58 protein-coding genes (1 of these 58 cut by a window edge) are annotated in these 56917 nt (G+C 67.8%); 38 read left to right on the top strand and 20 right to left on the bottom strand.

The window, feature by feature from the left end; all coding sequences use genetic code 11:
- Both BS329_RS15485 and BS329_RS15480 read right to left on the bottom strand, forming a co-directional pair.
- A protein-coding gene (locus BS329_RS15485) for a DUF5753 domain-containing protein (protein WP_076161277.1) crosses the window boundary here: on the bottom strand, positions 1–220 show its beginning. Its footprint begins 416 nt before the window's first position; 220 of the gene's 636 nt are visible here — the first part of the coding sequence; its start codon is at positions 218–220; the stop codon falls past the left edge of the window.
- A 4-nt stretch (positions 221–224) separates the two neighbouring features.
- The gene (locus tag BS329_RS15480) at positions 225–446 is read right to left on the bottom strand and encodes a helix-turn-helix domain-containing protein (RefSeq protein WP_076161275.1); all 222 of its coding nucleotides are present in this window, start codon (positions 444–446) and stop codon (positions 225–227) included.
- Between the two features lie 430 nt (positions 447–876).
- Between BS329_RS15480 and BS329_RS15475 the strand changes: the two genes are divergently transcribed.
- The 11 genes from BS329_RS15475 (at position 877) to BS329_RS15430 (ending at position 6227) form a co-directional block, all read left to right on the top strand.
- Complete coding sequence (locus BS329_RS15475) at positions 877–1074, top strand: hypothetical protein (RefSeq protein ID WP_143253047.1); 198 nt, start codon at positions 877–879, stop codon at positions 1072–1074.
- Entirely contained in the window at positions 1075–1440 is a 366-nt protein-coding gene (locus BS329_RS15470) for a hypothetical protein (protein ID WP_076161270.1), read from the top strand.
- Between the two features lie 352 nt (positions 1441–1792).
- The gene (locus BS329_RS15465) at positions 1793–2008 is read left to right on the top strand and encodes a hypothetical protein (RefSeq protein ID WP_076161267.1); all 216 of its coding nucleotides are present in this window, start codon (positions 1793–1795) and stop codon (positions 2006–2008) included.
- Positions 2009–2100: 92 nt separating this feature from the next.
- On the top strand, positions 2101–2385 hold the full coding sequence (locus tag BS329_RS15460; RefSeq protein ID WP_076161265.1) for a hypothetical protein: 285 nt from the start codon (positions 2101–2103) through the stop codon (positions 2383–2385).
- Between the two features lie 186 nt (positions 2386–2571).
- Positions 2572–3042, top strand: a complete 471-nt coding sequence (locus tag BS329_RS15455; RefSeq protein WP_076161262.1) for a hypothetical protein — start codon at positions 2572–2574, stop codon at positions 3040–3042.
- 2 nt (positions 3043–3044) lie between these two features.
- Positions 3045–3188, top strand: coding sequence for a hypothetical protein (locus BS329_RS43360; RefSeq protein ID WP_158075787.1), 144 nt, complete (start codon positions 3045–3047; stop codon positions 3186–3188).
- A gap of 219 nt (positions 3189–3407) precedes the next feature.
- Positions 3408–3671 (top strand): WhiB family transcriptional regulator, encoded by a 264-nt coding sequence (locus tag BS329_RS15450; protein WP_076161260.1) that lies wholly within the window; start codon positions 3408–3410, stop codon positions 3669–3671.
- A 15-nt stretch (positions 3672–3686) separates the two neighbouring features.
- The gene (locus BS329_RS15445) at positions 3687–3923 is read left to right on the top strand and encodes a hypothetical protein (protein ID WP_076161257.1); all 237 of its coding nucleotides are present in this window, start codon (positions 3687–3689) and stop codon (positions 3921–3923) included.
- Positions 3920–4318 carry a hypothetical protein gene (locus BS329_RS15440; RefSeq protein ID WP_076161255.1) on the top strand — a complete coding sequence of 133 codons (399 nt, stop codon included), beginning with the start codon at positions 3920–3922 and terminating at the stop codon, positions 4316–4318. The genes BS329_RS15445 and BS329_RS15440 overlap by 4 nt, the downstream gene beginning before the upstream one ends.
- A 642-nt stretch (positions 4319–4960) precedes the next feature.
- Positions 4961–5500 (top strand): hypothetical protein, encoded by a 540-nt coding sequence (locus BS329_RS15435; protein WP_076161252.1) that lies wholly within the window; start codon positions 4961–4963, stop codon positions 5498–5500.
- Between the two features lie 373 nt (positions 5501–5873).
- The gene (locus BS329_RS15430; protein ID WP_076161249.1) at positions 5874–6227 is read left to right on the top strand and encodes a histone-like nucleoid-structuring protein Lsr2; all 354 of its coding nucleotides are present in this window, start codon (positions 5874–5876) and stop codon (positions 6225–6227) included.
- A gap of 331 nt (positions 6228–6558) precedes the next feature.
- Here BS329_RS15430 and BS329_RS15425 read toward each other — a convergent pair whose 3' ends face one another.
- Positions 6559–7215: a hypothetical protein gene (locus BS329_RS15425; protein ID WP_076161247.1), complete on the bottom strand. Its 657-nt coding sequence runs from the start codon at positions 7213–7215 to the stop codon at positions 6559–6561.
- A 645-nt stretch (positions 7216–7860) separates the two neighbouring features.
- Between BS329_RS15425 and BS329_RS15420 the strand changes: the two genes are divergently transcribed.
- The 10 genes from BS329_RS15420 to BS329_RS15375 all read left to right on the top strand — a co-directional run bounded on the left by BS329_RS15420 (position 7861) and on the right by BS329_RS15375 (position 16109).
- Positions 7861–8169, top strand: a complete 309-nt coding sequence (locus BS329_RS15420) for a hypothetical protein (RefSeq protein ID WP_076161244.1) — start codon at positions 7861–7863, stop codon at positions 8167–8169.
- Entirely contained in the window at positions 8169–8696 is a 528-nt protein-coding gene (locus tag BS329_RS15415) for a cupin domain-containing protein (RefSeq protein ID WP_076161241.1), read from the top strand. Before BS329_RS15420 ends, BS329_RS15415 begins: the two co-directional genes overlap by 1 nt.
- A complete protein-coding gene (locus BS329_RS15410; RefSeq protein ID WP_076161239.1) occupies positions 8693–9763 on the top strand; it encodes an aminotransferase class I/II-fold pyridoxal phosphate-dependent enzyme in 1071 nt (356 codons plus the stop codon). The genes BS329_RS15415 and BS329_RS15410 overlap by 4 nt, the downstream gene beginning before the upstream one ends.
- A 4-nt stretch (positions 9764–9767) precedes the next feature.
- Positions 9768–11243: a YczE/YyaS/YitT family protein gene (locus BS329_RS15405; RefSeq protein WP_076161236.1), complete on the top strand. Its 1476-nt coding sequence runs from the start codon at positions 9768–9770 to the stop codon at positions 11241–11243.
- Positions 11240–11593 (top strand): hypothetical protein, encoded by a 354-nt coding sequence (locus BS329_RS15400; protein WP_076161234.1) that lies wholly within the window; start codon positions 11240–11242, stop codon positions 11591–11593. Before BS329_RS15405 ends, BS329_RS15400 begins: the two co-directional genes overlap by 4 nt.
- A gap of 188 nt (positions 11594–11781) precedes the next feature.
- Positions 11782–12171 (top strand): hypothetical protein, encoded by a 390-nt coding sequence (locus BS329_RS15395; RefSeq protein ID WP_076161232.1) that lies wholly within the window; start codon positions 11782–11784, stop codon positions 12169–12171.
- A 315-nt stretch (positions 12172–12486) separates the two neighbouring features.
- On the top strand, positions 12487–13494 hold the full coding sequence (locus BS329_RS15390) for an alpha/beta hydrolase (RefSeq protein WP_143253046.1): 1008 nt from the start codon (positions 12487–12489) through the stop codon (positions 13492–13494).
- A gap of 76 nt (positions 13495–13570) precedes the next feature.
- The gene (locus BS329_RS15385; protein ID WP_076161226.1) at positions 13571–14674 is read left to right on the top strand and encodes a hypothetical protein; all 1104 of its coding nucleotides are present in this window, start codon (positions 13571–13573) and stop codon (positions 14672–14674) included.
- On the top strand, positions 14671–15216 hold the full coding sequence (locus BS329_RS15380; RefSeq protein WP_143253045.1) for a hypothetical protein: 546 nt from the start codon (positions 14671–14673) through the stop codon (positions 15214–15216). The genes BS329_RS15385 and BS329_RS15380 overlap by 4 nt, the downstream gene beginning before the upstream one ends.
- 89 nt (positions 15217–15305) lie before the next feature.
- Positions 15306–16109: a hypothetical protein gene (locus BS329_RS15375; protein WP_076161221.1), complete on the top strand. Its 804-nt coding sequence runs from the start codon at positions 15306–15308 to the stop codon at positions 16107–16109.
- Between the two features lie 111 nt (positions 16110–16220).
- Here BS329_RS15375 and BS329_RS15370 read toward each other — a convergent pair whose 3' ends face one another.
- The 5 genes from BS329_RS15370 to ligD form a co-directional block, all read right to left on the bottom strand.
- The gene (locus tag BS329_RS15370) at positions 16221–16787 is read right to left on the bottom strand and encodes a nucleoside 2-deoxyribosyltransferase domain-containing protein (RefSeq protein ID WP_084749766.1); all 567 of its coding nucleotides are present in this window, start codon (positions 16785–16787) and stop codon (positions 16221–16223) included.
- 198 nt (positions 16788–16985) lie between these two features.
- Complete coding sequence (gene casA, locus BS329_RS15365; protein ID WP_076161216.1) at positions 16986–18695, bottom strand: type I-E CRISPR-associated protein Cse1/CasA; 1710 nt, start codon at positions 18693–18695, stop codon at positions 16986–16988.
- Between the two features lie 2 nt (positions 18696–18697).
- The gene (locus BS329_RS43355) at positions 18698–19312 is read right to left on the bottom strand and encodes a hypothetical protein (protein ID WP_076161213.1); all 615 of its coding nucleotides are present in this window, start codon (positions 19310–19312) and stop codon (positions 18698–18700) included.
- Positions 19313–19611: 299 nt separating this feature from the next.
- Positions 19612–19839, bottom strand: coding sequence for a DUF2188 domain-containing protein (locus tag BS329_RS43865; RefSeq protein WP_076161211.1), 228 nt, complete (start codon positions 19837–19839; stop codon positions 19612–19614).
- Positions 19840–19942: 103 nt separating this feature from the next.
- Entirely contained in the window at positions 19943–22012 is a 2070-nt protein-coding gene (ligD, locus tag BS329_RS15350; protein ID WP_084749758.1) for a DNA ligase D, read from the bottom strand.
- A gap of 177 nt (positions 22013–22189) precedes the next feature.
- On the opposite strand from ligD, the gene BS329_RS15345 reads away from it, so the two are divergent.
- The 3 genes from BS329_RS15345 (at position 22190) to BS329_RS15335 (ending at position 25003) form a co-directional block, all read left to right on the top strand.
- The gene (locus BS329_RS15345; RefSeq protein ID WP_076161208.1) at positions 22190–22429 is read left to right on the top strand and encodes a hypothetical protein; all 240 of its coding nucleotides are present in this window, start codon (positions 22190–22192) and stop codon (positions 22427–22429) included.
- Between the two features lie 302 nt (positions 22430–22731).
- Positions 22732–23970, top strand: a complete 1239-nt coding sequence (gene fxlM / locus BS329_RS15340) for a methyltransferase, FxLD system (protein WP_076161206.1) — start codon at positions 22732–22734, stop codon at positions 23968–23970.
- A gap of 307 nt (positions 23971–24277) precedes the next feature.
- Positions 24278–25003, top strand: coding sequence for a M50 family metallopeptidase (locus BS329_RS15335; protein WP_076161203.1), 726 nt, complete (start codon positions 24278–24280; stop codon positions 25001–25003).
- Between the two features lie 198 nt (positions 25004–25201).
- Here BS329_RS15335 and BS329_RS15330 read toward each other — a convergent pair whose 3' ends face one another.
- Positions 25202–25570 (bottom strand): hypothetical protein, encoded by a 369-nt coding sequence (locus BS329_RS15330; RefSeq protein ID WP_076161200.1) that lies wholly within the window; start codon positions 25568–25570, stop codon positions 25202–25204.
- 10 nt (positions 25571–25580) lie between these two features.
- Here BS329_RS15330 and BS329_RS15325 point away from each other — a divergent pair, with 10 nt between their 5' ends.
- Together BS329_RS15325 and BS329_RS15320 are read left to right on the top strand one after the other, a co-directional pair.
- On the top strand, positions 25581–26174 hold the full coding sequence (locus tag BS329_RS15325) for a vitamin B12-dependent ribonucleotide reductase (protein ID WP_076161198.1): 594 nt from the start codon (positions 25581–25583) through the stop codon (positions 26172–26174).
- An 8-nt stretch (positions 26175–26182) separates the two neighbouring features.
- Positions 26183–26680 (top strand): NUDIX domain-containing protein, encoded by a 498-nt coding sequence (locus tag BS329_RS15320; protein ID WP_076161195.1) that lies wholly within the window; start codon positions 26183–26185, stop codon positions 26678–26680.
- 283 nt (positions 26681–26963) lie between these two features.
- On the opposite strand, the gene BS329_RS15315 is transcribed toward BS329_RS15320, so the two are convergent.
- From BS329_RS15315 to BS329_RS15290, 6 genes are all read right to left on the bottom strand, one after another.
- Positions 26964–27986: a hypothetical protein gene (locus BS329_RS15315; protein ID WP_143253042.1), complete on the bottom strand. Its 1023-nt coding sequence runs from the start codon at positions 27984–27986 to the stop codon at positions 26964–26966.
- Between the two features lie 315 nt (positions 27987–28301).
- Entirely contained in the window at positions 28302–29009 is a 708-nt protein-coding gene (locus tag BS329_RS15310; protein WP_143253041.1) for a hypothetical protein, read from the bottom strand.
- A 31-nt stretch (positions 29010–29040) separates the two neighbouring features.
- The gene (locus BS329_RS15305; protein ID WP_143253040.1) at positions 29041–30144 is read right to left on the bottom strand and encodes a hypothetical protein; all 1104 of its coding nucleotides are present in this window, start codon (positions 30142–30144) and stop codon (positions 29041–29043) included.
- Positions 30132–30656 carry a hypothetical protein gene (locus tag BS329_RS15300; RefSeq protein ID WP_076161184.1) on the bottom strand — a complete coding sequence of 175 codons (525 nt, stop codon included), beginning with the start codon at positions 30654–30656 and terminating at the stop codon, positions 30132–30134. The genes BS329_RS15305 and BS329_RS15300 overlap by 13 nt, the downstream gene beginning before the upstream one ends.
- 401 nt (positions 30657–31057) lie before the next feature.
- Complete coding sequence (locus BS329_RS15295; RefSeq protein WP_076161181.1) at positions 31058–31921, bottom strand: hypothetical protein; 864 nt, start codon at positions 31919–31921, stop codon at positions 31058–31060.
- A gap of 293 nt (positions 31922–32214) precedes the next feature.
- A complete protein-coding gene (locus BS329_RS15290) occupies positions 32215–33387 on the bottom strand; it encodes a hypothetical protein (RefSeq protein WP_076161179.1) in 1173 nt (390 codons plus the stop codon).
- Positions 33388–33646: 259 nt separating this feature from the next.
- Between BS329_RS15290 and BS329_RS15285 the strand changes: the two genes are divergently transcribed.
- The 3 genes from BS329_RS15285 (at position 33647) to BS329_RS43350 (ending at position 36438) form a co-directional block, all read left to right on the top strand.
- Positions 33647–34555 carry a DUF4238 domain-containing protein gene (locus tag BS329_RS15285; protein ID WP_076161176.1) on the top strand — a complete coding sequence of 303 codons (909 nt, stop codon included), beginning with the start codon at positions 33647–33649 and terminating at the stop codon, positions 34553–34555.
- A gap of 5 nt (positions 34556–34560) precedes the next feature.
- The gene (locus BS329_RS15280; protein ID WP_076161174.1) at positions 34561–36213 is read left to right on the top strand and encodes a hypothetical protein; all 1653 of its coding nucleotides are present in this window, start codon (positions 34561–34563) and stop codon (positions 36211–36213) included.
- Between the two features lie 75 nt (positions 36214–36288).
- Complete coding sequence (locus BS329_RS43350) at positions 36289–36438, top strand: hypothetical protein (RefSeq protein ID WP_158075786.1); 150 nt, start codon at positions 36289–36291, stop codon at positions 36436–36438.
- A 358-nt stretch (positions 36439–36796) separates the two neighbouring features.
- Here BS329_RS43350 and BS329_RS15275 read toward each other — a convergent pair whose 3' ends face one another.
- The gene (locus BS329_RS15275; protein WP_076161171.1) at positions 36797–40738 is read right to left on the bottom strand and encodes an nSTAND1 domain-containing NTPase; all 3942 of its coding nucleotides are present in this window, start codon (positions 40736–40738) and stop codon (positions 36797–36799) included.
- Between the two features lie 372 nt (positions 40739–41110).
- Between BS329_RS15275 and BS329_RS15270 the strand changes: the two genes are divergently transcribed.
- From BS329_RS15270 to BS329_RS42550, 6 genes are all read left to right on the top strand, one after another.
- Positions 41111–41668 carry a hypothetical protein gene (locus tag BS329_RS15270; RefSeq protein ID WP_076161168.1) on the top strand — a complete coding sequence of 186 codons (558 nt, stop codon included), beginning with the start codon at positions 41111–41113 and terminating at the stop codon, positions 41666–41668.
- A 112-nt stretch (positions 41669–41780) separates the two neighbouring features.
- Positions 41781–42095: a hypothetical protein gene (locus BS329_RS15265; protein ID WP_076161166.1), complete on the top strand. Its 315-nt coding sequence runs from the start codon at positions 41781–41783 to the stop codon at positions 42093–42095.
- A 680-nt stretch (positions 42096–42775) separates the two neighbouring features.
- The gene (locus tag BS329_RS42555) at positions 42776–42985 is read left to right on the top strand and encodes a hypothetical protein (RefSeq protein WP_143253039.1); all 210 of its coding nucleotides are present in this window, start codon (positions 42776–42778) and stop codon (positions 42983–42985) included.
- 64 nt (positions 42986–43049) lie between these two features.
- Positions 43050–45389: a hypothetical protein gene (locus BS329_RS15255; RefSeq protein WP_143253038.1), complete on the top strand. Its 2340-nt coding sequence runs from the start codon at positions 43050–43052 to the stop codon at positions 45387–45389.
- Between the two features lie 1223 nt (positions 45390–46612).
- Positions 46613–48691: a hypothetical protein gene (locus tag BS329_RS15245; RefSeq protein ID WP_076161155.1), complete on the top strand. Its 2079-nt coding sequence runs from the start codon at positions 46613–46615 to the stop codon at positions 48689–48691.
- A gap of 483 nt (positions 48692–49174) precedes the next feature.
- The gene (locus BS329_RS42550) at positions 49175–50161 is read left to right on the top strand and encodes a hypothetical protein (protein WP_143253037.1); all 987 of its coding nucleotides are present in this window, start codon (positions 49175–49177) and stop codon (positions 50159–50161) included.
- Between the two features lie 644 nt (positions 50162–50805).
- Here BS329_RS42550 and BS329_RS15240 read toward each other — a convergent pair.
- Together BS329_RS15240 and BS329_RS15235 are read right to left on the bottom strand one after the other, a co-directional pair.
- Positions 50806–51420: a hypothetical protein gene (locus tag BS329_RS15240; protein ID WP_076161152.1), complete on the bottom strand. Its 615-nt coding sequence runs from the start codon at positions 51418–51420 to the stop codon at positions 50806–50808.
- A 182-nt stretch (positions 51421–51602) separates the two neighbouring features.
- Positions 51603–51815 carry a hypothetical protein gene (locus tag BS329_RS15235; RefSeq protein WP_076161150.1) on the bottom strand — a complete coding sequence of 71 codons (213 nt, stop codon included), beginning with the start codon at positions 51813–51815 and terminating at the stop codon, positions 51603–51605.
- Between the two features lie 286 nt (positions 51816–52101).
- On the opposite strand from BS329_RS15235, the gene BS329_RS15230 reads away from it, so the two are divergent.
- The 3 genes from BS329_RS15230 to BS329_RS15220 all read left to right on the top strand — a co-directional run bounded on the left by BS329_RS15230 (position 52102) and on the right by BS329_RS15220 (position 55034).
- Entirely contained in the window at positions 52102–52725 is a 624-nt protein-coding gene (locus tag BS329_RS15230) for an NUDIX domain-containing protein (protein ID WP_084749745.1), read from the top strand.
- Between the two features lie 600 nt (positions 52726–53325).
- Positions 53326–53478: a hypothetical protein gene (locus BS329_RS43345; protein ID WP_158075785.1), complete on the top strand. Its 153-nt coding sequence runs from the start codon at positions 53326–53328 to the stop codon at positions 53476–53478.
- On the top strand, positions 53475–55034 hold the full coding sequence (locus BS329_RS15220; protein ID WP_076161148.1) for a recombinase family protein: 1560 nt from the start codon (positions 53475–53477) through the stop codon (positions 55032–55034). The genes BS329_RS43345 and BS329_RS15220 overlap by 4 nt, the downstream gene beginning before the upstream one ends.
- Here the strand turns inward: BS329_RS15220 and BS329_RS15215 are convergent.
- Positions 55031–55573: an NUDIX hydrolase gene (locus tag BS329_RS15215; RefSeq protein WP_076161475.1), complete on the bottom strand. Its 543-nt coding sequence runs from the start codon at positions 55571–55573 to the stop codon at positions 55031–55033. The two genes, BS329_RS15220 and BS329_RS15215, sit on opposite strands and share 4 nt — an antisense overlap.
- 84 nt (positions 55574–55657) lie before the next feature.
- On the bottom strand, positions 55658–56494 hold the full coding sequence (locus BS329_RS42545) for a hypothetical protein (protein WP_143253036.1): 837 nt from the start codon (positions 56492–56494) through the stop codon (positions 55658–55660).
- Between the last annotated feature and the right edge of the window lie 423 nt (positions 56495–56917).

The following is a 56917-nucleotide window of genomic DNA, read 5'->3' as shown; positions in this document are numbered from 1 at the left end:
CCACGCGCGACATGTCTACCGGCCTGGTGCGTTGCGAGGCGCTCACGACGGCGCGGGTATACGTCTCTTCCGCGAGCATCGTTGGGATGTACGCGTCGACGTATTGGCGCACGTGGGCAGCATCGAGTTCGAAACCGGCCAGCATCTCGTCATACTCGGTGATGACGTCGACGTACTCCGACCACCAGCCGAGCTGGTCGCCGTGGCGCCACAAGTCCATCCACTCAGCGGCCTGCTCCTCCGAGGGGGTGCAGAACTTCGATGGTTTTGCGGATCTGGACCTCGGTCAGACCCGCCTTGCCCGCCTCGAATTTCGACCAGCGCGACTGGTTGACCTTGATGCGCCGGGCCACCTCCGTACCCGACATCCTCAGCTCGGTCCGGCGCTCCCGGACCTGACGGCCGAGCCGTCGCCTGCGCAACGTGGGACTCACGCTCCCGTTCATCGTCTTCCTTCCTGTGGACTGAGCCGCGCTCCGTGGCCTCGCCCATCTCCCTGACCGCGCTCCGCGGCCATTCACCCGAATGGCGTCCTTGACTAGCAAATAAATATTCCTGGACTATGTTTCTCGTAGGCCGGAGGGTATGCAAGTCAAAGTACCCGACCGGTCGAAGGTGTCGGGGGAGGGACGTGCGGCAGCCCCCCAGCCGTGTAGGTGCGGCCCTCTCCCGGCGTCGGAAGCCGATGGATCGCGGAGTCTCAAAGGTTCGTCGGCAGCCGACGCGCCGGGCCTCTCAATGGCCCGCTTTTCTCACCGCGAGGGCCTGCTGCACCAACACTCATTGGAGCCGCAATGAAACATCCAGTGATCGTTCTTCGGCGCAGCCAGACCGACGGCGCCTCCGGTTTCCTGTCGGCTGAGTTTGGAGTGCACTGTGCGAGAGGTCTTCTGGATGTACGGCGAGAACGGCCAGGATCACGCCGTGCTGCTCGCCCCCGAGACCGTCACGGTCGGGGAGATCGTCGGCACGCTGTGCGGCCTGCCCCTGCAAGCTCGGCCCGGCAGTCCTGGTCAGCGACACCTCGTGTGCGTCGAAGCAGCCCGGCGTGCCTCCTCGGCCGCGGTGGCATGAGTGCCGTGGACGGAACCCCTGGCCGCCACCGGTGTCTACCGGCGGCTACTGCACCGGCTCGATCCAGGTGCCCGGTCGTTCAACTTGACCGCCCCGGACAACGACAAGGTCGCCCGCCAGTTCTGGGCGGCGGCATGCGGAGCGGTCACGGTGTGGCCCTGGGCGCGAATGCCGGTCTGGGAGTACTGCCCGGCCTGCTGGGACGTGACGGCGGCCGTGCCGGAGCCGCCTCCCGGTGGGGGAGTCGCCTGGCCCACCTCCGATCCCGCTGCGGAGACGCTGTCGCTGATGCAGAGAAGGGAGCCGGGAAAGGCACTCGCTCGGCTCGTCGAAGCGTTCTTTCCAGGCGGGTCTTGGTTCGAGTGACGGTCCGGCCGAGCAGTTCAGACCTCGGGCATGCCGACAGCGGAGCCCACGATCGTCGACTCGGCACACCGGTCCTTCTTGGGTGCAGCCGGCGTGCCGAGTCGACCAGGAGCCCGGCCAGCAGCGCGCGACCCCCGGCGAGAACACATCCCGCCGCGCCCTGGCCGTCATTGGCGGAACCCGGTGCATCCGCGTCCCCCGGCACCGGGTTCCGCTCTCCCGCCTCGGCCGGAACCGCCCCTCGCAGGGCCGGTCGAGAGACGCGAGGGCCAGGGCCGTCAGGCCCGTGACGGGCCTGGCCCTCGCCCTTTTCCCGCTCCTTACGACACCTGAGCGAACAGGAGGAACGCAGATGGAAACCACGAGCCAATCGCAGCAGCCGGTGACCTTCTGGACGGCAGGGTTCGGCCCCGCCCCGGACGAGGGCGTGCCTGGGGTTCGCGATGACGACGGCCAAGTCTGGCGCCCCGCACCGCAGGCAGCACCGGGCACCTATTCGTACGCCGATCGACACTTCGCGACGCTGGGTGAACTGCACATGCGCACGAACCTGACGCTGGTGGCGTAGCCGCCGCCGGGCGGGTTTCCGCCCGTGGCCGCGCGTCCCACCGCATCGACAAGACCCATTCCCGGGCAACGACATTCTGGAGGTAGACACCCATGCACGAAGCGCAGTTGAGGAGCTTGGTCACCAGCCTGGTTCAGGATTCCTTCACCGGAGACGACGCCCATCTGGCCGCCGCGATCCTCGATCCCGACGACTCCGGCTTAGACCTGCTCTGCCGCGAGCTCGACACGGAAGGCAACGGCGACACCGCGCAGATCACCGCGCTGTGGAGGAGGGTCGCGGATTCCCTCGCCGAGAACAACAGGCTCAGCGCGATCGCCGATGGCTCCACCACCAGCGCCGGCGCCTACCTGTCGACCCTGGTCGGACAGGTGTAGAGCGATGGACAAGGCCCTGACTGATCCGGTCGAAGCCCCGCCGAACAGGTGCGCGTGCGAGTACACGCTCAGCACCCGGGAGACCCGAAAGCATCCGTTCGGGCGGCTGGTAATGATCGCGATCAATCCGTATTGCCCAGAACTGGACAACCTGGCTGTGCCGCATCCTCTGCTGAGGAGGTCTCGATGACCACCATGCTCGTGCGGCCGCAGACCGGCGACATCATCATCGGGACCTGCCAGACCCGAGGTCCAGAACGCACCGGCCGGATCACCGAGGTCCTGGGCCCGATCCCCGATGGCGGCGAGTACCGCTATCGGATCGACGACGCCGCGCCGGATCGCGCGGCCGGAGCCGCAAGCGTGATCGTGGCGTTCCTGCGCTTCGGCGACCAGTGCCGGTATTGCCAGGGAGCGATCGAGATGACCGATCCGTCCGGACGCAGCCTGACCGACTGGCGCCACGTGACGAGCCAGGCGTCGAGCTGCCCGCCGGGCACACCGCGGCTGCACGGGTCCGTGCCGCCGGCGACGGTGCGGCCGAGGTGCCCGGACTGCAGGTCCTTCGCTGTGCGGACCGAGCCGGAGCCGCCGACGTTCGATCTGACCAGCTGCCCGGCCTGCGGCTACGAGCACCGCTTCGCGACGGGAGCGTGACCATGGAGTTGCAGATCGTCGGGCTTGCCCTCGTGAGCTTCCTGGTGCTGGTCGGCGGTCTCGCTGGGACCGTCCTCGCGGTGCGGGCACTTCGGAGACGGCTGGAGGGACGGCGAACGACATCCTCGACGGCCGGAGAAGTGTGACCCCGCGTGAGCCCTATTCGTTGGCACGGAGAACTCACGCGAGGTCACACCCGGACCGGTCTACTTCCACCGAAGAAAGTGACCTGACCTCATTATGCCTACCTCGACTCTCGCCGCGGTGACCAGTGCCGCGGAATCCGCAGCGGCCAGCCCGCCCTCGGCGTCAGACCCGTGGGCACGAGCTGCCTGCCGGAATCACCCGGACCATGACGCGGCGATGTGGGATCCACGACCAAACAGGACAGTCAGCGAGCGACCAAGGTCTGCCGGGACGCGTGCACGATCCGCCGGTTCTGCCTCCGAACGGGACTGGTCGGCGGAGAGTACGGCGTCTGGGGCGGCCTCCCCGAGAAGGCGTTGCGCGCACTGCGCCGGGACCTTCTCCGCGAACTCGGCGGAAGACCGCTCCACGGCTCTGCCGAACTCGACGACGTGCTCGACAAACACGCACCCGACTCCCGAGAACCGAAGGCCCGCCCATGAACGCGACATTCATCCATGCTTGACACGGCCGCGGCCAGCGACCGCGCGGCGGCCACTGCCGGAGGCCAGGACCTCAGCACGATGACGAGCGACGAACTGCTCCGTGAGCGCGCCGAGCTCGACGCCGATGAGGCTCTGGCGTCGCAGGTGGCCCCGGCGAACGAAGGGTGGCTCGATGAGATCGGGGCGCAGAGGTGGGCGATCCAGCGTCGGCTCCTCGATCTGGGATGGCGGAAGGGGAGTTCCGAATGACGACGACGAACAGCAGCCGGAATCTGCTTCAGCTCCTGCCCCAGCCCTACGTTGACGACATGTCCCCGCGAGAGCACAGAGTCGCGGCCGGTGAGGACCGCATCCTCGGCGCGGCGATCACCGAGCAGCTAGAGGAATGGGACCCCGCCAGCAGTCCCGGCCTCCACACCGCCGTTCTGTTTCTTCGGCGGTTCGCCGACGGCCTCGCCGCACGGGCCGAGAAGTACGACGCTGCTGCCGATCAGGAAGAAGTGAGGAGAACGGCCGGCCCGACTCCCCGGCCCAGAACCACGCGCACGCCCGGCAGTGGGCAAGGCTGCGGCCGGACCGCGGACACTCTCGCGTCGAGCCAAGCGGGTGCAGCGGTCTCACGCGATCGAGAGGGCGCCGGGTAGTAACCGTCCATAGTGGCCACTTCCCTGAGCGGGCCGTCCCCGGCACGGCTGACGGACTCGCGCGGACGGTGGCATTGCCCGACGGCACGCAAGTCCAACCGTGCTCGCATCGTGATGTGAGCACGGTGAATGGCGGGGGCACTTCCCCCGGCCTCCGCCGAAGAACCCCCGGCGCGCATCGCCACCCCATGCGCCGGGGGTTCTTCCTTGTCCTGCTCAGAACGGGCCTGTAGTGCCGTGGCGCGACGAGGACGTCAGCGCGGGCAGTGATCACGGGACGGCATCACCTGGCAACGCAGCACGAAAGTCGCGGCCAGCATCGATGACGGTCTCAGCGAAAGCCAGCTCGCCTGGGTCGCCACCCCCTTAGAATGGGGGAGGGCGTGCGCCAAACCCCCTTTGGCGAAGCACGCGCGTTCCTGCCGCCGACGGCCTCAGTACCACCCCCTGCCCTCGGCGGCAGGAACGCACCACCCCCTTTGATACAGGTCAGCCGACTGTCCGAATCGTCGGCTGACCTGCATCGAGCTTGCGTCGGCCATGCCACCCACTGATATGGCCGACGCTGCGCGGGTGATCCACGTTGTGGACCAGCCTCGGAGCACACTATGATGCCGACCGGCGGTCGTCAACAGTTTTGGAATGATTCACGTCTGGGGCGTTCCAAAACTGTTGATCCTGGAGAGGGGGTTGGTGGTGGAGGGGCCTGGCAAGCATCAGGAGTTGAAGCAGCCCGGCAAAGGCAGCACCGTCGCCGAGCGGCTCGACTACCTGGCGAAGCTGCGTCCGGAGGACAAGGGCGGCGAGTGGAGCGACGCCGAGATCTCCAGGGGCATAGAGCGCAGACAGCTCGGGAGCCTCAGCACGCAAACGATCTGGCGGCTGAGGACGGGGCGCGCCGACGACCCCAAGTTCAGCACTCTGGTCATTCTGGCCGAGTTCTTCGGGGTTGAGCGCAGCTACTTCACCGATGAGGACCCTACCGAGTCGCTGGCTCAGATTCGCTATCTCCTGGCCCGGCGTGACGGAGGAATGCGGGAAACCCTGGCGCGCTTAGGCGAACTGTCCGATGATCACCTCGGCGTTGTGGGCAATGTGATCGATCAGCTGCTGGCACTCGAGCAGAAGCACAGTCAGGCTGATCCAGGCAATGTCGGCGCCGACGGTGAAAACTCTGCCTGAGGCCGAATCCTGCCATGCAAGGGCCTGGTGTCGGCGGGCTCCGGCAAGCGATCGCGAGTCATCGGATTGTGAGAGCCCTACGTCGTCGTGAGCGCGATCCGCATTGTGGTTGGCTGCCGGTGCAGACTCGCGATCCTGTCTCGTGAAGGACATGCCTAGTCGTGCCTAGCAATGTGTTGCGGGGATACGTGGTAGGAATATGAGATCCGCGCCGCAGACTAGCTCGATGAACCGGCCGCAGCACTTCCCTCGGAGGTTCTTCGCTGTGGCGACCAGATCGCGCAGTGTGCCGCAGTGGACTGTCCTGGGGGTGCGGTCGCAGGCTGCGCGTCCACGATCATCAATATCGTACGCGACATAGGGGAATCACCTGATGGCACAGAAAATGCAGGTCACACTCGTCGACGACCTGGACGGTGGTGAGGCGGAGGAGACAGTCGATTTCGGACTGGACGGGGTGACTTACCAGATCGACCTCTCTGCCGAGAACGCAGAAGAATTGCGTGATGCGCTCGCGCAGTACGTCGAGCACGCCCGACGCGCCGGCGGCCGCCGACGGATCGCCAAGCGAAATCCGGTCGTTGTTACCGCCCCGGCGCGGCCCGCCGGAGTTGATCGCGAGCAGAACCAAGCGATTCGCAAGTGGGCGCGCAAACAGGGCTACACGGTCTCCGACCGCGGCCGCATTCCCTCCGAGATTGTCGAGGCATACCACACGAAGAAGTAGCATCGGCGTCGCGCGATCGCGCCCGATCAGTGAGCGTTGGGGACGACTTGCTGCTGCTTCCGGCTTGCACTGGGGGGAACAGAACTGCCCGACGTCATGGACGAGGGCGCGCAACAGGCGACGTGCGTCGAGGGAATATGTCAAACCCGTCACATCGCGTATAACGACCTATACGGCACGGGTTTTGGTGATTTCCTTTTCACGGTGAGATCGGCTTGCTTGGCGGCTCCGCCTGCACGACGCTGCACTGAGGCCCAGCCCGAGAAACAGGGCTGGGCCTCAGTCGTGAGTAGTCGCGTGGAGAGCGTGACGGGTGGCGTTTGAGGATGCGCTACCGCCGGCCGCGGTCGCGCACGTGGACGGCGGCATCGGTGGTGGCCGCCGTGGCGGTCCGGCTGGCCGATCGAAGGGGGGCGAGCGCTGGGAGCTGGCGGGCCTGGTGCCCGAAAGCTCCATAGGCGCTCGCGACCGCGATCCACGGTGCCCACTTTCCGCTGATGCGTAGCGGTGTTGTGCTGCGGAAAGCCAGCGTCAGTGCCGGTATCGACGCGGTGAGTTCGACTCCGGAGATCTCGTCGAAGTTGAAGTTCGCCCAGATGCCGTCGACGTGGCACCAGAGCCGATGGGTGGTCACGACGGTGACGTCGAGGTTGTGTTCGTGCCATTGGGGTGCGGCCATCGCCCTGGCCTTACCGCGTTGCCGGGCCCGGCGTAGAGCGGTACCGACGATGGCGGTGGCGACGAACCCGGGAGACCCGACCACAAACGACGGCCCGTCCGGTACGTGCAGCACGTCCCGGCTCTCGAATCGCTCGTAGCGCAAGTGCACTTGGCGGGCGCGCGAAAACTCGGCAAGAACCCGTTCGCCGTCGTCGCGACCCGTCGGAAGGGTCGGGGGAGGCGTGATCGCCTCGGGCTCGACGCCGAGCGCGAGGTCGTGTTCGAGTTCGACCGCTTCGGCCCAACCATCGGTGTGCTTGGTACGCATCACTCCCCCCTTCTGCTGTCCTGTCAAGACGTTGACGTGTGTTGCACACGATAGCGCGTCGAGATCCTTTACGGCAGACCGGATCCGGCCCGCGACCAGCGGCAATGACCGCGAACTCTCGTCGCTGTGTGTGGTCGCGGGCGCCTGAATCTCCCGGCAATCTGGACGGCAACAGAGCGTTATGGCTGGTAGACCCGATGAAGTCGCCCTTGACGCAGAGTAGTTTTCCGGGAAAGAGTGGATCTCAGCAAGTGCCGAGCGTGCTCCTAAAAGGACCGTCCGATTGCTTGCCGGCTGATTCAGGGGGAATTGGTCACACCGGAGGTTGGGGGACCTCGTGCTCATGGTTGTTGCTGCGTGCCACCGTGTTTCGTGCTGCTCTGTCCACAGTCGACTCGGCCGGGCTCTGCCTATCCCATGCGCCGTGGACGTGATCGGGACGACCCGACCTCGCACGTAAGCACCCGTCGTCGTTCGTGACGGCACGCCGGTCGAATCCTGGCGGGCTGTGGTGATCCTTCCCGTGCTGAGCACCAGGTGCGCCCAATCCCCTCGTCTCTGCTGTCGCACGGCGGTTGGCAAACCCCAGGACTCGGCGCGTTGTGTGCGTCCTCGGGGGAAATTCTGTAGTTCCAAGGGGGATTCATGAGTATCGAGACCACGGCGCCGCCGCGCGCCGTCGACGAACCGCCGCTTCGTCCAGCTTCCGACGCCGCGGCGCACGAGGCCGATCTGGTGCTGACATGGGATCGGTGGAGCGGCTGGGCGCACCTGGCCCGCCACTGGCGAGGTGACACCGAGTTGCCCGCGTTCGTCGGCATCGCCCAGCTGCCGGGCGCCGGCGCCGCCGAGGTACGCGCGAAGTTGACCGCCGGTGGGCTGAGAGTGCTCACCGAGTACAACGTCGACGAGCAACTGGTCGAGTTCCGGATCGCGGCGGCGGTGAACTCGTAATGGCGGCCGATCAGAACCCGGTCCCCCGGCGGTCGACCGAGGAACCGTTTCACACCAACGTCTACGAGCTGCCCTCCGTGCTGGGAGCCCAGCAGCAGATCCTCACTCCCGCCGTTCACTCCGGAGTCGCTCCCGTTCGGCACCTCTCAGCAGGATCGGCCCGCATGCCGGGTGAGTACAGCACCCAGGCTCATGAGCATCCCGACTCCGAGATCATCGTCTTCGTCCATCGTGGCCTGGCGGTGTCGCTGTGGGGCGAGGACATGACTCCGGTGCTGCACCGACCCGGATCGGTGATGTGGATCCCGCCCGGTGTCGCGCACGCGGCGGTCACGCTGAATCCGCACCGCGGGGTGGCCGCGTTCGAGGTCCGCTCCGACCGTACTTTCGGCGACGACACGGTCTTGCGCCCGGACCTGGACTTCCTTGTCAGCAAGAGAATCCGTGATCTGCGAAGCGACTACGCGCTCGGACGCCTGGATCCCCAGCTCTTCGTGGACGCCGGGCCCGAGCGGGAGGGAGCGTGACCACCGGCAGCCTCGGCACGACGCCGCGATACGTGCCGGGGCGCACGGTGGCGGGAACGGTGAAGATGTCGGGTAACGAGTCACCGTCCGGGCCGGTGCCCGCCGCGATACGCGCGATGATGAACACGGTCGGGGGCGTGAACCGCTATCCGGCCAGCGGCAGCCCGGACCTGGTCGAGGCGCTCGCGACGCATCACGGGATCCCACCGGAGACCGTGATCGTGGGGCCCGGGTCCTCGGCGCTGCTGCAGCGGCTGATGTGGGTGGTGTGCGCCGGTTCCGGCGACGAGATTCTGATACCCCGTCCGGCTTTTCAGGCCTACGACCTGTTCGCCGGACAGATCGGGGTGCCGGTACGGACGGTCCCGCTGAGTCCGGAGTGGTCGATCGACCTGGATGCCTTCGCCGCGGCGATCGGGCCCTCGACGCGGATGGTGGTGATCAGCAATCCGCACAACCCGACCGGAACCCTGCTGGACCAGGACTCTCTCCGCCGCTTCCTCACGACGGTGCCCGACGACGTCGTGGTCGTACTCGACGAGGCCTACATCGAATACGCCGTCGACGGCGACGCCGACGCTGTCGCCCTGGCGAAAGCACACTGGGCCTACGGCCGCGACAACGTCGTGGCGGTACGGACGTTCTCGAAGGCCTACGGCCTGGCGGGGCTGCGCGTCGGCTATCTGATCACCCCGCCGAGCCTGAGTGCGGCCGTCTCCGGCGCGGCGCTGCCGTTCGACGTCTCCACTGTGGCCCAGGCCGCGGCCCTGGCCTCCCTGAAATCACAGGACTCGATACGCGCACGGTGTGACCTGCTGGCCACCGACCGGATCCGTGTCCTCACCTCGCTGTGGGACATGGGTTTCATGCCACCGACGTCGCACGCCAACCATGTGTGGCTTCCGGTGGGGGAGGACGCGACCCGGTTCGAGCAGCACTGCCTCGAGTCCGGGATCACGGTCCTGGCCTACCCCGACGTGGGGGTGCGGATCACGCTCGGATCCAGGCAGGACAACGACCTGCTGCTGAACGCCGCCCGCGCGTGGGTGTCCGGAGCGGGGAGCTGACCCGGTGGCCGCTCACACCCGATCCGCGCCGCCACGTGCCGCGCTGGGGATCCGGCTCGCCCAGCTGACGGCCGGAACCCTCGCCATCGGCCTCGGCGTCGCTCTGCTGCAGCGCGCCCGGTTGGGCCTGCTCCCGATGGACGTACTGCACCTCGGGGTCGCGCACCGGTTCGGGTTCAGTCTTGGCGGCGGGATCATCGCCGTGCAAGCCGTGATGCTGATGGCGTTCGTGCCGCTGCGGATCCGGCCCGGCATCGGCACCGTCGCCGGGTTCGTGGTCCCCGCGATCACCGCCGACCTGCTGCTGGGCGTCCTGCCGCCGGTCACGTCCCTGCCCGCGCGGATCGTGTGGCTCGCCGCGGGCGGAGCGGTCTTCTGTGTCGGCGCGGCGACCTATCTCACCGCCGCGCTCGGTCCGCTTCCGCGAGATGGGCTCATGCTCGCCTTCGGCGGCGACCGTCCCCGCCGGATCGCGGGTATCCGGATCGGATTCGACGTGGCGTTCGTGCTCGCCGGCGCGGCGCTGCTCGGTCCGAGCGTCGCGACGCACGGTGGCGGCATCGGGCCGGGAACGCTCGTGCTCGCGTTCGGGTGTGGACCGGCGATCGCCGTCCTTCTGCGCCTTGTCGCTGGTGTTCCAGGATTCTCGCAGCAGATCAATGGGCGGGGCGCAGGCGCGGGAAAGCGCCACGTGCATCTGCTGTCGTACATGTCGTTCCGGCATGCTCAGGGCAGCCAGCCGGTTCAGCTGCACTTCATGCAGGCCTATGCGCGAATCCTGCGCGACACCGGAGTGACCGTCGATCCCGGGCTTCGGTCGGCGACCCCGCGCGAGGTGATCCGGCAGCGTGCCTTGCCGACCAATCATCTGGACATCCCCGATCCCGCGCTGATCAGCGCGCAGCTGGAGTTCTGGTGGCTGCTGATGTGGGACGTGCTGGACGCGGTCCGCACCCGCGACCACACCCATCTTCCGTCCCGGCGGGACCTTCTCGATCGCATGAACGCGGTCGGTGGCAACCAGGAGATGAGCAGCTTCACCGACGAGGAACTCACCGCCCTGGACTCCGCCTTGGACCTCTACCGCAACGCCGCAGCCGACCAGCTCGCCGGAGACGTCATCGCCGTCACCTACTTCCTGCCCGCCCTGCTGCACGTGGAACGCGGGTTCCAAGGAGCCGGAACCCGGTTCCCCGCCCGGCCACGAACCGACGGCGGCGATGTCCATGACTCCCTGCTTCTGACCCACTGCCGGGCCGCGCGCGATCGCTACCGCAAGGGCACGACCGACATCACCGACCGCGTCTACCACGCGGTGTGCCGCCACCTCGATCGTGCCGAACGCGACGACACCGCCCTGCACGGCAGCTACCGGGCCCTGGTCGCGAGCTACAACCGCAACCACCCACAGGAGCTGGAACCCCGCCTCCACACCCCCGGCGACGAGTTCGCCACCCCGGCCCAGGACCGTGCCGCATGACGCTCTACTTCCACCTGGATGACGAGCAGCCCGAAGAACGGCACCCCTTCATCGTCCGATTAGGACGCTTGACGTTCCGCCTCCGGCGGTGCCGCGCGACCGATCTCCACGGCTCCAGCGTCACCACGACACCTGAGCGGCAGAGCCGCGATGACCACCCGGCCGAACAGGTCCCGGTTCTTCTATCCAGCACGGCGGACGCCAGTACGGCCGTCCTGAATGGACCAGACACGTGGCAGGCACCCGGCCTGGCCGCCGCCGAGCTCGCCGCACGGTCCGGCATGCGCCACAGCGAGCCCGCCCGCCTTCCCACCCGACGAGAGGAGTCCATCGAGCACCTCAATCTCTGACCACGACGACAACGCACAGCGCGGCGGATTCCGCCCGTGACCCTGTGTCCACAGTGGACCCGCACAAGCGGGAGCCACCATCTGACCCGGAACATCACCTGGCCCGGCGTTCATCGACGCGCCGAAGTGCCGACTGCGCCAGGACCGCAACCACAGCACGGAAAAGGTCCGTGCTTCTAGGGGGAACCATGACGAACAACACCACCATCTCGACCACCCGCGGCGGCCACCGGACCCTCGCCGCCCTCGCGCTCGGCGCGATCGCAGTGGGCGGGATCCTCGCCACCGCCGGGACGGCGTCCGCGTCCACGGCCCCGGCCGCACCGGCGTCCTACCTCCACAGCGTCGGAACCGACAGCCGCGAGTTGTCGGTCACGCCGGACAGCCGGGAACTGTCGATCACCCCCGACAGCCGCGAGCTGTCGGTGACCCCGGTCAGCCGGGAACTGTCGATCACCGCCGACGGCGCGGCGCCGGACGGTACCCGCATCTGGTCCACGGTGGACGGGAACTTCGACCCGTTCGGTTCGGGCACCGCGTCCAGTGTGGAACTGGGCATCGGGACGCTCAACGCCTGATCAGGCAACCACCCACCGTTCCGGGCACGACATGCAGGGATCAGGCCTGTCGTGCCCGGGGCACGCAGGGGATAGCGGGTCGGGCGGCCGATTCCCGGCCCGCTATCCCCCTGCTCGCGCGAACATCCGCCGCCGAAGGCGTCAGCGGGTTGGCAGCACACCGGTTCGATCTGTGATCACCGCCTGGGAACACGGGATAGGGCGGCGCTTTTTCCAAGGGGGAATTGAACAATGGGACCTGTAAGGAATCGTGCCCGCGGCACGGGACGACGGCGTCGGCTCCGCAGGCCGGTCGGCGCCGTGGGCGTGGCGCTGATGGCCGCGCTCCTGAACCCGGCCGCCGCGTCGGCCGACGCGGCCGGCGCCGCGGGGCGGACGTGTCGCGACGTCACGATCCCCGCGACGTCGGGACTGCTGAACGCCTCCATCCACGGTGTCCTGTGCACTCCGGCCGGACCGGCGAAGGACACCGTTCAGGTTCTGCTGCACGGCGGCACATACAACTCGTCCTACTGGGACTTCCCGGTCGCCGAGGGCCGGTATTCCTATGCCCGCCAGGCCAATAACAGCGGTTACACCACGCTGGCGATCGACAGGCTGGGCTCCGGGACGAGCACCCGCCCGCTCAGCGCGCTGGTCACGATCGACAGCCAGGCCGACATCGTCCATCAGGTCGTCGGCCGCCTGAAGGCGGGCGAGGTCACCGGCGCCCCGGTCACCCGCGTGGCGCTGGTCGGGCACTCGATGGGCACCGGCGTCGCCTCGGTGGAGACGACCACCTACGGCGACGTCGATGCCGTGGTGCTCACCGGCGGCACCGCCCAGCTCGACACCGGCGCGCTGCTGACCATGCTCACCTCCCAGGTGTGGCCGGCGGCCCTCGACCCGGCGTTCGGACCGCTCATCGATCCGCTGTACCTGACGACGAAGCCCGGCGTGCGCGCCGCGGCGTTCCACGCCGGGGGAGACGTCGACCCCGAAGTCGTCCGCCACGACGAGGCCACCAAGGACGTCGCGTCACCCGTCGAGCTGACGGGAACCGTCCTCAAAGGCTTCTCCGCAGCCACCACCCGCAAGATCACCGTGCCGACCATGGTCCAGGTCGGCAGCAACGACCAGCTCTTCTGCGCCCCCGGCAACGCCGCCGACTGCGCGACCCCGCAGGCCCTGGCCAGCGCCCAGGCGACCGCGTTCGGGCCCGCCGCGCGGCTGCACACCTCCGTGCTTCCCGGAGCCGGACACGACCTGCAGCTTGACCGCAACGGCGCCGACGCCGCGCGCGAGGTGACCCACTGGCTCGACGCGACCCTGCCCAGCCGGTAGCCGCGCCGAGCGCGACACCCGCGCCACCGCTCTGCTGCTCGTAGCCCGATTCGTTTCAGGGAAAGGACTTCACACCATGTCGATCACCAGCACCGGGACCACCGTCGTTCCCGTCCACCGGCACCTTCAGTCGCTGCCTGTTCATCCGGTCGGCACGGTGCCCGCGGCACTCAGCCACGAAATGGGCACCGCGATGATCTGGTTCCTGGAGCATCGCGGGGGAGCGCCGCTCACCGCGCTGCCCTTCGACACCGACCCGCGTTGGATCATCGACTGGCTCGACAACCTCGCGCGGATCCCCGCCCTCGAACTTGCGCACCCCGGGGACAGCCGCGGCTACGACGACATGCCGTACTACCGGATCCGGCCCGGACACCAGCTCACACCCGAGGACCTCTCGATGGGCCGCGTCGAGCAGACCGAGACCGCGTTCGCCATCCTCGAGACCCTCGACACCGGCGGCGCCGTGGACCGCCTACAGGTCAGCATCCCCAACGCGTTCGACCGCGCCTTGTTCGCCTCCGGGTCGCCCGAGGCCGCCGCCGAGTGGATGCCCGACATGCAGACCTCCGTCAGGACCGAGGTCGCCGAGATCGCCGCGCGCTGGGGCGAGCGGGTCCAGCTGCAACTGGAAACCCCGGCGGTCCTGGCCTCCTACCACCGGACCCCGCGCGAGGACTGGCCGCTGCTGACCACCGAACTCGTGCAGCAGGTCACCGGCGTCATCGGCGCCGCTCCGGACGCCCGCTGGATCCTGCACCTGTGCTACGGCGACCTGGAACACCAGGCGCTGTTCACCCTGGTCGACCTCGACGCCGCGGTGCAATTCCTCAACGCCCTGGCCGAAGCACTCGCCGCGTACGGCATCCCGATGCCGACCGTGCACCTGCCGGTCGCCTACGGCAACGCGGCCCCACCCACGAACCCCGGCTTCTTCCGTGCCCTGCTGTGGCTCCGACGCGGAATCAGGATCATCGCCGGAGTGGTTTCGGAGGACTATCCGACCCAGAGCAGTGTCGCGCTCTCGCTGATCATCGACGCGCTGGGCGAGCCGGTCGAAGCCATCGCCGCCGGATGCGGCCACGGGCGGCGCACCGTCACCGCGGCGGCCGCGAACATGGCCCTGGCCGCACGGCTGGCCCACGAGTGGAGCCCCGCCCAGACCAGGCGATCCGCATGACCGCCACCCCGGACGCCGGAGCAAACTCCTCTCGGCAAAGCCCGATGGCCGACGAGCCCTCCGACCTCCGACTCACTTCCGATGGCGAGTGGGAGCCTGACCGTGCGCTTCCCGACATAGGCGAGAAGGAGTTTCTCGATGCGGCGCTCGAGCGGAACGGATGGGCGCCGCTGATCCACCTCGGAGGCGGCGAAGACATGGGCGTCGAAGTCACCCTCCACCAACAGCGGGCCAGCACCGGCCATCCCGAGTACCTGCTCTCGGTATCAGGACCGGAGTTCGGCTCACCGGCCCTGCGGCTTCCGAACCTGCCCGAGGCGATGCGGCTGCTGGCCCAGTGGGCGCCGATCGTGCAGGCCGCGAGCATCACGCACATCCTGGGCGACTTGATCCCGGGCGAAATCAAGCACTACGGGCTCGTGGAAACCATCGCGGCCCGCGCCGCCTGGGGCGTGGCGGAGAAGCGGCCGGAACTCCAGGCCGACCGCAGGATGCAGGACCGCGTGGAAGAAGCCCGGTACCGCGCGGCCAGAAAGCCCTGACGTCGACGCCGTTCACCAGCGTACGACCCCAAAGCCTCATGGCATCGGTGCGCGCGGAAGGCACACTCGGGATAGCGAAAGGGAATTCGATGGCGCAGCACGACGACACCACCAGCGTTTGGACGCTTAAGCATGACGTCGTGCTGCCCTACGGCCAGCTCGGCGTGTGCACGGTCGTCCACGTCCGGGCCTACGAACGACATTTCGGTGAGGCGGCGGTGGTCATCCTCGGCCAGTTCGGTCACTTCGTAGGACAGTCGCTCACCAACTCCATCGAGCAGGCCGCCGCCGCGGCACAGACCGCGCTCTACCCGGACGGACGGCATCTGCGGATCATCCAGCACATGCCCTACTGCACCCTCGACCACCGCAAAGTACCCGAATTCCGCGAAGTCCACCTCGCTCGCCACCGCCGAGGACCGCTCCGCAGATGGTGGCAACGCCGCCTCGACGACCGTCTCGCCCGGTCCGCCGTAGCGGCCACCGTGGTCGGCGCCGACGGTGCGATCCGCCACGTCTATCCCGACGTCAGACCCGAGAATCTGCCCTGGAAGTTCACCGGACCAAGCTGGCACCAGCTCGCCCTGCACTGGCCCGCCGAGGAACGTCCGGCCCTCCCCGAGATGTACCCGCTCGACCTGATCCGCCCGGCCGAGGTAGAAATTCCCGACGTCCTCGGTCATCAGCGGATCCAGGTCTGGCCGGAAGCGCTCTACACACCAGAACTCATTGGCGGCCCATCGGTGCTCCCGGTGAGCGCCGAACGGAACGCAGCAGTCCGGGCCCGGAATGACGCCACGGGAGCCTTCTTCGAGGCGGTCACCGATCGTGAACCAGGGGAAATCGTCGAACTGCACCAAGTTCGGCGGGACGACCCGACGCAGAACCAGTAGGAGCGCTCTCGGCGCCGTTCCCGTGCGGTGTCAAGTCCGCCAATCCGCGTGCGGCGAGGATGTTCGGAGGACTTCATCGCACGGCCAAAGAGTTCTGACGCCGGCGGCCGTTCACTGGTTGGTGGCACCGCGCGGCTCGAACGACGCGATAACAGCGGTCAGGACGTCGTCGAGCGTCGAGTAGACCGGTAACCCTGGGCGGGCGAGCTGACACAGCATGTGGACGTCCGCCTCCCGGGGATACCCGGGAGCCGCCCCCACAACGATCTCCCGGGACTCCCCGAGCGCTTGGCCCAGCTCGAACATCGCTATTGGTTGCGTCGAAATCGCAGGATCCGATCGCGGAAACCAAAACAACGTCCGATCCGCCAACCGCAGATGATGCTGTTCCCAGCTCACCTGCTCCCACGCCGCACCGGGATCCTCGATCGGGAATCGTGCCCGGTTCGGGTTGAGTACCACGAGTTCCACCGGAGACGACCCGAGAACTGTGACGGCTCGTTGGTGCCACGGCTCGGCGATCCCGGTGATGCCGCCCGCGAGAAACACCGACGGCGGATCCTGCGGCTGAGGCCGGTAGTAGGTCGGGGCCTCCACGTACTGGCGTTGCGCCGGAGCGCGCCGTGACGTCGCCGGTACATGGTGACGGCTACGGCTGTTGATGGAAGACAAGGACATGCGTCCATGATCGTTGCGGCGACCTCGTTGAGGACCAGGTTGCCTCAGGCTGACGTCCCTGGGCAACGGGAAACGTCCGGCGGCCGATGGCAGCGCGGAAGGTCCGGTTTACTCGCTCGCGTCCGGAGTTCCGGACTGCCCTGTCTACAAGGGACACTGTGAAGGTGCGTTCGGCGCGTCGAGCGTCGCCTCGGTGATTCAGGTGCCGGGTCGCGGTGCTCGTGCCGGGGTGATCAGGGCGTCGGCTGGGGGCCAGCCGTCGTTGATGCGCGCCCGGAACGCTGCTTTGGTCACTTGGCAGCGCGGGTGGGTGGCCCATTGCGCGAGGGTTCTGGTTTCGCCGTCGATGGTGATCGGCGGCGAGGGCCGTCTGCCTCCTCCTCGCGACGGTGCGGACGCTGGCGGCTCATCGTGTGTGGCGAGGGTCGCGAGGTAGCGGAGGCGTTCCTTCTCCATGGCGGCGTCGAGGCGCCCGGCGATGGGCAGGGTCCGGGTGGCCGAGGTGTGCAGGAGCGCGAAGATCGTCGCGCCGAACCTCTGCGCGGGATCGGTGGTGGCCTCCGGGGCCGCGTCGGCGTCCAGGGTGGACAGCTCGTCGACGAGGTTCCACCACGCGGCGTCCGCCTGGCCGGGGTCGATCGTGATCCGGGCGGCCGCCTGATTCACATACGGCAGCAGTTCCCCGGCGAGCCGGGGAATCTTCCAGACCAGCGCGGCCGTGGCGGTCGCGGTCCGTGCGAGAGCGCGGGCGGGGGAGCTGCCTTCGGTGTGCAGGCGCAGCGGCCCGAGGCACACGGTGCCGGAACGGATGTCCTGCAGGGTGGAGCGGTGGACGTTGGTCTGGGTCTCGGTCAGCCAAAGCCGCAGCGGGTAGTCGCCGTCCACGGTCGTCCGGCGCGCGGCGGCGAGGGTGTGGTCGAGCGCCCGACTTCGGGACGGATGGGCGGGGTCGAGCAACCGCGCGACGTTCCAGGGAGCGGGGATCCGCCCGAAGCCGTTGAACAGGTTCTGCGCCGGGGTCGCTCCGCCGGAGCGTTTGGGCGCCCAGGCGGCGGTGTCGTCCAGGGGAGCGGACGCGTCGTAGCCGCCGTCGACACGGTCACCGTCGTGCCAGGCCACAGCGTCGATGTGACCGTCGACGTCAGGACGCAGCCTGATCCGCCGGGACGGCCAGGTCAGGTAGTCCAGCCGCCCGGCGGGGACGCGGACCTGGACCCCGGGCTCGGGGCAGTCGCGTTCCCAGACCGGCGCGTCGCCGGAAGCCCGTGGCCGGGGCGGGAGGTTGAGCAGCAGGGTGTCCTTCAGTGTCCGCCCGTCGACCAGCAGCAGGGTCGACGCGGCGACCTCGCCCAGCTTCGCGCCGAACGTCCTGTCCTTGGCGGAACCGGGTGGGGCGCCCTTGATCCCGGCCACGTCGTAGCCGAGCAGGATCAGCAGATACCGGGCCGCCTGGCCGGGCGGATGCGGCGGGTAGACCGCCGGGTTCGCCATCCGGTGGTTGAACCATCCCGCGGCCGCGCCGCCCAGGAAAAGCGGGTCCAGGACGTCGGGCGTGCGGCGGTACTCGATCAGATGGCCGCATTGGGCGAAAGGCCGCTCGGGGTGCAGCAGATCGAACCGTCCGCTCCAGCGTTCGAGGTAGGCGGCGATCCGTCCGTCGGGGGCGAGCGTGTTGGCCTGCCACGCTCGGTCCCATTCTTCGTCGGTGGCAGGTCCGGCCGCGGCGTCGTAGATCGCCAGCAGCAACCGCAGCAGTACAGCGGTCTCCTGTGGGGAACGGCCGGACAGGCGGATCTCGTGCGCGCGGGCGAAGACCTCGCTCAGGCTCGCGTCGTGTTCCGGTCCGGCGGTGTCGGTTGAGATCGGGATCCAGGGCTGGCTGATCAGCGAGAACGAAGGAGTCGGCACGGTCAGACGGCCAGCTCTGCCAGGTCGACCACTTCGACGGCGGCGACGTCCTGGTGTCCGTCGGGGGTGAACTCGACCCGGGCCTGGCCGACGCGCTCGTCGTAGGGGATGAGTTCGACGAGCAGATGGTGCGCGGCGTCGGCGAAACCGTTCGAGGTGAGCGTGTGGTCCCCGGTGGTGAGCGTCGACCATTCCTCGGTGTCGGCGGTCCTGGTCTCGACGCGGTAGGTGTGGGCGCACTGCGTGAGCCCGTCGACGTCGGTGTAGTCCCACCAGGCGTACATCTGGTCGTCCGCGCAGTCGGCCATCGCCCGGACCTCGTCCTCGTAGCGGGCCTCCGCCGTGGCACGGTCGGCGGCGTCGAGGTAGCTCGTGCCCATGTTGTCCTCGGTGCGCACCGCCCATCGGGACTCGCTACCGGGCGCGGTGTACGAGGTCAAGACGGCCTCGAACGTGCGCTGCCCGATCGAATCGGCGCAGTAGGACTCCCGTTGGCCGGTCCGGCACTCCTGGTCGATCAGCGCGCGCAGCGCGGTGATCGTGTCGGTGTCCAGCTCGCCGGTCTCGCCCGCGTCGGCCTCGTGAACGCTGCTGATGATCCGCACAGTGCCGGTCATGTCGGTCCTCCCCGTCGGTCGCGAGGCCCATACCCAACCAAACTATCCAACTCAAGTCAACATAGTTCGTGAATTGGATAGTTCGTGGTTCGTGTTGACTCGACCTGGTCGAAACGACAGAGGTGGCCGGCGCGGGGTGAAGATGATCGACCACGACGTGCGGGTCGGCAGGATCACCAGATGCGCTCACGGCCGCATTCTCGCGCGCCCGGCGCGCTGTACGACCGGGTGTATCAGTGCTGCGCCGACGAAAGCCAGTCGGCCGGCCCGGGGGAGGAGCCCGCGAGCCGCCGCGTGGTTCAGCCGGGGATGTTGCGAGGGTCGTGTCCGGTGTAGGTGTTGCGTTCGCCGATGGTTCCGTCCATGTTACGGATGAAGTGCTCGACCTTGCGTTCGATGGCCAGCTCGCGGCCCTTGGCGACGGCGTCGGCCTTGGTGGCGTAAGCGCCGCCGACCGGCTCGGTCTCGCCCTCGACCTTGTTCCTCCACTCACCGTTCTGGTGGTAGGTCTCGACGTCGCCTTTCACGCGGCGCTCCTCTCGTCCGGCGGGATACAGCCTCACCACCCAGGTACCCGCCACGACGACCGGACGAACATCACCATCCCGGCCGCCAGCCACACACGCGTACTCAACCGGTGGGCAGTGGTGCGCGGGTGTTGTCGAGGCCGGTGAGGAGGTCGCCGTGTTCGGCGACGCGGCCGAGGACGTCCTCGGCGGTGAATACCAGCTGGGCGGGGCGCCGGCAGGCATGGATTTCGTTCCAGGTGATCGGGGTGGAGACGGTGGGCTGGTCGCGGCCACGCAGCGAGTACGGGGCGATGGTGGTTTTGGCGATATTGTTCTGCGACCAGTCGATGAACACCCGTCCGACGCGCTGGGCCTTGGACATCACCGCGGTCACCCGATCTGGTGTGTCGCGCGCCAGGCGCTGAGCGAGCCGCTTCGCATACGCCGACGGGGCGGCCGGGTCGTCGGTGTCGATCGAGCAATACAGCTGCATCCCCTTCGAGCCCGACGTTTTCGCGAACACGGTCAGCCCGTCGGCGGCCAGCACCTCGTGGAGCCGTTCGGCGACCCGGCAGCAGTCCACGATGGACGTGTCAGGTCCGGGGTCGAGGTCGAACACCATGCGGTCCGGTGCCCGGCGGACCGGGGGAGGGCCGGGGTCGACGGTGTACTGGGGGACGTGGATTTCCAGGGCGGCCATGTTCGCCGCCCACACCAGCCCGGCGAGCTCGTCGATCAGCGGGTACTCGATCGGGTCACCGCGTTGGCCGTGGCGGCTGCGGCCGCTGGTTCTCGGCAGTGCGACGGTGGGGAGCCAGTCCGGGGCGCCGCGGGGGACGTTCTTCTCGAAGAACTGCTCGCCGCCGACGCCGTCGGGGAAGCGGATGACGGTGATCGGCCGTCCGGCGAGGTGGGGGAGCAGGACGGGGGCGATGTGAGAGTAATAGTGGATGACCTCACCCTTGGTGAACCCGGTGCGGTAGAGCGGCTTGTCCAGGTTGGACAGGGTGAGCTGCCGGGCACCGGCCTGCACAGTGATCTTCGGACCGAGCGGGCGAGGCGGTTCGTCCGGACCGGGCGGGCGCGTGCCGGTCGCCGCGGCGGGCACGTCCGGGAGAGCTGGGGTTTCCGGCTCGCGGAGTGGCCGGGGCGCGAGGACCTCGACGGGTTCCTTGTCGTCTCGCAGGCCTCGCCAGGCGGTGTGACGCAGGCGTCCGCCGCTGCGGGTGACTTGCCGGAACACGACCTCGCCGACCATAACCGGCTCCACCCAGCGAGCGCGGGCGACGTCCGCGCGCGGTGGATCGTCCGCGAACGGGTGCCCTGGCCGGTGCAGCGCCTCGAGGCGGACGTGGAGACGGGCGCGTTCGGCGTCGGTGAAGCCGGTGCCCACGTCACCGAGGTACCGGAGCTCGCCGGTGCGGGGGTCATGCGCGCCGAGCAGCAGGCCGCCCACCGTGCCGGTGAAGCGGCCCTGACCCGGGCGCCACCCGCAGACGATCACCTCGATCGTCTGCGTGAGGGGGTGCTTGAGCCACGCGTCGGTGCGCTTGCCCGGGGTATAGGGCGCCCGGCGGTGCTTCGCGACGACGCCCTCGTGACCCGCCGCTGTGACGTGGGCGAGCAGATCAGCGGTGGTCCGGCGGTCGGCGTCGAGCTCGATGAAGGTGAACGCGCGCACGACCGCGACCCGGTACGGGTCCGGCATCGGCACCGCGAGCAACCGCTCACGACGCTCGTCATAGGCAGCTCGCAGCAGCGACTCCTCCCCGAGCTGGAGCAGGTCGAACGCCAGAAACCGCACCGGCAAGTCGGTGAACGGCTCGGCACGGCGCAGTGAGGCGCGATGCGTCTGGTAGCGGCCGCGCCGCTCCTGCAGCATCCCGAACTCCGGCTGCCCGGCCTCGTTGTAGACGACGATCTCCCCGTCCAGCACCGCGGCCATGCCCTCCAGTGCCGGGGCGAGGACGCCGGCGAGCTCGGCGAACTCGGCGGTGAAGTCGTTGCCGCTGCGGCTGGTCAGCCGCGTGGCGCCGTCCGGTGCGACCTGCATGCAGCAGCGGTAGCCGTCGAGTTTGTACTCATACGCCCACTCCGGGCCCTCTTTCAGCCGTCCACCGTCCGATGTGGCCAGCATCGGCTCGATCCAGCCAGGCACCTGCGAGCCGGCACGGCGTGGCCTGTCCGCCATCCCCGCACCTCCCCTCGACTCCGCGACGAGACACACCCGCCACGGCCCCATCGTCCCCCGAACCGCCGGCCTTCGCCTCTCGACTGTCCACATCCGACACCGCATGACCTGCGGAGACCGGGAAGAAGAAGGCTCGACTGCGCCACGGTGCGGGTGCAGTCGGGAGTAACACCGAGGGTGTCCGGCACGACCTACGCAGAGGCAGGCAGGGAAGTGAGTGAGGTCGAGATGGTGATGGACGAACAGGACCCGGCCCTCCGGGCGCTGGCCGCGTGGCGGGCCGACATCGACAGCGAGCGCTTTCCCGAGATGGTCACTGTGGACACCGCTGTCGCGGTCGTGACCGCGGCCGGTCGGCGGCGCGGATGCCGCCCCGGCGCGTGGTTCTGGCGGCAGCGGCGGTCGATCAGCGCCTGAGGTCGCCCATCACGGTGGCGGCCTCGCCCACTCTGGTGTCGCGATGGTTTTCCGCAGACAGGCGAGAAACTGTCGCGGCACCACCCGATCGGGTACGCCTCGGCGGAGGTGGCGCGCCGTGAGAGCTGCACGTCGTCGCCGCACCGCACCCCGGTCGAAGCGGGCGCCGCATGAGAAGGGCGGGCGTCGTGGCGGATTCTTGTCGGGGGTCTGGCCCAGAATCGGCCATCGGTCGCGTTCGGTCGCCCTCGCTGCAGCGGGCAACACCGGCCACGCGTTCACCTTCCTCACGAAAGGTGCTGATGAACTTCACCAGCACCGGCATGTCGCCCGAAGCGCTGCGGGAGACACTGATCGACGTCATCAAGGAAGCTGGGCACGCCCGCACCCGGGCCGTCGAAGACGCGTTGCGCGCGGTCGAACGCCACCACTACGTCCCGCATGTCGATCCGGTCGATGCCTACGCCAACGACATCGTGGTCACCAAGCGAACCCCGGAAGGCGAGGTACTCAGTTGTGCTTCGCAGCCCGCCGTGGTCGCGCTCCTGCTGGACCAGCTGCGCCCGCGGCGCGGTGATCGTGTTCTCGAAATCGGTGCCGGCACCGGATACAACGCGGCGCTCCTGGCGCATCTCGTCGGCGAGGGCGGTCATGTCACCGCGATCGACGTGGACGCCGACATCGTCGATCACGCCCGTGAACGCCTTACCGCCGCCGGCGTCGGCAACGCCGAGGTCGTGCACGGCGACGGTGCCCGCGGACACGAGCCCGGCGCACCCTACGACGGCATCATCGCCTCCGTCGGCGCCTACGGGATTCCCGACAGCTGGCTGACCCAGCTAGCACCTGCTGGACGGCTGGTGATCCCTTTACGGATTCGCGGGAGCGTGTCTCGCTCGATCGCGTTCGAGCGGGCCCCCACGGGCGGCTGGCGCAGCGCCGAGCACGCGATGTGCGGTTTCGTCCCGCTGCGCGGCGGCATCGCCGACGACCCCCGCAGCCGGATCGATCTGACCGGCGACACCAGCGTCACCCTGCAGAGCCACCAGGACCAGCCCTTCGCCCCCGGGCGGCTGACCGGTGTGCTCGACCAGCCACGCCGTGAGGTGTGGACCGGGGTCACCTTCGCCCGGAGGGAATCGCTGGAGTGGATGTACCTCTGGCTCACCTGCGCCCTGCCCGGCGGGCTGCGCAGCATGCCGGTACAGCAGGCGGCGTTCGATTCCGGCCGCGTCACCCCGATGTTCCGCACCGGGATGGCCGTACCCGGTGACGGCGAGGTGGCCTACCTCGCCAAGCGCCCCGGCGGCTACGACAGCGACGGCCACGAGCTCACCGAAACCGGCGTTGTCGGGCACGGTCCGCACGGTGGTGGACTGGCGGCACGCGTCGCCGAGGAGATCCGCGCCTGGGACAGCAACTTCAGGCACCGTGGCGTCAGGTTCGAGATCCCCGCCGACGGCACCGACACCTCCGACCCCACCCGCGGCCGGTTCTTCCTCGACCGCCCCCATCACCCGATCACCGTCGTCTGGGAGTAGGCCGACCCCGTGGTGGCGCACGAACACCGGGACACCGCAAAACCACGAGAAACTTTCTTTCACACCCGGCCGCCTGAGTCGCGCGGTCAGGTCGGTAGCCGGGCGGGACCCGGCATCGTCGCGGTACCGGACTTGGTCGAGCGAGACAGCGGCGTTGTCGTCGAGGGGTCTGGTCCCCGGTTGGAGGCGGTAGCCGCAGACCGGGCGTATAACGACCTATCCGGCGTGGCATCGAGTCAAAGACCGTCAGCGGCATGACCGGTGTGCCCAGTTCCCCCGCATGTTGCACTGTGGTTGCGTTGCCGTCATGGGAGAGAACCGTTTCAGCGACGTCATCACCGCAGTCGCTCCCGCGCAGGGTTGGTGGCTGGTCGCGCTGACGGGGCTGTTCGCGGTACTGGTGACCGCGTTCTCGATCGTGGGTCCGGTGACGGGCAGGCGGCACGTGCTGGTCAACCTCAACGTTCTGGGGACGGTGGTCCACGAGGCCGGGCATGCCCTGGTCGCCTGCCTCACCGGCGGTGGCGTCTATCGGTTTCAGATCACCAGCCCTGATACGGGATCGGTGGACTCCTGGTACTCCACGAGATTCTCGTCGATCACCACCTCATTAGCCGGCTACGCGATGCCGCCGCTGGCAGGATTGGGTGCCGCGGCCCTGCTGGCCAAGGGCCAGGCCGCCGCTGTCCTGACGGTCACCGCGGCGATGTCGATCCTGATCCTGTGGGTCGCCCGCGACCTGTTCACCCTGGCGTGCATCGTGGCGATCGGGGGTATCGCCGCCGCCCTGTACTGGGCGCCCGCCTGGCTTCAGGTCCTCGTGGCCTACCTCGAGGCGTGGCTACTGCTGTTCTCCGAATTCGGCGGGCTCGCGGCCCTGATCGCGAACCGGGTCCGGTATGTGCAGCGCGACGCCGACGACGCCGACAACCTGGCCGACGACACCTCCATCCCCGGTGTTCTGTGGATCGCGGCGTGGCTCGCCCTCATCCTGTGGGCACTCTGGACCGCGGTTCCGCTGCTGTGGCCGTGATCCCTCTCGGCCTCATCGCCGATGGCGGACGTGCCGAGGTGCTCCAGTCGCCCGTTCAGCCGCCGCCCTGACAACGGCCCCGTCTGGCCGGGGTCGCGCGCACAAGGTTTCTGGCTCAACGAGGCGGCGCGCCCCGACGACAGCGTGCTGGCGGAGCGGAGTCGGGCAGACTGTTGCGATGCGACCGTCGCGTTCGTTCTACGTTGGCCCCGGACGTTCCCCTGTGCAGATCGATACCTGGCAGCAGTTGTGTGCCGCGGTGGACGCCGGCGTGCTGGGGGAGAACCAGTGGGTCGAGACAAACAGGACATCCCGCGAGGCAAGAACACCAGCGGTGAACTGGCGAAAGATCTTGCCTCGCTGAGCGTCGAGGGCGGTCTGCTCGTGATCGGCGCCATCGACAAGATCAGCGATTCGTCCGGTCTGGTGGGGGTCGAGGACCCCGAGGGCCTGCGGGACCGGATCAGTCAGGTCGCGGAGAACCGGGTCAAGCCGCCCCTGAACGTCGTTGTCGATGTTGTTCGCGACGAGCAGGAACAGCGGCCTTGCCTGCTGATAGCCGTGCATTCCTCGGCGAGTGCCCCGCACATGGTCGAGGACCGACCCCGCCTTCCTGCGCCGCTTCGCCGACCTCGAGGTGGACAGCGTGACCCGCGGCGACTGGGCCGCCCTCGCCGACGAGATCGCCACCACCGGGCTGCTGCGGAACTCCTCCACGATCGCGGTGCCGCCGACCGGGCGCTCGGCGCCGGTCGTGCACGCGTCGACCGGGATCGAGCCGCTGTTCCGCCTCTCCGACGACCTGCCCGGACAGCAGCGGGGCGGGGTCGTCGCGGCGCTCACGCGCGCGGGCCGGACCGACGTGCTCGGGTTCGTGTCCGTCCACGGCCGGCTCCCCGCTGACCCGGCGCTGCCCGCGCGGCTGCGGGCCGTGCTGGCGACCGCGACACAGATCAGCCCGGCCGGGCACCTGGCGATGGCGGCCGCCGTGCAGGCCTGCGTGGACGAGGCGGTGTCCAAGACCGTCAACCTGCCCGCCTCGGCGCGGTCGATCGACGTGTACGACACCTACACCACCGCGTTCGAGCTCGGCTGCAAAGGCATTACCGTCTACGTCGACGGATCACGCGACATCCAGCCGCAAGCCCTCGCCACCGCGTCCGCCAGCTGAGGAGACCCATGGCCGCCCCGCAGTACGTGTTCGACACCAAACACGACCGCTACCCCCTCGCCGTACACGTCTTCCTCATCCAGGAAATGGACTGCGGGGGCGAACTACCGGAAGAGAAAGTGCTACTGATGCGGCGTGCCGGTTCCGGGTACGCAGACGGGCAGCTCGGTCTTCCCGCCGGGCACGTCGATCTCGGTGAAACCCCGACCACCTGCGCGGTCCGTGAAGTCGCCGAGGAACTCGGCGTCACCCTCGACCCGGCCGAACTGCGGCCCGCCGGCACGATGTTCCGCAACTCCCAGGAGCCTCGGGTGGACATCTTCTTCACCACCCGGTCGTGGGACGGCACCCCGGAGATCCGCGAGCCGCACAAATGCACCGAACTCGTCTGGGCCGACCCGCAGCATCTGCCCGGCGACGCACTCGACTTCATCGAGCAGGCGTGGAACGACGCACAGAACGCACGCGTGCTACGAGAATTCGGCTTCGCCGCGGCTCCTGTGTAGCAGACGTCGGGCCGGAGGGCAGGCGCCGGTGATGGAGTTCTGCAGCCAGAACCGCAGCAGGCCTCCATCACCGTCGGCCCGGTAGTGAAGCAGGTCGATCTGCGCAGTTCCTCGACGCGGTCCTCAGCAGACGAGTTCATCGAGCAATGTAGGGGAGCGCAGGTCACGACGCCCCGTATGAGCGGATCGGCAGGCGCCGACGCTGATAGCGGCCTCGTCCATCGTCGGTGGCGGACGGCGCCGTGATGCCCGGTCACGTGTACCCGGCGGCGAGGGACGGTGTTCACAGGCCGGGGGGAAAACGCTCGGGCATGTAGCGCTCGTACAACTCGTCGTCGGAGAAGCGCAGGTCCGCGCGGGACCGTGATCGGAGGGCGATCAGGTCGGGCTGGGCCGGATCGCCGAACTCGGCGGCGGGCAGCCAGGCAATCGGCCCCGGATCCGTGCCGGCCTGGTGAATCTCGGGGTCCAGGCGTACCGCGAGCAGGCCGGGACGACGATCAGGCCACCCCGGTGTGTCGAAGACAGGACCGGTGGCACCGAAGCCACCGGTATCGACAGCGATCGCGCGCGGGTTGTGCTCGCGCAGCAAGCCGATCCGGCGGAGCAGGTTGCTCGACCGGGTATGGAAGAGTCCGCGTCTTCTGGCTTCCTCGCCCGCGGCGTAGCGGCGGCCCTCCACGTCGACGGGCCAGTGCAGGTCCCACCAGACCGGATCCTCGTGCGCGGCATACATCCCGAGCAGCTGCCCGGAAAGTTGCGGCCAGTTGATTTCGGTGATGCCGGGGAGAACGATGCGGCAGGGGACCATCGGATCGTCGTGGAGCCTGTAGAACTCCAGCCCGTCGCTGCTCATCCGGGGCCGCAGATAGGGGGCGCCCAGCGCGGTCGCGGTGTCACGACTGCCCCACAGGAGACGGGTGTTCTGGCGGTTACCACCGGTGTCGTGAGCCACGGCCTGGCGTGTCTCGATGTCGGTGTAGCGGATGACCGGCAGGACGGCGTGCAGGAAGGGGATCATCGCGTCGGGGTGGACGTCGATCCGCAGTTCGGTCATGCGCGGGGTGACCGAGCGGATCCCGAGCACGGTGCCGTCCGGCCAGCTGGCGTCCGTGGCCACAGTTCCCCGGCCCAGGCACATCAGCACGTCGTATTCCAGCCTGCGCTGCGGTAAGCCCAGCAGGATCGGCCGGGTGGAGGGCAGCACGCCGTGCTGCTGGTACTCGACCGCGGCGCGCTGGTGATTCTCCAGGGTGAGCGCGCGGCGGCGGCGGATGTGGTCGCGGCGGTGCAAAGCGGTAGGCACTACAGGCTCCTGACCGTGCGGTCGTCCCGGCAGCGACCGACGTCAGGCTCAGGCGTGCAACGAAACTGCGTCACGCGGATGATCGTCGGTGGTCCGTGCTGCCCACAGGGCCGGCTTCGGCTCGGCGCCACCGCCGGGAACGACCTGTGGCACGTCATCGCTGGGCCTCGGAAGTGCCCGTGCGACGGCAAGCTACCAGATCCCCACGAAACCCGCCCCCGCTGGTGTCCACGACGGATCGTCGGTGGCCGTGGCAGCCCGGTCGACAGCGCCGCGCCGCCGCGGCGACGCGGCCCGCGCCTGGTCGTCCTCGTGCTACACCAGCGGCACGTGAGGATCGCAGATCTTGCACAAGCGATACCGGCGGCCGCCCTCAGGACCGGTCCGTTCTGCCCGCCACCGCGACAACTCGTCGTCGGTGACCAGGAGACAGGGCAGCGTCATGTCGCCCCGAAACCCATGTACGAAGGAACGCAACTTGTGGCGGTACAGCAGTCCTCCGCCGTCATCGGCCCGAGCAGGGCTGATCCCGAGGCCTTGCTTCGCCATGTGGCAGGAGGAAGTGTGAATCGACGATTTCGAGACCGCGAACGGGTACCGGTCCAGGTGACGGGCACGATCGACCCGGCGCTGATACTCGTCGTTGTGCGCATCGAACTCCGGTCGCGCAGCCTCGCAGGCCGGGCAGTCACCGACGCACCGGATCGAACTCGACGTCGCCACCTCGGCAACCTCGGGCAGCTGATCCGCGAGCCATGCCCCCTCCGCTCGTTCAGCGAGATCCACCAGTTCCTGCCGCACCTGGTCGACGGGCACCTCGCCCGCGGCGACCGCCTCCAGCGCCCGGACCACGCCAGCGATCTCGATCAAAGCGCCCCAGCCGGGGTCATACCGGCGCTGCATTCCCATCTCGGGACCAACGAACAGGACCGCCATATCCGCGAGTTCGCGAGCCCCGAGGCGCAGAATCATCTTGTTCACCACGCCACGATAGAGATCAGAACGAGTGGTCGGCGTCGTCACGCCAGGGCGCGTTCTGGGTTCCCGCGCGGCGTCACCCGAGCGAGTGTTGCGCGTAGGCGGCACGCGCGAGGGCCTCCGCCGGCCAGAGCTCGTGACGTTCGTCGAACTCACCGTCCCCGCCGGACGACATGCCACCCTCGCTGCTGTGGAGCTGCCACAGGCTCCGCACGCTTCCGTCGATCAGGGTGTAGTCGTGCCGGTACAGGGCTTTCGTGCTCGTCCACGACACCCGATCGGACTGGTCCTGTTCCACGATCGTCTCGGCGTGGGTGACCGCGTCGCGCAGCGGATGCCAGATCGCGCGATCACGACACGCGGTGTTGCTGCACGTGGCCACCAGACCGATGGCGTGCGCGGCCGCGTCCGGCAACCCGGCGGGAGCTGGTGCGGACAGGCTTTCGCGTCGTTCCGGCTGATAGATCTCCAGCCAGTCCGCGCCGCGCACGAGCGCTCCGTCATCCCACAACGACCAGCCTCCCCGCAGGCCTCCGGTCCGGACCACGTGGACGGGCCGGACGCCGGGGGAGTGCTCGACTGCCCCGGGCCACCAATAGGTCCGGCGGGTGCTTACCCACTGCCGCGCGAGCTCCGGATCAGTGGTGACCTTGATACCGGTCATCCGGGACGCGTTGCGGTGCGGGCGCAGGATGATCCGCCCCGGGGTGTCCGGGACGTCCGGCGGGGTCGCGGCGATCTGCTGCTCGACGGTGGTGTGCCCGGCCTCGCGCAGATCGCACATCGCGGCGTGGCCGATCCCGGCGTCGGCGAGCCGGGCGGCGTCGGCGGGCAGGACGCGATGCCCGTAGAGCGCGCTGTTCATGTCGAGCCATCCCGCGCTGTCCCAGTCCTCGCGTGATCGCGCGAGGAACGCGGCGGCGTCGGTCTCGTCCGACAGCGCGAAGCACCGCAGAATCCGCGCGCGGCTGTAGTCCCAGCCCGCGTCGAGCAGTCGCCGCGCGGCAGCGGGCCCGATCCGCAGTTCCGACTGCCAGGTGGCGAGCTCGTATTCCTCGCGCAACGCGCGGATCACCTCGGCCCGACGCGGGGTCAGGGGCTGCCGCCACGCCACGTACGGGCCGAGGTTGTTGAGCGACCAGTCATCGCCATCGGCCCCGTGGTAGGTCAGCGACCACACCACACCACACCTGCCTGCTGGTCGACCAGCAGGCGGTCCGGTGGCCAGCCCCGCCGACGCGACTCCGCGCCGAAGGGCACCGCTACCGCGGCGGAGGTGTCCGGCTCGGCGGGGACCTCGCCGTCGTCGATGCGCCCGTAGCCGAACGCGAACTCCGCCAGGCGGCGGCGCTCCAGGTCCCGTCGCCGTGCGGCGCTGGCTTCCTCGGCGAGCAGGGGAGCGGCCTTCTCGGCGGTGGCGGGACGGACTTTCGCCCGGAACCACCAGCCGTCCTCACCGAACAGCGCGGCGGGACTGTCGCCGTCCTCGTCGCGGATGAACTGCGGCTCCGCCTCCGCCAGCACGCTGACGATCAGCGACACCCAGACGCCGCCTGGTTCGCCGCAGCGGCCGGGGGAGTCCTCGGGAACCGGATGCTCGACCGAAGGGACCTTCGCCCGCAGGACATCGCCGATCTGCCAGAGCGATCCGGGCGTGCGATCCGGGGTGCCGGGCTCGCTGGCGTCGATCACCCACGTCGGGCCGGTGTAGCCGCCGGAGTAGGCGGGCAGTCACCGTCATGAAGCACCGTCCACCGGCCGTCGTTGCGGTCCAGCACGCCGTCGTTCGCCGGAACGTGCTGCCAGCAACGCTGGCACGAACCCGAAAATTGGTTGCGGCGCAAAGGGCTTGTCCTTTTGTTGTATGAACACGGGATCGCAGCAGACATCTCGCGCGGGCGCGAGATCCTCGCCCGTCGGCGACGGGTGCTGCATTGCGAATCCCCGCATACGCGAGGCAAACCCTGCACAGGCAGGGACCACTCGAGCTAAACCAGGCTAGCGTGTACCACCGACAAAACGGCCACGGTGGAGACCGGGCGGCACGTCCGCGCTCTGTACCGCGCCCAGCCCAGCCCCGTGAGGAGCGGACGTCAGGCGCGTGTGTTGATGTCCGCGGCGCGCACGAGCTCGGTCGTCGTCGAATACCGCCTGTACCAGGCGTCGATCTCGGTGGCGCCCTGGATCTCGGTGGACCTGTTCCGCGCCTGGGTGCCCATGGCGGCACGCAGAGCCTCGACGAACCGGGCTGGCCATGTCGTGCCGCGTATCGCCTTGATGATCCCAGTGTTGGCATCGACCAGGGTCACGCTCACCAGTAGGTGACCATCCGGGCCGACGAGGGGAAGACCGGTGGGCGCGTCGGTCTGACGGCAGGCCTGCCAGGGGGTGTCAGACCAGGGGAGGGGATCAAACCGGTGGGCGAGTATCAGCGCGTGCTCGCCCGCGAGGAGAGCGAACCGGGCGTCGCCCTTCTTGACCGCGTTGATCTCCACATTGGTGGGTGCTCCGAAGAACAGCACCATCTCGACGCCTTGGTCGGACAACTTCCACTGGCACGCGCCATCCGGCCACCGGGTCTTGCCGGGGTTGTAAAGCTCGCCGACGGCGTACTTGTACAGCTGCGGTGACGAGTCGGGCTTGTCCGCGTCGAACTCGGAATCGGCAGGCTCGGTGATCAATCCCAGTACCGGATCGATCGGCAGTTCGCACAACACGTAACCCTCGGGCGTGATGGTCCAGCCCGCGCGCAGCACGGCTTTCACCGGCGCCGCCACGGCGTCCTGGGTGCCCTGGCCCTGCGCGGTCACAATCAGGATGCTGTGGCCGCCGTCGGGGATGTAGAGGTGCCAGGGGGCCAGCTCAGAGGGCAGCGCGCCGCGATAGGGGCGGCCGGCGATCGCGTACGCGCCGTAGGCATCGGCAATCGCCTTGGCGGGATCGACATGGTCAGGCACGATCTTCTACCTCCAGGTCTTCGGTTGACTCGGTGTGCGCAGGTGGGTCGGCTGGTCGCGGTCGAGGTCGGCGGCCGACTCCTGGTCGGGTCGGCCACCACCGATCGAACTCGTCGGGCAGGTACCGCAAGATCGATTGGTCGGGGTTGACGGGGCGGGGAGGCGCCGGCTCTGACGGGTCGTCGCGGTGCCGTTCTTCGGCCCTTGCCAGGGCACGGGTCACCGTTGACGGGCTGACGCCGTAAAGGCGGGCCAGCTCCACGCGCGTCAACGGCCACCGGGGCGGACCCGGGTCAGGGCTGGTCACCCGATACCACCTCGTACTCGTAAATCAGCTGGTCGACGTGCTCCCGCTGTCGGCTTCCCTTGGCGAGCACCGCGCGGACCCGCGCGACCAGTTCCGGATCGGTCGACACTCGCTCGGTGTGAAGGTAGTCGTCGTAGTAGCCGGGATGCTGCAGAACCACGCGTTCGTCGGTGGTGAAGATCAGCGTGCCACCGGGGTTCCGCTCGCCCGTGCCGTACCAGCAACGGATGACACCGACCCGCTGGGAATCCTCGATCCCATTCCAACCCTGGGTAATGTCTCCGCCGCGAGTTGCGGCCTCGATGATCTGGTGGATCTCGACGGCGTCGGCGTGCGCTGCCCGCTCCGCGTCGTCCGCCGCCTGCTCCTCGGCAGTGGGCTCCACGATCGCGAGAGTATGCAGGATGTCCCAATGCGCCTCGTCATGTGTCTCGCGATGCCAGCAGACCGATGACGCCATTTCTTCGTCGGTGAACCAGACCTTCCGGTCGACGACGATGCCGCGGCGGCCGTCACGCAGTCGCGCCAGCGTTCCCAGCGGCTCGGCCATCGTCCAGGCTGTGGCCTTGTTCATCAAACGGGTGGAGATCACCCGTAACTCGGCCTCGTCGCCTGTCGGAGTCCGGCCGGACGCGGTGATAAGCCGTTCACGGCGGCTGGCCTTCTCCTGCTCCGCCTCGGCCTGCTCGGTCTCCCTAATCGACCGCTGGTGTTCCGTGCGCTGCAGCCTGGCCTCCTCGGCGGCGGCTTCCTCGCGACGGCGACGCTCGGCTATAAGTTCTCGGATCTCGGCAAGACCTTCATCGGTGGGAAAGGCCCACTGTTTCCGATCGCCGTCGTAGACGCCGCCCACAGCCTCGTCCTTGGCACGGTGGCGGATGTCGGACGCCTCGTAGGGGATGGTCAGCCATCGGCCCTGCTGCTTGATCTCCTCGATCTGCCGAACGCGCTCGTCGGCTGCCTGGACGAGCGGGATCACCCGCGGCTTCTTCCCTGACCCGACCCAGAGCCGCTTCTCATCGCGGTCCCAGTTCGCGCCGAGCTGACGTAGTTGCTCACCGAGCGACGAGTTGTAGCCGCACCGCACGTAGATCCGGCGGCCAACCTGCCAGGCCCGACCAAGATCGATGTCCTCATGGATAGGTTTGGGTTCGCTCATCGCGCACTCTCCGACGTAGATGGGTGGAATCCCCGCATGTCGCGGGCTGCCTCGACATACACACCCTGTCACATCATCCGGCTAATACACAAAACGTTTTGCGTATTAGCCGGATGAAAAACCGGTCCGGGGGAGAGCTGTCGAGGCATCCACCACCCGGACCGGCCTCCACATCCTGTCACGTTGGCGAATGGTCGCCGCTGCTTCCAGGCGCGGACATACTTGGGCTCGACAAGCGGACGAGGCGGATGGAATTCCAATGACCGAACAGAAGCGCAAGCGGGCACACCACACAGTGCCCCGCTCCCACCTCACTCGCTTCGGGCAGCACCCGCACGCTGGCCGAGCACATCCGCATCTGGTGCGTGTCGAGCTGCCCGGCACGAAGCGGCACTTGATCTCGGTGGCCTCGGCGACCGTCGAGAAGGACTTCTACCTCACCCACACCGCGGACGGTGATCCCTCCGACGCCTTCGAGGACCAGTTGGCGGAAGTGGAGGGCGCCGCGGCAACCGCCGTTCGTCGCCTGGTCGACGACCAGGAGCCTCTCACGGACGACAGCCGGGAGCGGATCGCGGCGTGGGCTGCTTTGCAGCACCTGCGCACCCCGGGCCAGCGCGACCTGCTAGCCGTCACCGCCGAGCTGACCGGCGAGATCACCGGGCGCGGCATCCGCGAGGACCTCGATGACTTTCCCGGTTCCGGCCCGCACACCTATGTGCGGCACCGAGAACTGTCCCGCCAGGACCGCGACCAGCTTCGCGCAACGCACCTGCAGTCCATGGTCGACAGCTTCCGCGCCAGCGTCGACACCCTTCTCCGCCGCACCTGGACCGTGGTGTTCTTCCGGCGAAAAACGCTGATCACGTCCGACTCGCCTGTCACCCTGATCCCGATCCCCGGCGCCGACGTCCGCACTCCGCTGAGCCTGACCTCCAACAACGGCGTCTTGGTTCCGCTCGATCGCCGTGCGTCCCTGCTGATGGAGGAGACAGCGGGCCGCGACCGCGTGATCGCCGGCACGACCTCGGTCAACAGGAGGCTGAATCAGGAGATCGCCAACGGCGCCCGCCGGTGCGTCTTCCACCACCCCGACGATGATCCACTCGAAGGTCTCGTCCTGCCCCAACCCGCGGAACCACGGGTAATGTTCGAGCGCGTGCGCTGACGGCCGTGGCCGCCTTGCGAGAGACCAACGTGCGGGTACTGCCGTGCGTACTGAACGCGCTCGCCCGGATCGCGTTACGGCGAGGCGTGTCGCGTGACGAAGCCGTGCGGCAGGTACTCGCCGAGCACACCGCCGCGCAAGAAGCGCGGCAACCCGCAGACAGGCTCACTCACATCGCGACTGTCCTGCGCTACCCGCGTCCCGCTCCGCGGGGGCAGAAACGGACCGACAAGCCACTACGACTGCGGCTACCGGAGGGGCTGGCCGACCAGGCCCGCGCGGTGTCGCTGCGGCTGCCCGGGCAGCATCCGCGTGCGCACCAGGACTACGTCGCCCGATCGCTGACCGACGCGGTGGTGACCGCCATCGCGGTGCAGGAACCCTTCACCGATCCCTTCTTGTACCGCCTGCTGCCGGTGCTGCGGCACAACGCCGCACTCGGCTTGTGGCAGCTGGCGGTCGCCGCGACCATCACTCGCCCGGAGCTGGCGATCCAGGACCAGGCCGAGTACGTGCGCGACAAGCAGGAAGAGACGTTGTCGGCGGCGGAGAAACGGCTCCTGCGGATCTCGAAGCAACTCGACGAGGAGGTGTTCTGGCACGCAAAGACCCGGTTCACCGTCGTCGCCAATCTGGCTCGCGGGTTACTGACCGACGATGACGCCGGGGCCGCGAAAGAACAGTGGCTGTACGAGCAGGACGACGATTGGGACGAGTGGCGGCTGGACCTGCGGCACACTCTAGACAAGAGCCGGTGGTGGCGCGGTATCGGCGAATGGGATGCCGACGGCCGCGGCTCCACCGCGGTGTGGCGCGCCGGCCGCAAGGTCGACCTCCAGGACTTCACCGATTGGCTGCTCGCGCTCGACGGACACACACCCAGCACCCGGGCCGTGGCCGCTCCCGGATGGTCGCTTCGGGCGCCCGCAGGCTGGGCGACCCACGTCGTCCCTCGCGGCCAGGAACTACCCCCGCGATTGGCCCAGTGGGCCGCGCAAAACCGGGTCATGGCGTGGCCGGTCGACGGCCGCCAGGTCGTGTGGCCGCTTCGTCCCGGACATCCCCACCCCGTGCCCGGAATCGAACCGCTCGCCGCGCACACCCGCACCCTGCGACCCGAGGAGATCCTCGAATTCGTCGAGGCAGTCCTCATCGAATGGGGGACATCGGTGATGGACGACGCGTCCAGCGTCGAAGTCGACGGCGGTATTCCCTACGACGCCGAGGCCGATTCCCCGACGCCGTACCTGTGGCTGCCGGTCGACAAGGCGTTCGACTTCGGCTTCATCGACGCCGAACAGCGGTGCGCCGCGATGGCCGCCGCCTACGAGCAGGCCCCGCACCACACGCGAACCACCGGCGAACCAATCGTGTCCCAACCCAGCCCTGGCCCTGACCCGGACTTCACCGTGCTCGTCACGCGCCGCAGAACCTCACGCAAGGCCAAGCCCATGTGGCGGTGGCCGCGCGGCTCCGTAGCCCAGGAGATCTTCGCCGGGACCTCGCCGGAGATCGTGGCCTGGCTGGCCGAACAGTCGCTCTGGACGGCCCGGCGCATGACGCACGGCGCGACGGAAGCGGCCTGGCACGACGGTTTCGACCACTTCCCGAGGTCGTTCTGGCGTCCGGGTGACCTCCCGGACGCCGAGCCCATGTGACACCCACCAATACAAACGGCGTACTCCCTTGCTTCAACCTGAAATTCGCACAACCAACAACAAGGGAGAAACACCATGCCAGGACCCACGAACCACGACCAGCAGCAACCCGCACTGACCGCTCCCGGATGGTGGAGGCACGTGTGGCCGAGAGTGAAGGTCCCGCTGCAGGTACTCGCCGGCCAGCTCATCGGCTGGGCAATCCGCAAGGCCCTCGGCGAATAGGTGCGCCCCGTCGCCGGGCCCCCGCAGCCACCTGTTCCCGTCAACCCACGCGACCAGGACGCCACGGGAAGCCCTGCGAAGCGGGGGGAGGACCAGCGCTCACTCCGGCACCACACACAGCAAACACGAGCTCTCGCCACGAGGAGCGTGACCGTCCGCCAGCGGCAGGCACCCACCTCGACCGCCCCGGCCTCGAACCTCTTCCGGGCCCGGGGCGGTCGAGCGTCGACGTCGAGGGCGTGGAGCTCGAGCAACAAGACCGGCCCCGGGTGCGCGGACCTCACCGGCCGAGTTCGTGGGCCGAGCGGGGGCATCCGGGGGCCGATCTTGGTGGCCGGACCTCAGGTCGTTCCCGGTTCTACCTACAGGGCGGCTGATACGGGCGGGCCGGGATGTACCGGTTCCATTCCTGTTCGGAGATGGTGTCGCCGACGTCGGAGCAGATGTTGGTCTCCGCGGCGGCGGGATCGGTGTTCCAGATGAAGGCCTTCCTGTCGATGCCGCCGGCGGCGAGGACGCGGGTGCCGGGCTGGAACGCGAGGGTGAACATCGCCTTGATGCCCAGGCTCAAGGTTGCTTGATGGGCGGGTTTCGCTCGGTCGGTGATGTCCCAGATCCAGACCGTGCCGTCGGTGGCCGCGGCGGCGAGCGTGGTTCCGTCGCTGGTGAAAGTGGCGGAGTAGATGTAGTCGGTGGGCCCGGTCAGTGTGCTGATCTTGCGAGGCTCAGCGGGGTTGGTGAGGTCGTAGAGCTGGATGGTGCTGTCGGCGAGGCTGACGGCGAGGGTGTTGCCGTCGGGGCTGAACACGGTGGAGTAGATGTAGTGTCGTGCGGGGTTGAGCGTCGGTCCGAGCTGGCGCGGGTGGGCTGGGTCGGTGATGTCCCAGATGCGCAGGGTGCGGTCGGCGCTGCCGGCGACCAGGAGATTGCCGCGCGGGTTGAACTCGACCCAGTGGACCGAGCCGTCGAAGGTGCCCACGGTGGAAAGCTTTACTGGCCTGTCACGGCGGTTGAGGTCCCACAAGTGGAGGGTGCCGTCGCGGCCGCCGGTCGCGAGCAGCATGGTCGTTGTGCTCACGGCGAGTGAGTCCACGATGGTCCTGTGCGCTGTCCAGGGCGCTCCGACGGGCGTGGGCCGGGTGCGGTCGGAGATGTCGTAGATCTGCACGGTGCCGGACTTGCCGCGGCCTTCGACGAGGGTACGGCGGTCGGCGGCGAAGGCCACGGTGCCGGAGAAGCCATCGGGGTTGGTGATCGGTGGCGCGAGCAGATGCGGCCGATGCGGGTTGGTCATGTCGAGCAGCCGGAGATCGCCGCTGCCGAGAGCGAGTGTCCGGCCGTCAGCGCTGAACCGGGTGGCGCTGACGGCGTCGGTCATGCCGGCCAGTTCGGGCGCGTCGACGGGCCAGAGCCGTGCGACTCCGTCGTTGGCGCCGGTGAGCAGGTAGGCACCGGTGGGGCTGAATTTGACGGCGGTGGAGTTGGACGGGTGCGGCAGGGTGGCGGTGACTTTCCCGGTCGCGAGGTCGAACGTGCGGACTCCGACATCGGAATCGGAAGAAGCGACGGCGAGCTGGGTGCTGTCGGGGGTGAACGCGACAGCGTTGTTCCAGGTTCGCGCGCCCGTTTCCAGCGTGATCGTGCTCCGGACGGGGGCGGCCGGATCGGCGGTGTCCCACAGGAACACCGGCTCGTCGGCACCGACGGAAGCAAGACGTCGCCCGTCCGGGCTGAACGCCAGCTGCCCGATCGGCTTTCGCGGGCCGGGCAAGGGCACCGGCGTAGCGGGTGATGCGGGATCACGGATGTCCCAGACCTGGACCGAACCGGAGTCGGTGCCGACGGCGAGGTAGCCGTTTCCCGGGTGGATGGACACGGATTTCGCGGCCGCGGCCGGATCGACGCGCCAGGACGCGCCGGTTCGCCGCAGACCCGAGGGCGTGACGCGCCACAACTGGACGCTGCCGCCGACGGGGCGTCCCTCGATGGCTTTGTCGGCGATCGCGGCGGCGAGCAGCGTGCCGTCGGGACTGTAGGCGGCGGAGAGAACCTTGGCTCCGAGGCCGGTCTCGGACGGCAGGGCGATGGGGTGTTCGGGGTCGCGCAGGTCCCAGAGCCGGAGGGTGCCGTCGCCGCACGCCGCGGAGAGGAGTGTTCCGTGCGGCTGGAAGGCCAAGGCGTAGACGCGGGCGCAGCTTTCCTGTGGCAGCGCGGGAAGTCTCCGGGGGTGCGCCGGATCGGCGATGCTCCACAAGGTGACAGTGGTGTCGACGGCGACCGCGGCGATGGTTCCCGTCGGGGCGATCCCGACCGCGTACATGGTCGTCGTTCCGTCGGTGGCGCGCATCCGCGCCGCGGGTCTCAGCGCGGTCGCGTCAACCAGCGCCGAGCGGGCTTCGACGGTCGGGGAGGTCCGGTACGCGGTCAGAGCCAGCTCACGGGCACTGGCGATGTCTTTCCCGCGCAAGGTGGCGGACTGGGTCGCGATCATCCGCGAGGTGGCCTCGTCGCGCTCACGGGCCGCGATGTTCTCCCGGACGGCCACAACGATGGCGGCGGTGATCGCGATCACCGCCAGGACGGCGAGCGCGGTGATGACACCGCCGCGCTGCCGCTTCTTGCGTCGAACCTGACGCTGACTGCTGGACAAGTACTCGGCAGGGATACCGGTCACCTCGCCGGGGTAGCGGGTCGACCATCGCGTGGCGTCGTCCAGGAACGTTCCCTGCAGGAGGTCTTCCGGGTGCCGTCCGCGCTTGTCCCAGTCGTAGGCCCGCTGTTCCAGATGCTGGCGCAGGACGCGGCCGCGCCGGTCGCGATTCATCCAGGCGCGCAGGTTAGGCCAGGCGACCATGAGGGCGTCGTGGGTGATCTCCACGGTGTCGGCGTCCACGGTCAGCAGCCGTTGCTGGACAAACTTGTTTAAGACCTCGTGGAGATCGGGATCGTCGTGCTGGCTGGGGAGTTCGGCCAGCGGGAGTCTGCGGCGAACGTCCGCGCCGGAATCGTGGATGTGGGTCAGGCGGCGGAACAACAGCCGGGCGAGCCGTTGCTGCGCCGGGGTGAGAGCGTCGAACACCTCGGTCGCGCTCGCGGCGACCGCTTTGTCGATGCCGCCGATCGCGGTGTAGTTCGCGATGGTCATCGCTTCCCCCTGACCGCGGACCCAGGTCTCGTGCAGGGCATGGGAGAGCAGGGGAAGAACGCCGGCGTCGTGGGCGGTGCGGCCTCGCCGCGAGGAGACCTCACGCAGCAGCAGGTCCGCGAATCCGTCGTCGAGCCGGACGCCAGCCTTCTTCGCCGGTTCCTCGATCACCGCACGCAGGCCCTCGTCGTCCAGGTGCGTGACGGCTACCTGATCCCCGCCGGTCAGGCTCTGCAGGTGGTGGTTGTTGAGCGCCGGTTCGTAAAGATTCGCCCGCACGCCGAACAGCACGACACAGCCCAGGTGCGCGCGGGTCATGGCGCCGAGGACGGAGAAGAAGGTGTCGAGAGCAGCGTCGTCGTCGCTGGTCTCGGTGGTCAGGGCCTGCTCGAACTGATCGACGATGAGCACCGCGCCCGGCCGGCCGCCCGACGGGCCGCCGCGCTGCTGGTCCTCCAGCAACCGGGCGAGAAAGTGCGCGCCCTGCGCGGGGGAGTCGGCCAGGGTGCGGGCGATCCGGTCGGGGTCGTCGTCGAGCCGGACGGACAGCACGTCGGCCAGGCCGCGCAGCGGCGTCGGCCCGGCCGGGATTGACAGGACCGGCCAGGCACCGCTGCCCGGGAGTCGTCCACGGTGCAGCGCGGCCTGGATACCCGCGTGCAGGACCGACGACTTCCCCGCGCCGGAGGCGCCGACGAGCATCAGCGCGCCACCGCCGAGATCGTGGAGCCGGTCGACCCGGTCGAGGATGGTGCGCACGAGCGGCTCCCGGCCGAAGAACCAGTCCGCGTCCTCAGCCCCGAAGCTCTCCAGTCCCCGGTAGGGCTCCACCCCGGCCACTACCCGTGGCTTCGGCCGCAGCCGTCGTATCGCCTCGAGCCAGAGGTCGAGCTCGCCGCGCCTCGTGATCCCGAAGATTGCCAGCAGCGTCGTGAAGGCGTCCTCGTTGCCGGGCTGCGGGAGGCTGCCGCCGAACCAGCCCTGCAAGGTGCTGGAAGAGACGGCGTGTCCGGCGGTGGTGCACGCGTCCCTCATTCCGCGGAAGGTCCAGCCGCCGGCGTCCCTCATCGTCTGCATTGCCTCACGGAGGGCGGCGCGGGTGTGGATGAGACGGGGATCGGGGAAGTTCTCGGTGGTGCCTGGGTGCTCGGTCACCTGCGGGTGCTCCTCACATCAGCAAAAGGCAACAATGGGTGACGGCAACGCTACCGGGCGAGGACCAGCGAATTCACCGTCCGCAGGTGTACGGGTTCTGTACGTAACCCTTGCTGATCTTGATAAACCGCTTCCCAGCAGGGAAAACTCGGAATGGTCAAAGCGCACACAACGCCACCCGTCACCCGTACCTCCGGAGCGACAGGTGACACGCAGAGTGATCATCTTCGGAGAAGAGACCGCGTCATCGGGTGCACACGATGACCTGATCCCTCGACGCGACGTGTGCGCATCCAGCGGAACACGCCCCCTCCAGGGAGTGCCCGCGATCGCTTGTGAAGACATTCACAAGCAGGGAAGGAGCAGCACACCATGTCCGCCAATTTCGACAAGCGGGCCACCGTCACGGTGGCCCGCCGGGGACCGCGGCGAGCGGCGATGCTCGTGGCGACCACGCTCGGGCTGAGCACCGCCACGATGCTGGGGCCGATCGCGGCAACCGCGAACGCCGCCCCGTGCGGGGTGAGCGCCTACAGCGCCGGCGTCACCGTCAACACCACGTCCTACGCGCCGGACTTCCGGATCAGCATCACGCCGACCGACAACGCGCGCTGGGCCCAGGTCTCCGGCCGCGGACGTGAGGCGACCGTGCAGCTCTGGCACGACGTGCAGGGCTGCGTCCCCGGCCTCTACCACGGGCTGGCCGACAGCATCTACCAGCAGATCGAGTGCCACGTCATCTTCGGGCGCATCGACTCGGAGACCGGGCCGACCTTCGATCTGGAGAGCTGGCACGCGCCGCTGGCCACCCCGGATCTGAAGAACTACATCGACACCCGCTGTCTCAACAACGTCACCCCCGGCTGGAAGGGCACCGGCCGCAACCTGCCCGGAGGCCTCGACCAGCGCAGCAACTCCACCATCGCCTGACCCGGGGGAGGGAAACAGGGGTGGCCGCGTCCCCGCGGCCACCCCGCCCACCCCGTCCCGCACCAACCACACACGCGCGATGCACCGCGCACCGCGCGGAAAGGAGAACGCCATGTTCAAAAGAATCGCCGCAGCGGTTGTACTGGCACTCGGCCTCGGGCTGGGGCTGACCGTCCCCGCCCAGGCGGCCACCGTAATCGGCGGCCTGTCAGTCGAAGCCGCCTGCGACACCCAGCGGGGCGCCATCACCTACGCAGTCCTCATCGGGCCCAACGCCTACGACTGGCGCTGCCGTCTCAACCTCGGCGGCACGAGCGGCTACTACAGCGTCGACCTGAACCGCGAATGCCAACGCGTCTACGGAGGCAACACCTGGGCGACCCCGCTCAACAGCAACGACCCCTACAGCTGGCGCTGCTGGCGTTGATCTGGCAAGGAAGATCCGTCCCACCTCTTCGGGAACGAGTCACCACCAGAGCGCGGTCCAGGTGCACAAATAGCCACACCCAGCGTTAAACCCAAGCTGAGCCTGGCTTGGGGCGAATAGCGAGTGGCCTCTCGATCGCAACCGAGGGGCCACTCGTCGTGCCGACGCTGGCCACCAGGCTCCGGACATGCGCAACAGGAGCGCTGTCAGCTGTCGGGATCCCCGTGCAGACGCTGCGGTCCCCGAGGCACCTGGGCAGTTCCAGTCCGAACAGGTCGCGCGCAGAGGAAGCCACCCGGCAACACTGCCGCTCCACGAGCACACGTCGGAACGGTCGCCGAATCCGGCGATCGGGACCAATCGAGCTTGTTCGCATTCCGATCTCGTTTCTTCGTGGGCCATGCGCTTCATGGACTCGCAGGGGCACGTCGGCTCGATGCGAGCTGGTTCGCCGCCCCCGCGTCGACGCGCTGGGGGAGCGGACGGGACGGATAGGGGAGGCGTCGAGGAGGCCTGCCACAACGGGCTGGAGAAGCCGGGCTGAGTGAANNCCGCTGCTGCCGAGGATGGCGCCGATCAGGATTTTGAGCAGGGTCAGGGCGCGGTGGGCCCGCCCGGGGTCCTTCGTCGTGAGTGTCACGGCCGCAGCGGCACCGGCGGCTGTGAGGAGTACCAGGGCGATGAGGGTGATCAGCGGCGTCCACATGCTGTGTGTCCTGTTCTTCAAGATCGGGAGCCCGGCCGGTCCGTGCTCGCCTGTGTTGCTGATCAGCCTCAACGCCAGGAGCGGGGTCCGGCACGGGGTCCGGACGGACCCGAACGGCGTTGCGACCCTGGCAGGGCCCGGGGTCGAGGTGACCAGTAACGACGTCGTCTGGTCGAGAGACTGAGTACGGTGTCCGGCAGAGTCCGGTGGACTCCACCGGACTCTCACCGCCGCCGCAGGGAAGGAGAGTGGCCAGTATGGAGCCGGGGGAGATCACCACGCTGCGCCAGCTGGCCGACGCGCTTGATCAGCTACGCCGCGACCGGGGCCTGTCGCTGAAAGGCATGACTGACGCCGCACAGGAACTGCCGAAGAGGAACGGGCGGCAACCAGCTCTGCCGAAGACCACGGCCAGCGACTTGATCAACGCCAAGTCCGTGCCACAACAGGAAACAGCGATGACGTGGCTGGCGGCATGCGGCGTCCTGGGGGAGCAGGCGCAGCGGCCGTGGCTGCAGGCGCTGGATCGCGTCGTGAACTCCCACCAGCAGCGCCCGCCGGGAGCGGTGCGGGTCCGTGACGCGCGGCCGCGGGTGCTGGGCGTGCACGCCGCGATCCAGGTCGACCAGCCCGTCGAAGACGGACCAGCCGAGCCCGACCAGGAGGAGCTGCCGCCCTACGTGCCGCGGGACTTCGATTCCGACCTGCGCACCAAGATCGCCCTCGCTGGGCAGCAAGGCGGATTCGTCTTGGTGACCGGGGACTCCTCGGTGGGGAAAACCCGCGCGCTGTTCGAAGCGGTGAAGACGGTGCTCCCGGACTGGTGGCTCCTACACCCCGGTGCGGCCGACGTGCTGCGGGACTTCGCCGGACATCCGGCGGGCCGGACCGTGGTGTGGCTGGACGAATTGCAGGACTACCTCGACTTCCACGGAGGCGTACCGGCAGGGGACGTCCGCGGCATGATCGAGGCGCGTGTGGTGCTGCTGGCGACGTGCTGGCCCGGCGAACGCACCAGGCGCGTCGCGCTTCCTGCGGCCGGTGAACCGGACCCTTACGCTAACGACCGGCGGCTGCTCGGCCTCGCCGACGTGCTCACCGTTCCCGGCACGCTCAGCGCCCACGAACTCCGCCGTGCCGAAGACCTCGCCCGCACCGATCGCCGGATCCGGGTCGCGCTCGACACCCCCGATGCCGGCTTCACCCAGGTGATGGCCGCAGGCCCAGAACTGATCCGCCACTGGGAACACGCACCCCCCTACGCCAAAGCGGTCATCACCGCCGCACTCGACGCCCGCCGCGTCGGCGCCCACGCACCCCTCACCCGCGACTACCTCGAAACCGCCGCACCCGGCTACCTCACCAACCGACAGCGGGCCACCCCGCCGCCACGCTGGCTCGACGACGCTATGGAATACGCGATCGAGATCCTGCACGGCGCCACAGCTGCCCTTTGCCCCGCCGCCGCTGGAATGGGAGCTATCGCCGGCTACCAGGTCGCCGACTACCTCCACCAGCACGCCCTCCGTGCCCGCCGCACCGAACACCTCCCTGACACCGCTTGGCACGCCCTGGTTCACCACCACCACCTCGACGACACCAAACGCATCGCCGACAACGCCGTCCGCCGCGGCCGCGACCACGAAGCCATCACCCTGTACAAACAACTCGCCGACAACAACAGCTGGCACGGCCACCAGCGGTTAGTTGAGCTGCTGGCCGAGCGGGGAGACCTGGAGCAGCTACGCGAGCGGGCCGCCAACGGCGACGAGTACGCCATCAACAAGTTGGTGGATCTGCTGGCTGAGCGGGGGGATCTGGGGCCGCTGCGCGAGCGGGCCGCCAACGGCGACGAGCACGCCATCATGCGGTTGTCTTGGCTGCTGGCCAAGCGGGGGAATTGGGAGCCGATGCGCGAGCGAGCCGACAACGGCGACGAGCACGCCATGGTGGCGTTAGCTGAATTGGTGGCTGAGCGGGGGGATCTGGGGCCGCTGCGCGAGCGGGCCGCCAACGGCGACGAGCACGCCATCGTGAGGTTGGCTTGGGTGCTGGCCGAGCGAGGGGATCTGGGGCCGCTGCGGGAGCGCGCCGACAACGGCAACTGGAGAGCCTCCATCCAGCTGGTGGATCTGCTGGCCGAGCGGGGGGACCTGGAGCAGCTGCGTGAGCGGGCCGACAACGGCGACGAGCACGCCATCGTGCGATTGGCTCGCCTGCTGGCCGAGCGGGGGGACCTGGAGCAGCTACGCGAGCGGGCCGCCAACGGCGACGAGTACACCATCAGCAAGTTGGTGGGTCTGCTGGCTGAGCGGGGGGATCTGGAGCCGCTGCGCGAGCGGGCCGCCAACGGCGACGAATACGCCATCGTGCGGTTGGCTGGCCTGCTGGCCGAGCAGGGGGACCTGGGGCCGCTGCGGGAGAGCGCCGACAACGGTAACTTGGGAGCCGCTCCCACGCTAGTTAATCTGCTGGTCGAGAAAGGAATGGTAGAGCAGCTAGAACGGGAAGTCGCTGCGGGAACGGTAGGCGCGGTCAACGCTCTGCGTCACGCACAACAGTCACGCCTATTGACCTCTGACGATTAGCTGACTGAATGCGCGACGACGTCGGCGATGAAACGATCAATGATGCACCATAATGTCCTGCTGAGCGTGAATGGTCGACGTCAGAATCGGCGCATACCGGGGTTAGTCATCAAGCATAATGAACACTATGCATGAAATCGTTACATGACGAGCGGCTAGCGATTGTCCCGAGAAACTGGGCATTCTTTGCCGTTCGCATTGTGGGCGGGAAAACGGCCATCTTTTTTGAGGCTGTGCCTCTGGCTGCATACTGGACATGGATATTTCTTGCGTTCGCGTCGACATCGACCGCCAGGGGCCGTGTCGGAGAACTTCGTTCCACCTGATCCTGGACACTGTTTCTGTGCCCATCCCAGCAGTTTCGGGAAATCTAGCAAGTAGTGCTTTGGGATTGTGCCGTCCTTGTTCTTTTTGAGTGTCAAGCAACAGGTTCCACAGTGCACGTGCGCCTCCGCTTTGTGGGTCGCGCCTCAGTCTACCGGTGCCACAATAGTGCCCTGGTAAGCCAAGTGCCGACAATAGAGACACAGAGTGATCATCTTCGGACGAGAGGACCGCGTCATCGGGCACACGACGACCTGACCCTCGACGGCGACGTGTGCGCATCCAGCGGAACGCACCCAATCAGGAAGTGTCCGCGACCGCTTGTAAAGCTTTTCACAAGCAGGGAAGGGGGCGCCAACCATGTCCCTCAACTCCGACAAGCGCGGCGCCGCCGCAGCGAGCTGGTTCGCCGTCCCCGCGTCGACGCGCTGGGAGGCGTTGAGGAGGCCTGCCACAACGGGCTGGAGAAGCCGGGCTGAGTGAANNCCGCTGCTGCCGAGGATGGCGCCGATCAGGATTTTGAGCAGGGTTAGGGCGCGGTGGGCCCGCCCGGGGTGCTTCGTCGTGAGTGTCACGGCCGCGGCGGCACCGGTGGCTGTGAGGAGTACCAGGGCGATGAGGGTGATCAGCGGCGTCCACATGCTCTAGGTCCTGTTCTCGAAGGTCGGGAGCCCGGCCGGTCCGTGCTCGCCTGTGTTGCTGATCAGCCTCAACGCCAGGAGCGGGGTCCGGCACGGGGTCCGGACACACTCGAACGGCGATGCGGGGCGCGACGGGGGCACGGGGCAGGGTGACCAGTAACGACGTGGTGGCGCCAAGAGATTGAGTACGGTGTCCGACGGTGTTCGGTGGACTCCACCGGACTCTCACCGCCGCCGCAGGGAAGGAGAGTGGCCAGTATGGAGCCGGGGGAGATCACCACGCTGCGCCAGCTGGCCGACGCGCTTGATCAGCTACGCCGCGACCGGAACTTGTCACTGCAAGGCCTAGCTGACGCCGCGCAGAAGCTGACGACGCCAGGCGGGCGGCAGCGGGCTCTTCCGCGTTCCACTGCCAGCCACCTGAAGAACGCGAAATCCTTGCCGCAGCGGGAAACGGTGGAGACCTGGCTCGCGGCGTGCGGCCTGCCGGGGGAGGAGGCGCAGCGGCCGTGGCTACAGGCGCTGGATCGCGTCGTGAACTCCCACCAGCAGCGCCCGCCGGGAGCGGTGCGGGTCCGGGACGCACGGCCGCGGGTGCTGGGCGTGCACGCCGCGATCCACGTCGACCAGCCAGCCCGGGACGGCCAAACCCTGTCCGGTCAGCACGAGTTGCCGCCATATGTACCGCGCGACTTCGATGCCGACCTGCGTACGAAAATTACGCTCGCCGGGCAGCAGGGCGGATTCGTCCTGGTGACCGGGGATTCCTCGGTGGGCAAGACCCGCGCGCTGTTCGAGGCGGTGCAGACCGTGCTGCCGGACTGGTGGCTGCTGCACCCCAGCGGTGCCGACGTGCTGCGGGAATTCGCCGCACACCCGGCGGGCCGGACGGTGGTGTGGCTGGACGAGCTGCAGGACTACCTCGACCACCCAGGAGGCGTGCCAGCGGGTGAGGTCCGCGGCATGATCGCGGCGGGCGTGGTGTTGGTGGCGACGTGCTGGCCCGGCGAACGAACCGGACGCGTCGCGCTGCCCGCCGACGGTGAACCGGCCCCTTATGCCAACGACCGGCGGCTGCTCGGCCTGGCCGACGTGCTCACCGTGCCCGGAACGCTCAGCACACACGAGCGTCGCCGCGCCGAGGACCTCGCCCACACCGATCGCCGGATCCGGGTCGCGCTCGACACCCCTGACGCCGGCTTCACCCAGGTGATGGCCGCAGGCCCGGAACTGATCCGCCACTGGGACCACGCGCCCACCTACGCCAAAGCGGTCATCACCGCCGCGCTCGACGCCCGCCGCGTCGGCGCCCACGCACCCCTGACCCTCGACTTTCTCGAAGGCGCCGCACCCGGCTACCTCACCAATCGACAGCAAGCCACCCCGCCAGCGCACTGGCTCGACAGTGCGCTGGACTACGCCACCGAACTACTGCACGGCGCCACCGCCACCCTCTGCCCCGTCGCCGCCGGCATGGGGGCCATCACCGGCTACCAGGTCGCCGACTACCTCCACCAGCACGCCCTCCGTGTCCGCCGCACTGAACATCTCCCCGACACCGCCTGGCACGCTCTGACCCGCCACCACCACCCTGACGACACCGAACGCCTCGCCGACAACGCCGACCGCCGCGGCCGCGACCACGAAGCCCTCACCCTGTACCAACAACTCGCCGACAACGGCAGCCGGTACGGCCGCGCGGGGTTAAATAGTCTCCTGGCTGAGCGGGGCGATCTGGGGGCGCTGCGTGCGCGTGCCGACAACGGCGACGAGTACGCCAGCGCGCGGTTGGTTAATCTGTTGGCTGAGCGGGGGGATCTGGGGGCGTTGCGTGGGCTCGCCGAGAACGGCGACGTGTCCGCCAGCGCGCGGTTAGTTGATCTGTTGGCTGAGCGGGGGGATCTGGGGGCGTTGCGTGGGCTCGCCGAGAACGGCGACGTGTCCGCCAGCGCGCGGTTGGCTGTTCTGTTGGCTGAGCGGGGCGATCTGGGGCCGTTGCGTGAGCTCGCCGACAACGGCGACGAGTACACCAGCGCGCGGTTAGTTGATCTGCTGGCTGAGCGGGGCGATCTAGGGCCGTTGCGTGAGCTCGCCGACAACGGCGACGTAACGGCCATCCTGCGGTTGGCTGAACTGCTAGCCATGCAAGGGGATCTGGAGCCGCTGCGTAAGCTCGCCGACAACGGCAACTGGAACGCCGCCACCACGCTGATCGATCTGCTGGCTGAAAAAGGAATGGTAGAGCAACTAGAACAGGAAGTCGCTGCGGGAACGCTAGGCGCAGCCGACGCTCTGCGTCACGCACAAAAATTACGTCTGCTGACCCGCGACGATTAGCTGACTGGATATGCCACGACGTCGGCGATGAAACGGGCAACGGCACGCCATATGCCCGGATGAGGGTGAATATTCGACGGTCAGCATCCGCGCATTCGGCCACACCTGGCCTACGGCGGTGGCGCTTTCAGTGCTCCGTTCCGCCTTGCCAATCAGGATTTCGTGTTTCATGCATAATGCTCATTATGCATGAAACAGGGTGCGCTCGTAGCAAAGACGAACTAATGGCAAACGCGATTCGTTGCTCCTGGTGATTGCATGTTGTAACATTGCGCCGTGGTTCAGTTGCGACAGCGGTTGATGCGTCTGTTGATCAATAGGATGCGCCGACAGTCCGGGCGCATAGAAGGAAATCTGCCTGCATCCAAGAGTTTGACGTCTCCTGTAAACGTACGACGTCTAGGCGGAAAAAGAAGACACTTGACGCCGAGAACCAACTGGCCTACCGGCACGGTCCGACGGCCGTCTTCGCTGAGGCGACCCGTGCCGAATGTGGCAGTGCAAGTAGAACCACGCGAGCAAAGATTTGACAGAAAAATACTTGCAATACTTCGCGCCAATTCGTTGTCGGCGGCACTAATTGGATTGGTTGTAGCATTAAGTATAGTTGCATTCGCGCTATATAAAGATGGGCAGCCTGGAATGCCCACTGTTCCCGAAGGGTTTGAATCGAAAGAGTCTTGGAGTTCTAACTATCAGCCTGCGGTCAGGGTATTCGCATCCCCCGACCTTCCGTTGATGCAAAGGGCAACCTTTAAACCTGACGGCAGCTTTAGACTCGACATAAGTCAGGTGGAGGCCAGCAAGAAGGAATCATATGTGATAGTTCAATTTTCCGGAAGTCAATGGCCGAAAAACTACGGCGACTACGGCGTTTTGCTTGGGACGCAAGTTGGGCACTCGGCAGGACCTGACAATGTGTTCAATTTTCTTGTGAGAATTGACAATAGAATCCGACCGGTACCGTTGAGCCCGCTCACTCCAGTATTCCACGTTGAGGGAAAACTGTCTTCGGAAATCGTTTCCAGGGAGAATTCTCGAATTTTAGTTTCACTGCCAAAGATCAATGCTCCCGTCTCTTGCAATATCGATAAAAGCGTTAATATTTCGACGCTGGGAGTAAACCCTGTCATGGAGTCCCTTCAGCTTGACTGTCCGGCCGACTTGAAAAAATCGGAAAAACAAGGTCAGCGGGTTGATCTAGATGGCATTTTTCCCCAGGGGTACAAGATTGACTACTCTTCCGTGCTTCCTGAGCAGGAACCGTATTTTTCTTGGTTTTCGCAAAATGGCCTTAAAGTTAGCGTAAGCATGACTGATATGAAATCCGAGTCGGAAGGTCAGAGAAATCTATTTGTTGCAGGCGTGCTCGGTGGGCTTGCTGGTGGTCTTCTGCCCACAATTATCGAGAGATTGGGGGTGCGCAAGCGTCGTGAAGGCAGTCGCATTAAGCTTCGTCGAGCAGGCTAGCATTCAACCGACCTGCCGAAGCGCCGATAACATAGATTATGTCAAGTAGAACACCCGGTATTGCTTTAGGTGATCGATTCCCCTCTCCCCTGTCGCAGGAAGAGTGGCGGATCGCAGCCTAAGTGGCGGCTGGAACAATCGCGCGTCGGGCAGGACAATACCCCGATTTCGTCAGTCTGCCCAGTCGATCGCGATTGGGCCTCCACCGGGTCCGCTCCCTCCGGGCTGTACACATGCCTCGCGGTCACGGACCGGACCGAGTCCGGTCTCACCCGTCCCTCGCCTCCGAACCGGCATCCGGAACGTCCTGCCCGGAACCGACCTTGACGGCTGGCTCACCTGAAGCCAGCCGCGTCGGGCGGCACGGCTCCCGGTCGCTGAAGGCACAAACATCGGCGCCACGTCTGACGTAGGCCCCTCAGCAGATCTCGCCGACGCTCAGCCGCCGTCATGACGGCGGCTGAGCGAAAGGGCGTGCAGCGCTGCCGCCTGAGTCGACGAACTGACCGACAATCGAGCCATGGCCGCAAGTGACGCATCCCCCGTAGGGCGACGATTTCTCACCGCCACGCCTCGCTACGAACATCGTCGTCGCGTTTCCCGCCACGCCGCTCAAGCTGATCGTCAGGTAGCGCCCGGACGGGCTACCTGGAAGTCGCTGGCCGGGCGGCGATATTCGGTTCCCCGTAGCGCTTCACCAGGTCTCGCCTGACCTCGACGGCCTCCTGGCGGGCGTCGCAGAGCTGGGCGAGCCAGGATTCCCAGATCAAGCCCTCCTTGTCGAGCGTTTTGAGCCGGTTGCGGAACTGGTGGGTGAAGCCGATGAAGACCGGTGTCTGACCGCCGCGGAACAGCACGAACGCGACGTTCATGCCGCGCTGCGGGCAGCTCGTGCCGTCCATCTCGTCGAAACCGGTGTTCCCGGTCCACGTGGTTCCGTCGGAGGCATTCGGCATCGCCCCGGCGTAACGGGACAGGGTGCCGCGGTCGTACTCGATGCGGGCTTCCCAGCGATCCCGGAACGTGCCCAGCCCGTTGTCCTTGCTCCAGGCTCGAAGCTGTTCGTAGGCGCTGATCAGGCCCTTCCAATCCAGCAGCCCGGCATGGTGTGCCTGCGCGATCCGGCGGAGGTAGTCGTCTTCCGCGGCGATGATGCGGCCGCGCAGATCGGCGTGCTCCCGGTGCAGGTTCACGACGGTGTTCACGACGTCGTTCAGGTCGGGCACACCGGCCAGAAACACGGGAACGCGATCGGTCATGGCACACAGCATTCCAGCCAGGCGGTTTCCTCGGATGGGCGATCCCGCTCGCCGATTGGCGTCATTGGGTGTCCCCGGATCACCGGTACACAGGCGCTCCGCGCACGATGCCCTGGCGGGCAGGCATCGGGGTGCACCCCGTCCGTGTCGTCAACAGCGGTGGCGCAGATGACGAAGGGCGCTCAGGGCGTATCGGGCGTGCGCGTCGTGGTCTCGTCGACCCGTCGCCAGAAGCGTTCCCGGAGCCGATATCGAATCTCCGGGCTCAGGTCGTAGACGCCGAGATCGCCAGACAGGTCCGTGAGCAGCGCACGATCGACCTCACTGGGAATCGAAGGCCGGCTGAGACCCAGTTCCGCCCGCCGGTCGACCTCGCCGGAGCTGTCGCCGCCCACCGCTGGAACTTGACCACCCGCCTGCACATCCCCGCCTTCCATGGCGCCCGCGGCCGCTGACCACCGGCTCCCCGGCGACGACACAGCACGCGCTCACACCTTCGGGCAAAGCATCCCCCGGGACAGGTGGCACGAGCACTCCGCCCAGCGGCGACTTGTACAGTGCAGGCTCCCGTTGTGCTCGAGTCGTTGACGCGAGCCGCGTTCTCGTCGCCACCGCGGCCACGTGAAAGCACGCCGACGCCCCGGCACAGCGACGCGAATCCTGAACAACCGAAAGCGTCCCGTGCCGATCACTGACTCCGACATCCGCGCCACCGTCACCACCTACCTCACCCACTACCCCGGCGACGCCGCGGCACTCGCTGAACCGCTCGCACAGCTCGCCACCGGCGCCGGCTTCGCGTCGCGCCGCACCTTCCCCTTTCACGTCACCGTCGGGGCGCTCCTCATCCGCCGCGGCACCCACATCCTGCTCATCGACCACCGCGCGTACGGGATTCAGCTGCAACCAGGCGGGCACCTCGAACCAACGGACAACGACCTGCCCAGCGCCGCGCTACGTGAACTGACCGAGGAAACAGACGTCGACCCCGACACGATCACCCTCACCTCAACGATCCCCGCCTACATCGAATACGGCGCTGTCCCCGCCAGGCCAGAGAAGAATGAACCGCCGCATTTCCATCTCGACATCGGATACACATTCGCCACCGCCAACGCCGAAATACGGCACTTGCAGAAAGCCGAGGTCACGGACGCGTCCTGGCATCTACTCGATGACGCCGAACGACGAGTAGGTAGTCGCATCTCGCGAGCCAGGCCCCTGTACGGATCGGGTGAACCACGACCCGATCTCCTCCACGGCACGGTGTCAGCCAAGGTCAGAAGCTCGTCAGGGTGGTGTTGACGGCCATCGGACAGTGAGGACTGTGGCGTCCGTTAAGGCTGTCCAGGAATGATCGATGCCAGGTCCCCAGACGACGTAGTCTCCTTTTTCCTGGAGGTGGACTTCCCCTGTGGTCAGAGCGATGTGAAGACATCCCTCGATCAGGATGACGGCAGTTGTTCTCTCGTCACCGCGTGTCCACGCGGGACGCGTTTCTCCCGCATCGTGGGTGCCCCACTTGATTTCCACATCCCGCGATGAGCGGACCCCCTCCGAGGGACTGAGGAAGTGCCCGAGTATCCAGCCCCGTGTATCACGGCCGTCTGCCTCGGCATTCCCGAAATACCAGCGATCCCCCACTATCGCCTGTCCCTTCTCGGTGACCGGTGGCACGGCGCGGGGCTCCACTTGCCGAGCCCCGGCCGAAGTGTCCCATGACCGCGTGCGCTGAAAACATGGGACTGGGCGCTGATTTCACCACGACAGTGGAAATTTGAACGGGAATGACATCCCGTTCAGGTGCGCGGATTCCGGGTTCACTACGATGGGTCGTCCGTTTGGGCGCTCGGACCCTCAGCATCTCCATTCATTGGTACCGAGCAGGAACGAAAGGCTGAGACAGTGTCCGATGTTCTCCGGGACGCGGTGGTGACCGATCCGCGCTCACCGGTGCCCGAGCTTTCTGCCGACGCGGCGGCATCCTTGCTGGCGGTATTGCTGGAAGCGATAGAGAACGAGGAACCGGCGGTAGCGTCGGCCAGGACACGCACGTGACCGATGACGAGAGCATCGATCCTTGGGCGGAATTCGACGCGCTGCGGGGCATCGACAGCGCTGTTCCCGTCGACAATGCCGTCGGGCCGCTTGCGTTCTACGGCCGCTGCTCGACCGAGGACCACCAAGACCCGGACACTTCGCGAGCCTGGCAGCTGGGAAACGCGCGAGCGTTCGTCGAGCCCTTGGGCGGCACCGTGGCCGCCGAGTTCTTCGATATCGGCCAGTCCCGCTCCGTGCCCTGGGAACGCCGTGACCATGCCAGCCGTCTCCTGGCCGCGCTGAAAGATCCGCGCCGCGGGTGGGGCGGCATCGTCGTCGGGGAAGGTACCCGGTGCTGGTTCGGCACCCAGTTCGCACTGACCGCCCCGCGTATCGCGGCCTACGGAGTCCAGTTGTGGGTGCCAGAGCTCGGCGGCAGGTTCGACGCCCGCAATCCCTCCCACACGATGCTGATGAGCGTGCTGGGCGGCATGAGTGAGGCCGAGCGCCAGCACGTGCAGGCCCGGGTCCGTGCCGCGATGGACGCCCAGGTGATCACCGAGGGACGCCACCAGGGCGGCCGAGCGCCGTACGGGTATCTCGTCGTCGACGGTGGACCGCATCCTCACCCCGGCAAGGCCGCCGAAGGGCGACGCTTGCGGGTACTGGTCCTCGACGAGCCCGCTGCCGCGGTCGTGCGCCGGATCTTCGCTGAGTACCTGGACGGGAACGGCGACCGCGCCATCGCGGAAGGGCTGAACCGGGATGGCGTGCCCTGCCCCTCGGCACGGCGGCCCGAGCAAAATACTCACCGCAAGGGCGACGGCTGGCCTGCCAGCACCGTCCGCGCGATCCTGGAGAACCCCCGCTACACCGGCTACGCCGTCTTCGGCCGCTGGACCAGGCACGAAGTCCTGATCAACCCCGACGACGTGGCCGCGGGCCACGTCATGCGCTTCGCACGTGCGGCACCGAACACGATCGTGCGCTCGCACCAGCCAGCGCATCCGAAGATCGTCAGCGTGCACACCTTCACCCAGGCCCAACTCCGGCGCCAAGCCCGCGCCGCCGGCGGACTCCCGGCCATCGCCAAGCAAGAACGACGGCGCACCACGGTAAAACACACCTATCGTCTCCGTGGGTTGGTGCGCTGCGGGAACTGTGGCCGCAAGATGCACGGCGCCGTCACCGCCGGCCACCCGACCTACTACAGGTGTGTAGCGCGGACCCTCTCTCCCGACGCTGTTGCCCGCTCGGGTCATCCCCGCACCGTGCAGGTCCGGGAGGATGTCCTCCTGACGACACTCAACGCGTGGCTTGCTCGCCTGTTCACCCCGCCGCACCTGGACCAGACCATCAGCATGCTCGCCGACTCCCAGCCCCGCGACCAGCACTCCGCCGACCTGACCGCCGCCCAGATCAAGGCGCTGGCCACTTCGCTCGGCGACATCGGCGCGGTTCTCCACCGCGCCACCGCACCCGTAACCCAGCGGCTTTACCAGGCCCTGCGCTACGACCTGACCTACCACCCCGACACGAAGGCGATCGACATCTCGCCCCGCCCGCCCAGCTAGCGTGAGTTCAGGTAATAGAGCAACGGCACCAGCGTGCCGGACCCGAGAAGTTCCTGGCGCTGGACCAAGTCGTTCACCCGGTCCAGCGGAACCCACTGGACCGTCCCCGTTTCCTCGCGGTCTGTCGGGCTACCGATATGCTCGGCGGAGCGCCAGAGATAGACATCGACAGGCGCGGTGATCTGTCCGGGCAGCGGCTCGAAGCTCACCAGATGTGTCGGTTCGCCGACCGGCCGCCACCCGCTCTCTTCCACAGCCTCCCGGGCTGCGGTCGCAGCAGGGTGCTCCCCCTGCTCCACTAGACCGCCCAGGAGTTCATAGCCCCACTGGTTCGTGGCGAAACGATGCCGCCAGAGCATGAGCGCTTCCTCGTGATCATTCACGATGAGCGCGATGGCGATGCGTGCGAGGTGGACGACGTGGTAGTCCCAGCGTTCCCCGTTCGGCGCTTCGACATCCACCAGGCCAACCCGGACCCACTCGTTGTCATACACCACCCGCTCACCGAACGTCCGCCACGCCCCATTGTCGTTCGCCACACCGAACAGCCTACGACGGGCCTCCCCGGCCAAGATCGAATCCATCGCGGGTATCGCGGGACATCGTGGCGGTCCGGCCACGCCTCACGGGGTTTCCAGGTCCGCCGCTCGTGGCCCGAAAGTACGGCGCAGCTCGGCCGCATCGCGCTCGTACCGGTACGTCGCACGCGGGGCAGCCGCGGTGCCGGGCACCGTGGCAGTGGAGGGTGGGGTCGTGGCGATCTCAGTCCCGTCCAGGCCGACGCCACGCAGGTTGCCGGGCTGGTCGTGCCACAGGACCGCGGCGATCTGGGCGAGCCCGGACTCGCGGCGGCGCTGATCGGTTCCCGCCGGAACGTAGACGTCCAGCCACGCGAAGTCGCTGCCCTGTTTCGGTTTCGGGCCGTAGACGTGCCAACCGGCGGGAAAGGGGCTGGGAGTCTCTCGGGCGAAGTCGAAGACACCGGTGCTGGTCGCGTTGTGCGAAGCCGCGGCCGCGCGACGACGGTCCTCGTCGTCGATCGCCGGCCGGTGCGCGCCGTGGGCGGGTGCGCCCCACACCGCCTCGGCGTAGGCGGCGTCCACCGTCAGCTGCACGTTGCCGCACGCCTCCGCGCGAGCGCATCCCGTCTCCACCCACAACGTCGTCCACCGGGTGTCGGCGGTATCCCACACCACGGGGGCCGCGCGACGCGCAGCCGCCCGGGCATCTTCGGCGGTCACAGCGGGAGAGGTGAACCGCAACCGAAGGCGATAGGACTGCGTGAACCCGTCGCCGCTCGGGTCCAGAGTCACCGCCGCAGCACCGGAAACGGCCGTGGCGAGTGCCTGCCTGACCTCGGCGACATTCCCCTCGGAGATCACGTTCTGCCCACCGCACGCGACCGCCCCCAGCGCCACGACCGCGATCGTGGTGACCATGCCCGTTCTGCGCCGGTTCATCGGTCTAGAGTGCAGTCCTCGCTGCACCTCCGCATCCGTAGGACTACTCAGCCGAGCACAGGCTTCGTATCCNNNNGAAGACAACGGTGGAATAGATGAGCTTGGCGACGAGATCCCCGTTTAGTAGTAAGAATACGAATGGCGGTGATAGTGCGATGACAACCAAGACGGCATAGCCCAGTAACACCAGCCATCGACGAGCCTTGCGTGCTGCCACCGTTCGCGTCCCTCGCTCGAGCTGTTCCCTTCTCGAGGCTAGCGCGGGTGTGACCGAATCCGGGACACAGTTCCCGAGGTGGGCGACAGCGGGCCAGCCTTCAGAAGGGTGGTGATGATGTCGGTGACGGTGGTGGTTCGTCGCTCGACGCGGTGGGAGGCCCCGCAGGCTCGAGCCGAGCCATTGCCTGGTCCAGGTCGTCACCG

The sequence above is a fragment of the Amycolatopsis coloradensis genome (assembly GCF_001953865.1).
Classification (GTDB): Bacteria; Actinomycetota; Actinomycetes; order Mycobacteriales; family Pseudonocardiaceae; genus Amycolatopsis; species Amycolatopsis coloradensis.
This window is presented reverse-complemented; position numbering and strand designations above follow the sequence as displayed.

What these genes read in the sequence shown, in the direction of transcription:
- BS329_RS15240 (WP_076161152.1), bottom strand. Translation starts at nt 51,420, where the DNA reads ATGACCGATCGCGTTCCCGTGTTTCTGGCCGGTGTGCCCGACCTGAAC.
- fxlM (WP_076161206.1), top strand. Translation starts at nt 22,732, where the DNA reads ATGAACTTCACCAGCACCGGCATGTCGCCCGAAGCGCTGCGGGAGACA.
- BS329_RS15395 (WP_076161232.1), top strand. Translation starts at nt 11,782, where the DNA reads ATGACGAACAACACCACCATCTCGACCACCCGCGGCGGCCACCGGACC.
- BS329_RS43355 (WP_076161213.1), bottom strand. Translation starts at nt 19,312, where the DNA reads ATGACCGGCACTGTGCGGATCATCAGCAGCGTTCACGAGGCCGACGCG.
- BS329_RS15265 (WP_076161166.1), top strand. Translation starts at nt 41,781, where the DNA reads ATGTTCAAAAGAATCGCCGCAGCGGTTGTACTGGCACTCGGCCTCGGG.
- BS329_RS15290 (WP_076161179.1), bottom strand. Translation starts at nt 33,387, where the DNA reads ATGAGCGAACCCAAACCTATCCATGAGGACATCGATCTTGGTCGGGCC.
- BS329_RS15385 (WP_076161226.1), top strand. Translation starts at nt 13,571, where the DNA reads ATGTCGATCACCAGCACCGGGACCACCGTCGTTCCCGTCCACCGGCAC.
- BS329_RS15370 (WP_084749766.1), bottom strand. Translation starts at nt 16,787, where the DNA reads ATGTCCTTGTCTTCCATCAACAGCCGTAGCCGTCACCATGTACCGGCG.
- BS329_RS15380 (WP_143253045.1), top strand. Translation starts at nt 14,671, where the DNA reads ATGACCGCCACCCCGGACGCCGGAGCAAACTCCTCTCGGCAAAGCCCG.
- BS329_RS15390 (WP_143253046.1), top strand. Translation starts at nt 12,487, where the DNA reads ATGGCCGCGCTCCTGAACCCGGCCGCCGCGTCGGCCGACGCGGCCGGC.
- BS329_RS15330 (WP_076161200.1), bottom strand. Translation starts at nt 25,570, where the DNA reads ATGCACGGCTATCAGCAGGCAAGGCCGCTGTTCCTGCTCGTCGCGAAC.
- BS329_RS15445 (WP_076161257.1), top strand. Translation starts at nt 3,687, where the DNA reads ATGCTTGACACGGCCGCGGCCAGCGACCGCGCGGCGGCCACTGCCGGA.
- BS329_RS15425 (WP_076161247.1), bottom strand. Translation starts at nt 7,215, where the DNA reads ATGCGTACCAAGCACACCGATGGTTGGGCCGAAGCGGTCGAACTCGAA.
- BS329_RS15430 (WP_076161249.1), top strand. Translation starts at nt 5,874, where the DNA reads ATGGCACAGAAAATGCAGGTCACACTCGTCGACGACCTGGACGGTGGT.
- BS329_RS15285 (WP_076161176.1), top strand. Translation starts at nt 33,647, where the DNA reads ATGACCGAACAGAAGCGCAAGCGGGCACACCACACAGTGCCCCGCTCC.
- BS329_RS15335 (WP_076161203.1), top strand. Translation starts at nt 24,278, where the DNA reads ATGGGAGAGAACCGTTTCAGCGACGTCATCACCGCAGTCGCTCCCGCG.
- BS329_RS15320 (WP_076161195.1), top strand. Translation starts at nt 26,183, where the DNA reads ATGGCCGCCCCGCAGTACGTGTTCGACACCAAACACGACCGCTACCCC.
- ligD (WP_084749758.1), bottom strand. Translation starts at nt 22,012, where the DNA reads ATGGCGGACAGGCCACGCCGTGCCGGCTCGCAGGTGCCTGGCTGGATC.
- BS329_RS15440 (WP_076161255.1), top strand. Translation starts at nt 3,920, where the DNA reads ATGACGACGACGAACAGCAGCCGGAATCTGCTTCAGCTCCTGCCCCAG.
- BS329_RS15375 (WP_076161221.1), top strand. Translation starts at nt 15,306, where the DNA reads ATGGCGCAGCACGACGACACCACCAGCGTTTGGACGCTTAAGCATGAC.
- BS329_RS15460 (WP_076161265.1), top strand. Translation starts at nt 2,101, where the DNA reads ATGCACGAAGCGCAGTTGAGGAGCTTGGTCACCAGCCTGGTTCAGGAT.
- BS329_RS15455 (WP_076161262.1), top strand. Translation starts at nt 2,572, where the DNA reads ATGACCACCATGCTCGTGCGGCCGCAGACCGGCGACATCATCATCGGG.
- BS329_RS15420 (WP_076161244.1), top strand. Translation starts at nt 7,861, where the DNA reads ATGAGTATCGAGACCACGGCGCCGCCGCGCGCCGTCGACGAACCGCCG.
- BS329_RS15435 (WP_076161252.1), top strand. Translation starts at nt 4,961, where the DNA reads ATGATTCACGTCTGGGGCGTTCCAAAACTGTTGATCCTGGAGAGGGGG.
- BS329_RS15245 (WP_076161155.1), top strand. Translation starts at nt 46,613, where the DNA reads ATGGAGCCGGGGGAGATCACCACGCTGCGCCAGCTGGCCGACGCGCTT.
- BS329_RS42555 (WP_143253039.1), top strand. Translation starts at nt 42,776, where the DNA reads ATGAGGGTGATCAGCGGCGTCCACATGCTGTGTGTCCTGTTCTTCAAG.
- BS329_RS15400 (WP_076161234.1), top strand. Translation starts at nt 11,240, where the DNA reads ATGACGCTCTACTTCCACCTGGATGACGAGCAGCCCGAAGAACGGCAC.
- BS329_RS43350 (WP_158075786.1), top strand. Translation starts at nt 36,289, where the DNA reads ATGCCAGGACCCACGAACCACGACCAGCAGCAACCCGCACTGACCGCT.
- BS329_RS43360 (WP_158075787.1), top strand. Translation starts at nt 3,045, where the DNA reads ATGGAGTTGCAGATCGTCGGGCTTGCCCTCGTGAGCTTCCTGGTGCTG.
- BS329_RS15415 (WP_076161241.1), top strand. Translation starts at nt 8,169, where the DNA reads ATGGCGGCCGATCAGAACCCGGTCCCCCGGCGGTCGACCGAGGAACCG.
- BS329_RS42545 (WP_143253036.1), bottom strand. Translation starts at nt 56,494, where the DNA reads ATGAACCGGCGCAGAACGGGCATGGTCACCACGATCGCGGTCGTGGCG.
- BS329_RS15465 (WP_076161267.1), top strand. Translation starts at nt 1,793, where the DNA reads ATGGAAACCACGAGCCAATCGCAGCAGCCGGTGACCTTCTGGACGGCA.
- BS329_RS15270 (WP_076161168.1), top strand. Translation starts at nt 41,111, where the DNA reads ATGTCCGCCAATTTCGACAAGCGGGCCACCGTCACGGTGGCCCGCCGG.
- BS329_RS15480 (WP_076161275.1), bottom strand. Translation starts at nt 446, where the DNA reads ATGAACGGGAGCGTGAGTCCCACGTTGCGCAGGCGACGGCTCGGCCGT.